At 66.5% G+C, this 56468-nt stretch carries 52 protein-coding genes and 1 tRNA gene (1 of these 53 running past the window's edge); 26 read left to right on the forward strand and 27 right to left on the reverse strand.

Annotated features, from left to right (window positions below; all coding sequences use genetic code 11):
* Both FV217_RS03830 and FV217_RS03835 read left to right on the forward strand, forming a co-directional pair.
* On the forward strand, window positions 1-1812 hold a 1812-nt coding region (locus FV217_RS03830; protein WP_246682714.1), incomplete at its 5' end, for a SwmB domain-containing protein.
* Window positions 1813-2139: 327 nt separating this feature from the next.
* Window positions 2140-2751, forward strand: a complete 612-nt coding sequence (locus FV217_RS03835) for a recombinase family protein (protein ID WP_147814483.1) — start codon at window positions 2140-2142, stop codon at window positions 2749-2751.
* Between the two features lie 56 nt (window positions 2752-2807).
* Here the strand turns inward: FV217_RS03835 and FV217_RS03840 are convergent, their stop codons facing one another.
* The 8 genes from FV217_RS03840 to FV217_RS03880 form a co-directional block, all read right to left on the reverse strand.
* Entirely contained in the window at window positions 2808-3164 is a 357-nt protein-coding gene (locus tag FV217_RS03840) for a hypothetical protein (RefSeq protein WP_147814485.1), read from the reverse strand.
* A gap of 223 nt (window positions 3165-3387) precedes the next feature.
* The gene (locus FV217_RS03845; protein WP_187272420.1) at window positions 3388-3717 is read right to left on the reverse strand and encodes a hypothetical protein; all 330 of its coding nucleotides are present in this window, start codon (window positions 3715-3717) and stop codon (window positions 3388-3390) included.
* An 850-nt stretch (window positions 3718-4567) separates the two neighbouring features.
* On the reverse strand, window positions 4568-7252 hold the full coding sequence (locus FV217_RS03855) for an AAA family ATPase (RefSeq protein ID WP_147814489.1): 2685 nt from the start codon (window positions 7250-7252) through the stop codon (window positions 4568-4570).
* Window positions 7253-8307: 1055 nt separating this feature from the next.
* On the reverse strand, window positions 8308-8556 hold the full coding sequence (locus FV217_RS03860; RefSeq protein ID WP_147814490.1) for a hypothetical protein: 249 nt from the start codon (window positions 8554-8556) through the stop codon (window positions 8308-8310).
* A gap of 645 nt (window positions 8557-9201) precedes the next feature.
* Window positions 9202-10548 (reverse strand): site-specific integrase, encoded by a 1347-nt coding sequence (locus FV217_RS03865; protein ID WP_147814491.1) that lies wholly within the window; start codon window positions 10546-10548, stop codon window positions 9202-9204.
* Window positions 10549-10822: 274 nt separating this feature from the next.
* Window positions 10823-11311 carry a hypothetical protein gene (locus tag FV217_RS03870; RefSeq protein WP_147814492.1) on the reverse strand — a complete coding sequence of 163 codons (489 nt, stop codon included), beginning with the start codon at window positions 11309-11311 and terminating at the stop codon, window positions 10823-10825.
* A 184-nt stretch (window positions 11312-11495) separates the two neighbouring features.
* Entirely contained in the window at window positions 11496-12152 is a 657-nt protein-coding gene (locus FV217_RS03875) for a methyltransferase (RefSeq protein ID WP_147814493.1), read from the reverse strand.
* Window positions 12149-13294 (reverse strand): glycosyltransferase family 4 protein, encoded by a 1146-nt coding sequence (locus tag FV217_RS03880; RefSeq protein WP_147814681.1) that lies wholly within the window; start codon window positions 13292-13294, stop codon window positions 12149-12151. The genes FV217_RS03875 and FV217_RS03880 overlap by 4 nt, the downstream gene beginning before the upstream one ends.
* Before the next feature lie 101 nt (window positions 13295-13395).
* Between FV217_RS03880 and FV217_RS03885 the strand changes: the two genes are divergently transcribed.
* A complete protein-coding gene (locus FV217_RS03885) occupies window positions 13396-14553 on the forward strand; it encodes a DNA topoisomerase IB (RefSeq protein ID WP_147814494.1) in 1158 nt (385 codons plus the stop codon).
* A gap of 236 nt (window positions 14554-14789) precedes the next feature.
* Window positions 14790-15362 (forward strand): thermonuclease family protein, encoded by a 573-nt coding sequence (locus FV217_RS03890; RefSeq protein ID WP_147814495.1) that lies wholly within the window; start codon window positions 14790-14792, stop codon window positions 15360-15362.
* A 16-nt stretch (window positions 15363-15378) separates the two neighbouring features.
* On the opposite strand, the gene FV217_RS03895 is transcribed toward FV217_RS03890, so the two are convergent.
* From FV217_RS03895 to FV217_RS03910, 4 genes are all read right to left on the reverse strand, one after another.
* On the reverse strand, window positions 15379-16041 hold the full coding sequence (locus FV217_RS03895; protein ID WP_147814496.1) for a response regulator transcription factor: 663 nt from the start codon (window positions 16039-16041) through the stop codon (window positions 15379-15381).
* Between the two features lie 213 nt (window positions 16042-16254).
* On the reverse strand, window positions 16255-17151 hold the full coding sequence (locus FV217_RS03900; RefSeq protein ID WP_147814497.1) for a diguanylate cyclase: 897 nt from the start codon (window positions 17149-17151) through the stop codon (window positions 16255-16257).
* A gap of 167 nt (window positions 17152-17318) precedes the next feature.
* Window positions 17319-17747: a hypothetical protein gene (locus FV217_RS03905; protein WP_147814498.1), complete on the reverse strand. Its 429-nt coding sequence runs from the start codon at window positions 17745-17747 to the stop codon at window positions 17319-17321.
* A 187-nt stretch (window positions 17748-17934) separates the two neighbouring features.
* Window positions 17935-18180 carry a hypothetical protein gene (locus tag FV217_RS03910; protein WP_147814683.1) on the reverse strand — a complete coding sequence of 82 codons (246 nt, stop codon included), beginning with the start codon at window positions 18178-18180 and terminating at the stop codon, window positions 17935-17937.
* A gap of 405 nt (window positions 18181-18585) precedes the next feature.
* Between FV217_RS03910 and FV217_RS03915 the strand changes: the two genes are divergently transcribed.
* A complete protein-coding gene (locus tag FV217_RS03915) occupies window positions 18586-19407 on the forward strand; it encodes an FTR1 family protein (protein WP_147814685.1) in 822 nt (273 codons plus the stop codon).
* 22 nt (window positions 19408-19429) lie between these two features.
* Here FV217_RS03915 and FV217_RS22675 read toward each other — a convergent pair whose 3' ends face one another.
* The 5 genes from FV217_RS22675 to FV217_RS03930 form a co-directional block, all read right to left on the reverse strand.
* Window positions 19430-19597, reverse strand: a complete 168-nt coding sequence (locus tag FV217_RS22675) for a hypothetical protein (protein WP_187272421.1) — start codon at window positions 19595-19597, stop codon at window positions 19430-19432.
* A gap of 93 nt (window positions 19598-19690) precedes the next feature.
* Window positions 19691-19867, reverse strand: coding sequence for a hypothetical protein (locus tag FV217_RS22680; RefSeq protein WP_187272422.1), 177 nt, complete (start codon window positions 19865-19867; stop codon window positions 19691-19693).
* A gap of 160 nt (window positions 19868-20027) precedes the next feature.
* Window positions 20028-20447 (reverse strand): RNA polymerase-binding protein DksA, encoded by a 420-nt coding sequence (gene dksA / locus FV217_RS03920; RefSeq protein ID WP_147814499.1) that lies wholly within the window; start codon window positions 20445-20447, stop codon window positions 20028-20030.
* A 287-nt stretch (window positions 20448-20734) separates the two neighbouring features.
* A complete protein-coding gene (locus tag FV217_RS03925; protein ID WP_147814500.1) occupies window positions 20735-21763 on the reverse strand; it encodes a hypothetical protein in 1029 nt (342 codons plus the stop codon).
* Between the two features lie 4 nt (window positions 21764-21767).
* Window positions 21768-23141, reverse strand: coding sequence for an MBOAT family O-acyltransferase (locus FV217_RS03930; protein ID WP_147814502.1), 1374 nt, complete (start codon window positions 23139-23141; stop codon window positions 21768-21770).
* Between the two features lie 230 nt (window positions 23142-23371).
* Between FV217_RS03930 and FV217_RS03935 the strand changes: the two genes are divergently transcribed.
* Entirely contained in the window at window positions 23372-25051 is a 1680-nt protein-coding gene (locus FV217_RS03935; RefSeq protein WP_147814504.1) for an HWE histidine kinase domain-containing protein, read from the forward strand.
* A gap of 6 nt (window positions 25052-25057) precedes the next feature.
* Here the strand turns inward: FV217_RS03935 and FV217_RS03940 are convergent, their stop codons facing one another.
* Complete coding sequence (locus tag FV217_RS03940; RefSeq protein ID WP_147814506.1) at window positions 25058-25489, reverse strand: flagellar assembly protein FliX; 432 nt, start codon at window positions 25487-25489, stop codon at window positions 25058-25060.
* 283 nt (window positions 25490-25772) lie between these two features.
* Here FV217_RS03940 and FV217_RS03945 point away from each other — a divergent pair, with 283 nt between their 5' ends.
* From FV217_RS03945 to FV217_RS03955, 3 genes are read left to right on the forward strand one after another with little or no spacing between them, the layout of a single operon-like run.
* Complete coding sequence (locus FV217_RS03945; protein WP_306424640.1) at window positions 25773-26873, forward strand: flagellar basal body P-ring protein FlgI; 1101 nt, start codon at window positions 25773-25775, stop codon at window positions 26871-26873.
* A 24-nt stretch (window positions 26874-26897) separates the two neighbouring features.
* Window positions 26898-27260 carry a rod-binding protein gene (locus FV217_RS03950; protein ID WP_147814510.1) on the forward strand — a complete coding sequence of 121 codons (363 nt, stop codon included), beginning with the start codon at window positions 26898-26900 and terminating at the stop codon, window positions 27258-27260.
* A complete protein-coding gene (locus FV217_RS03955) occupies window positions 27247-27726 on the forward strand; it encodes a hypothetical protein (protein WP_147814512.1) in 480 nt (159 codons plus the stop codon). Before FV217_RS03950 ends, FV217_RS03955 begins: the two co-directional genes overlap by 14 nt.
* Window positions 27727-27730: 4 nt before the next feature.
* On the opposite strand, the gene FV217_RS03960 is transcribed toward FV217_RS03955, so the two are convergent.
* The 6 genes from FV217_RS03960 to FV217_RS03985 all read right to left on the reverse strand — a co-directional run bounded on the left by FV217_RS03960 (window position 27731) and on the right by FV217_RS03985 (window position 34891).
* Window positions 27731-28048: a porin gene (locus tag FV217_RS03960; protein WP_147814514.1), complete on the reverse strand. Its 318-nt coding sequence runs from the start codon at window positions 28046-28048 to the stop codon at window positions 27731-27733.
* 266 nt (window positions 28049-28314) lie between these two features.
* Window positions 28315-30738 carry an endopeptidase La gene (gene lon, locus FV217_RS03965; RefSeq protein WP_147814516.1) on the reverse strand — a complete coding sequence of 808 codons (2424 nt, stop codon included), beginning with the start codon at window positions 30736-30738 and terminating at the stop codon, window positions 28315-28317.
* Window positions 30739-30995: 257 nt separating this feature from the next.
* A complete protein-coding gene (gene clpX, locus FV217_RS03970; protein WP_147079264.1) occupies window positions 30996-32267 on the reverse strand; it encodes an ATP-dependent Clp protease ATP-binding subunit ClpX in 1272 nt (423 codons plus the stop codon).
* A 224-nt stretch (window positions 32268-32491) separates the two neighbouring features.
* On the reverse strand, window positions 32492-33118 hold the full coding sequence (locus tag FV217_RS03975) for an ATP-dependent Clp protease proteolytic subunit (protein WP_147079266.1): 627 nt from the start codon (window positions 33116-33118) through the stop codon (window positions 32492-32494).
* 124 nt (window positions 33119-33242) lie between these two features.
* Window positions 33243-34646, reverse strand: coding sequence for a trigger factor (gene tig, locus FV217_RS03980; protein ID WP_147814518.1), 1404 nt, complete (start codon window positions 34644-34646; stop codon window positions 33243-33245).
* Between the two features lie 160 nt (window positions 34647-34806).
* Window positions 34807-34891 (reverse strand) — tRNA-Leu (locus tag FV217_RS03985).
* Between the two features lie 171 nt (window positions 34892-35062).
* Between FV217_RS03985 and FV217_RS03990 the strand changes: the two genes are divergently transcribed.
* The gene (locus FV217_RS03990) at window positions 35063-36481 is read left to right on the forward strand and encodes a multicopper oxidase family protein (RefSeq protein ID WP_147814520.1); all 1419 of its coding nucleotides are present in this window, start codon (window positions 35063-35065) and stop codon (window positions 36479-36481) included.
* Here FV217_RS03990 and FV217_RS03995 read toward each other — a convergent pair.
* Complete coding sequence (locus tag FV217_RS03995) at window positions 36474-37994, reverse strand: NAD(P)H-hydrate dehydratase (RefSeq protein WP_147814522.1); 1521 nt, start codon at window positions 37992-37994, stop codon at window positions 36474-36476. The two genes, FV217_RS03990 and FV217_RS03995, sit on opposite strands and share 8 nt — an antisense overlap.
* Before the next feature lie 206 nt (window positions 37995-38200).
* Between FV217_RS03995 and FV217_RS04000 the strand changes: the two genes are divergently transcribed.
* Genes FV217_RS04000 through FV217_RS04010 form a run of 3 tightly spaced genes read left to right on the forward strand, consistent with a single transcriptional unit; the run spans window position 38201 to window position 40297 of the window.
* Window positions 38201-38539: a P-II family nitrogen regulator gene (locus FV217_RS04000; protein ID WP_147814524.1), complete on the forward strand. Its 339-nt coding sequence runs from the start codon at window positions 38201-38203 to the stop codon at window positions 38537-38539.
* A 1-nt stretch (window position 38540) separates the two neighbouring features.
* Window positions 38541-39320 carry an isocitrate lyase/phosphoenolpyruvate mutase family protein gene (locus FV217_RS04005; protein WP_147814526.1) on the forward strand — a complete coding sequence of 260 codons (780 nt, stop codon included), beginning with the start codon at window positions 38541-38543 and terminating at the stop codon, window positions 39318-39320.
* Window positions 39321-39367: 47 nt separating this feature from the next.
* Complete coding sequence (locus tag FV217_RS04010; RefSeq protein ID WP_147814528.1) at window positions 39368-40297, forward strand: glutaminase; 930 nt, start codon at window positions 39368-39370, stop codon at window positions 40295-40297.
* Between the two features lie 128 nt (window positions 40298-40425).
* Here FV217_RS04010 and FV217_RS04015 read toward each other — a convergent pair whose 3' ends face one another.
* On the reverse strand, window positions 40426-41469 hold the full coding sequence (locus tag FV217_RS04015) for a glutamine synthetase beta-grasp domain-containing protein (protein WP_147814530.1): 1044 nt from the start codon (window positions 41467-41469) through the stop codon (window positions 40426-40428).
* A 492-nt stretch (window positions 41470-41961) separates the two neighbouring features.
* On the opposite strand from FV217_RS04015, the gene glnA reads away from it, so the two are divergent.
* The 12 genes from glnA (at window position 41962) to FV217_RS04075 (ending at window position 53520) form a co-directional block, all read left to right on the forward strand.
* Window positions 41962-43371 (forward strand): type I glutamate--ammonia ligase, encoded by a 1410-nt coding sequence (gene glnA / locus FV217_RS04020; protein WP_147814532.1) that lies wholly within the window; start codon window positions 41962-41964, stop codon window positions 43369-43371.
* Window positions 43372-43491: 120 nt separating this feature from the next.
* Window positions 43492-44070, forward strand: a complete 579-nt coding sequence (locus FV217_RS04025) for an NAD(P)H-dependent oxidoreductase (protein WP_147814534.1) — start codon at window positions 43492-43494, stop codon at window positions 44068-44070.
* A gap of 72 nt (window positions 44071-44142) precedes the next feature.
* Window positions 44143-44481 (forward strand): hypothetical protein, encoded by a 339-nt coding sequence (locus FV217_RS04030; RefSeq protein ID WP_147814536.1) that lies wholly within the window; start codon window positions 44143-44145, stop codon window positions 44479-44481.
* Between the two features lie 135 nt (window positions 44482-44616).
* Window positions 44617-46965: a ribonuclease R gene (rnr, locus tag FV217_RS04035; RefSeq protein ID WP_147814538.1), complete on the forward strand. Its 2349-nt coding sequence runs from the start codon at window positions 44617-44619 to the stop codon at window positions 46963-46965.
* 108 nt (window positions 46966-47073) lie between these two features.
* Window positions 47074-47484, forward strand: a complete 411-nt coding sequence (locus FV217_RS04040) for a DUF983 domain-containing protein (protein ID WP_147814687.1) — start codon at window positions 47074-47076, stop codon at window positions 47482-47484.
* The gene (locus FV217_RS04045) at window positions 47462-48187 is read left to right on the forward strand and encodes an NUDIX domain-containing protein (RefSeq protein ID WP_238232256.1); all 726 of its coding nucleotides are present in this window, start codon (window positions 47462-47464) and stop codon (window positions 48185-48187) included. Before FV217_RS04040 ends, FV217_RS04045 begins: the two co-directional genes overlap by 23 nt.
* A 168-nt stretch (window positions 48188-48355) precedes the next feature.
* Complete coding sequence (locus tag FV217_RS04050) at window positions 48356-49570, forward strand: serine hydrolase domain-containing protein (RefSeq protein WP_147814542.1); 1215 nt, start codon at window positions 48356-48358, stop codon at window positions 49568-49570.
* Between the two features lie 117 nt (window positions 49571-49687).
* On the forward strand, window positions 49688-50176 hold the full coding sequence (gene cynS / locus FV217_RS04055; RefSeq protein ID WP_147814544.1) for a cyanase: 489 nt from the start codon (window positions 49688-49690) through the stop codon (window positions 50174-50176).
* Window positions 50177-50436: 260 nt separating this feature from the next.
* On the forward strand, window positions 50437-50910 hold the full coding sequence (gene msrB, locus FV217_RS04060) for a peptide-methionine (R)-S-oxide reductase MsrB (protein ID WP_147814546.1): 474 nt from the start codon (window positions 50437-50439) through the stop codon (window positions 50908-50910).
* A 38-nt stretch (window positions 50911-50948) separates the two neighbouring features.
* The gene (gene msrA / locus FV217_RS04065) at window positions 50949-51689 is read left to right on the forward strand and encodes a peptide-methionine (S)-S-oxide reductase MsrA (RefSeq protein ID WP_147814548.1); all 741 of its coding nucleotides are present in this window, start codon (window positions 50949-50951) and stop codon (window positions 51687-51689) included.
* 87 nt (window positions 51690-51776) lie between these two features.
* Window positions 51777-53057, forward strand: coding sequence for a phosphoribosylamine--glycine ligase (gene purD / locus FV217_RS04070; RefSeq protein WP_147814550.1), 1281 nt, complete (start codon window positions 51777-51779; stop codon window positions 53055-53057).
* 7 nt (window positions 53058-53064) lie between these two features.
* Window positions 53065-53520 (forward strand): nucleoside deaminase, encoded by a 456-nt coding sequence (locus tag FV217_RS04075; protein ID WP_147814552.1) that lies wholly within the window; start codon window positions 53065-53067, stop codon window positions 53518-53520.
* Here FV217_RS04075 and FV217_RS04080 read toward each other — a convergent pair.
* Window positions 53517-54440: an alpha/beta hydrolase gene (locus FV217_RS04080; protein ID WP_147814554.1), complete on the reverse strand. Its 924-nt coding sequence runs from the start codon at window positions 54438-54440 to the stop codon at window positions 53517-53519. The two genes, FV217_RS04075 and FV217_RS04080, sit on opposite strands and share 4 nt — an antisense overlap.
* 216 nt (window positions 54441-54656) lie before the next feature.
* Here FV217_RS04080 and FV217_RS04085 point away from each other — a divergent pair, with 216 nt between their 5' ends.
* Window positions 54657-56468, forward strand: the 5' portion of a protein-coding gene (locus FV217_RS04085; RefSeq protein WP_147814556.1) for an EAL domain-containing protein. Its footprint extends 294 nt past the window's final position; only the first 1812 of its 2106 coding nucleotides appear in the window; the start codon lies at window positions 54657-54659; its stop codon lies beyond the right edge, outside the window.

A 56468-nucleotide genomic window follows, 5' to 3' on the forward strand; every position in this document is an offset into this window, starting at 1 on the left:
GGGGCTCTCGATGCCATCGAGTTCCTCACGGGGGATGGCGATCTCATCGATCTGTCGGCGATCGACGCGAACACGAACGCACCCGGTACCCAGGGCTTCAGCTTCATCGGCACAGGCGCCTTCACGGGTCAGGCTGGGCAGTTGCGCTACCAGAAGGGTACGGGGGCGCAGAACGGCACGCTGGTCATCAGCGCCGACCTGAACGGCGACAGCCTGGCCGACTTCCAGTTCCTCGCCGGCGGCTCTTCAATCCTGAGCGCGAGCAACTTCATCCTCGGAGGGGGCGGTGGCGGCAGCGACACCACACCGCCGACGCTGAGCATCACCACGAACGATGCGCAGCTCACCGCTGGCGAAACTGCGACCCTGACCTTCAGCTTCAGCGAGCCGGTGGCGGGCTTCAGCCAAAACGACATCACGCCAATCAACGGTCAGTTGAGCGCCTTCACGTCGGTCAACACCTCGATCTACACGGCCGTGTTCACGCCAACGTCGAACGTCACCGGCCAGGGCAGCGTCGCGGTCGCGGCAGGCAGCTACACCGACGTGGCTGGCAACACCGGCGGGGCGGGCACCCTCAGCTTCAGCGTCAACACCGTCACTGCGCCGAGCGACACCACACCGCCCGTGTACCAGTCGGCGAACGTGAACGGCGCTACCTTGGTTCTGACCTACAACGAGGCCCTCGACAGCGCGAACCCGCCTGCACCGGGCGCCTTCGCGGTCAGGGTCGGCGGCAATCTCGTCGCTGTCAGCAGCGCCAGTGTGAACAGCGCCGCCCACACGGTCAGCCTGACGTTGGCGTCCGCCGTGACGGCCAGCCAGTCGGTGACGGTGGCCTATACCGATCCGACCGCCGGCAACGACATCCTCGCGATCCAGGATCTCGCCGGCAACGATGCAGCCAGCTTGGGGGCGATGAGCGTGCCCAATACGACCCCGCCAGCCGGCGACACGACACCGCCGGTGTACCAGACGGCAAGCGTGAACGGCACGAGCCTGGTGCTGACCTACGGCGAGGCGCTGGACGCCAGCAACACACCGCTGCCGAGTGCCTTCGCCGTCACCGCCGGCGGCAACGCGGTCGGTGTGAGCGGTGTGATCGTCAACAGCGCGAACCGGACGGTGACGCTCACGCTCGCCTCGGCGGTGCCGGCCGGGCAAGCCGTCAGCCTGACCTACACCGACCCGTCTGTCGGCAACGACCCCCGCGCCATCCAGGATCTGGCCGGCAACGACGCTGCCAGCGTGACGATCACGAACATCAACAACACCACGCCAGGCACGACGACACCGCTGACCATCAACGGCACCGAGGCCGACAACGTGATCGTCGGTGGCGCCGGCAATGACACGCTGCGCGGCAATGGCGGCAACGACACCATCAATGGCGCGGCCGGCAACGACTACGTCTCAGGCGGAGCCGGCAACGACCTACTGACCGGTGGCCCCGGCACCGACACCATCTATGGCGGGGCTGGTGCCGATCGCTACGTGTTTCAGAGCGTAGCCGACTTTGGTCCGGCCGGGGCTCTCGATGCCATCGAGTTCCTCACGGGGGATGGCGATCTCATCGATCTGTCGGCGATCGACGCGAACACGAACGCACCCGGTACCCAGGGCTTCAGCTTCATCGGCACAGGCGCCTTCACGGGTCAGGCCGGGCAGTTGCGCTACCAGAAGGGCACCGGCGCGCAAGGCGGCTCACTGATCGTCGGCGCCGACCTGAACGGCGACAGCGTGGCCGACTTCCAGTTGCAAGCAGGCGGCTCTCCGAGCCTAACCGCGAGCAACTTCATCCTCGGAGGCTGAAAGACGGGCGAGCGGTTCTCTGTGCAGCAACTGCAGCAACTGCTGTCAAAGGGTGCATGAGGATCCTCGACCAATGCGACATGCCTACGCGCGAACACACGGACCGGACGGTCACGCTCCTATGGCAAGATTAGGTCGGAAGCAGCATGTCCGCTTTCGGGTAAAGGATTAAAGACCGCTCTTCACCCAAAGCAGCCGATTGAGCCGGTCCTGTTTGGGTATGCTCTTCCTGGACCAGCCGCACGGAGGGTTCAGAAAACAAGCTTGACCATTCAAACTGAACCGCCCTAATATAAACCATCCAAAGCAGACCGATGGCGGTTCACGATGTTCGTTCGGGCCTATCTCCGTGCCAGCACCTCAGATCAGGATGCGAACCGAGCTCGCGATGCCGTCGAAGCCTTTGCGACGGAGCACGGTCTGCACGTTGCGAGCTGGTACGTCGAGAACGAGAGCGGGTCGAAGCTAAGCCGACCCGAGCTGTTCCGGCTCCTTAAGGATGCCCATCCCGGTGACATCCTGCTGGTGGAGCAAGTCGACCGCCTGTCCCGTCTCACGGCTGACGACTGGGACAAGCTGAAGGCCGAGCTCAGCATCCGTCGCGTACGCGTCGTGGCGCTGGACCTACCCACGTCGTGGATGATGGCAACGACCAAGACAGACGCCTTCACCCTCCGCCTGTTCGAGGCCGTCAACGGAATGATGCTGGACGTGCTCGCTGCCGTTGCGCGCAAGGACTACGAGGATCGGCGCAGACGGCAAGCCGAGGGCCAGGCGAAGGCCAAGGCCGAGGGCCGCTACAAAGGCCGTCCTGAGGACGCTCAGCGCAACCAGAGCATCGCGACCATGCTCGACAAGGGTATGTCGTGGTCCCAGGTGCAGAACGCGATCGGATGCAGCCGGGCCACAATCGCAAAGGTTGCTAAGCGGGCAGCCTGACATGCGAAAGGCGCGCCGGTGAAAGCGCGCCTTCGGACAGTTGCGAGGGATGTGGATCAGCTGGCTCTGCAAGGGGCGCCAAGCCGTTTCGCTACTTCAGCTAGGGCGCGGATATAGGCGGAACTGCCTACCACCTCCGTGTGGAACCAGCCCGAGCCCTCCTCATCTTCGTCGGCCTCGAAGCGAGGGAACGCGTTTTGCAGCGTTCGAATACGTGGAGAGAGCATTTCATGAACAAATTGCAGTGTCATATCTTTGTCGAAGACAACTTCTAAAGTCAGCTCATCCGGCGCATCATCTTCTGCTAGAAGATAATCTTCTCCAGTAATTTGACAAGATGGCATGCCCATATCTCGGACGATAGGCATGCGCGACAGCATTACGGTGCTGTTATGATTTGACGAGATCTGCATGGCTTGTCTGCTCCGTCTCGATTGCGGCTGACCGCCGCAAAACAGGCGTACCTCATGATTATTTACTTGGCAACCACAGTAATCGTCCGTTTTGTATAAAAACAATGGCGGACAAAACGGACGATTACTGTAAGCGCTTGATTGAATTGACGCGCGCCGTACGGTTCGTCGGCTTTGTCTCCGGTGGCCGATCAATAATAATAATTTCGGCGATCACAGCCGCCTAGGCGTAGATGCCCGTCTGCGGGCCTGCCTCGTCGACCTGTTCCTCGGTCACAGCCTGTAGATCTGCGATCCGGGCTTCGCCGGCCCTGATGAATGCCTGAAGCTCCGCGGCGGTCATCTCGTGCGGGGGCTTGTCGGGCTCCTCCGCCGCCGCGCTCATATAACCGGCCACGCGGAAGATGGTCGTCGCAGCCGTAGCGCGGGCCGGTGCCGGCGCCTTCTTATCGCGACATACATCGAGAGCGGCACCATAGGCGGCCTCGACGCCCTCGGTGCGAATCCTCTCGATGAGTTCGCGCCGCGTCCCATCCGCTGATTTCTTGGTCATGCGAAGATATCTCCAAGCGGCGGTGACATATCGGACAGGTGTCTGGATGCGCGGCGTTCAGCATCACCTCCGCAGGTTTGCTCACGCGCAGTTTGGGCAACCTCCCGCTCAGCTGCTTCCCGCGCCTCTGTCTCGAGGACGAATTTGCGAACGGCGGCAGCTTGCTTGCGATCCGCACGCGCTCGTGCCCGCTGCGCGGCCGGTCCTGGTTTACGTGCTCGATGCCAATCCTCGTGGGCCTTCCGCCGTTCGGGCGTCATCTCAGCCAGGCGTGTGGCTCGCTTGCGGGCCTGGCGCTCGCGGTCCTTGAGCTTGCGATGAACCTTGCCCATTGCGTCAGCGCTGTTCCGCTCAGGCCATTGAGGTTGATGCCAGCCGTCCTTCTTCGGCGTCTTGCCGCCGTGTAAGCGGCACCGGCCGTTCGCCATTGCGTGATTGCGGCAGGGCTCACCGCTGGTCCTGCACTTGGCACCGCACCTTGGGCCTTCGGCGAACCGGGACAGGTTCAATCTGGCCTGCCGTAGAACAACCTCCCGGAATCTATCCGACGCCCACCATCGGCGTTGTGCGGGCGTTCCTCCGCGAACTCCTCCGTAACGTGAGACCATCGGGGGCTAGTCCTTCAATCGGTAGCGTAAGGTATGGCCCAGTGGGGGCTTAGCCGCGCCCACTACGCCTACGGAGGGAGGACGCATCAAAGCGTCTCCCTCTCTCCGTAGGAGAGGAAAATCTGCATGACCTTGATCGTTGAAATCATTGAGCTTTTTGCCCATGCAGATTTGGTTTACGATCTGTATGACCTTGATCGAACTGCGCAGCGCTAATTTCTCAATGATTTCAACGATCAAGGTCATGCAAATATGCCAGGATCTGCATGACCTTGATCACCTTCATTGCCGAGCGTTTTTGTCTCTGAAACTGACATACGCCACGGCGCTTTAGGGCCGACGCCGTCCTGGAAAACGCGAACAACGACATTTTGTCCGTCCTCGCGAACCTGCACCCCTTGCGATCCAAGAGAGCCTTTCACGAGTTCCGTGACGTGCTGGCGGGTTCGGGACGTAGTCACCCCTGCCTCCGCCAGTTCGGCAGAAACATCCGCCCAAATACCGGATAGCAGCGCGTCGCTCTTTCCACGGAGTGCTCGTACGCAAGCCTCGGCGACAGCAACCCGCTTTGCTCGAGCATCAACAGAGGGCGCCCGAGCACCAGCCCGACGATCTCCGCCCAAGCCGACGACCTGAAGGACAGGAGCCGTGTCGCCCGACCTTCGAAGCATCTGGGCAGGCGTACCGTCGAAAAGCTCTCCGGCCGATCCGACTGCGCTGGTGTCCCCGTTTCCAACCTGAACTGACATACGTCTGAGAAGTGTCGGTACCGACGGCTTCACTCCGTGGCTGGTCTTCGCGTAGTCGAGGCTTACGAGACCGTTCGGCTCTTCGTACCCCCACTTGGCCGCTTCCGCAGGGTCGACATTCGTCAGCGTAAAAATGCTTCGCATCTTGCCGGCCACGGAAAAGGCACCCCGGCCTGCGCCCATATCGCCCGCCGCATTTCGCGTCGTCTTGGACGTATGGTGGATCACCATGATCGAGACGTTGAGCCGGTTGGCGTCGCTGGTGATCTCCTGCGACATGGCGTTGCCGTCGTCGGTGCTGTTCTCGACGAGACCACGTCCGAGGCTGACCATCGGATCGAGAACCACGAAGACAGCGCCAGTCTTATTGATCAGAGCGCACAAAACGTCCGCGCCGGAAGCGCGTTTTGGCGCCGCGTTTGTTCCCGTCCGTTCCATGTAATACAGCGGCTCATCGAGACCCGACCACAGGTGGATGGGGTGCTTCAACGCAGTTATGCCATAGTGCTTCATGGCGGCGGCCAGGCGCCGCTGCATCTCTTCTTGCCGATCTTCAGCGTTGTAGATGATCACCGGTCCGGTTAGGTGAAGGCGCTCGTGCCCGACGGCCGGTTCGCCCCGAAGAATGCTTTCGTCTCCCGTTGCGACGGCTAGGGCATCACGAAATGCAAGGGTGGACTTCGAAACGCCGGGCTCACCAATGCATTGTGCGGCGTCTCCCAGGGGCAGCCGCGGCTCTACTACCCACCGGCGAGTAGGTATGGTTGTCGGGTCTAGCGGACCGGTGACTGTCAGCAGACCGCGCGGCAACCTCGCCGTACCAAGGGCGGACGGGGCCTCGAGAGTTGTTGCCTTAGCAGCGGCTACAGGATCGAAGTGGCGCTCCGCCCCCTGGTGAAGTCGCTGCCAGTCCTGACCAACCGCTGTCGCGAGCATAGGTAGCGCCGAGGCTCGCGTGCAATCGCGTTCAAGTGGCGGTCCGCCCAGCCTGTTCATCAGCCACGCGAGTGCTTCGCCTTCGGTCGGTCGACGAACGGACGTGTCGAGCTCGCCGATGACGGCATAGGGTTGATCGCAGCTGTCTCCGTACTCAGGGCTGCCACCGAACGAGATGCTTCCGTCGGCTTCGACAGCCCCGAACTCGCAGACGAGTGTGATCGGGTCGTGCGCTCGCTCGGTGCCGAAATCGTAGAAGCCGTCCGGGTAGATGACCAAGTCTTCCTGGAGACCCTCCCGGAAGAGCATCTCGCCACTGATGCGCCACTCTCGATCCGGTTGCCCCTGAGAGCAGTCGAGGAGAGCCGGTACCCACCGGTCTCGTCGACGCGCGATTTCGCGCATGACCGTTTGCGCCGGACCGAGCGGCAGATCCTGCGACGTCGATCTGCGCGACGCATTCTTGTTCTGTATGACCTGGCCACCAGCGGATGTTACCGCCGACAAGATCTCTTCCCAGAGCGCATCGAGTGCGGCGAGTGTCAGGCAGGGAAGGTCGGTAAACTTCCGGCCGGCCAGCCCGGGAGCCTCGAGGCCATAGTCCGTTCCGCTCGGATGTTTGCCGGCGATCACGAGCTGCTGGCCGACACCCAACAGGTCGATACCGTGATCGCGATCGTCACTAGGCAGGCGGAACGCAAGGCGGCGCTTCCAGACCGATCCATCGACACGAAACAGGAAGGCCCGGCGGGGGGACGAGCCTCTCGTGCGGACGAGGACCCCTCTGCCGACTCGGTGCCTGACCAATCCGTCGAGAACGGCAGCCAGTCCCGGCGCCTCGACGTCGATGTCGAGCGCCGGCAGCACCTCGGTCCTGATGCAGAGCCCGGCATTCGGCCAGGCGCGCCAACGGGTCACGTCCTGCGTCGTGGTTCTGTGCCGCGGCCAACCCAGATAGCCATGCCACCGGTTCGACCCCTCGTACCTTCCCGGAACTTTCCCGCGATTTTCTGCCAAGCGCGGTGCCGTGACAGCATTTGGAGGCATGACCGGCAAAAGGGCCTCTGCAAGACCTGCAGCAACCCATGGATCGACAGCATTTGTGAACGGCGAAGCGACAACACCGGCATCGATTGGACGAGCATGTCCATTCACATTGTTAAGCGCCCCGGCGAGCTGTGCGCTCAAGATTTCGCCGAAGTTGTTTGGCGACGGCGATTCGTCTATATTCCGGAAAGTCATGAAAGGTCTCCCGGCCAGGCACCTCTGCAAAAGGTGTCTGGCCGACTCCGTTAATGAGTGTTGTCGATGACGAGGTGCAGATGTGCGCCGCGTCGGACCGCCCGCTTCCGAGCGACAGTCGCCTCAGCCAAGGCGCTAAGGACGTCTTTCAGGCTCGTCACGGTGACGAGGATAGGACCGGTGCCTTCCGCAGGCTCGACCTGGAGCCGACCGTCGACCGCACAGTCTCGAGCCCAAGAGTAGGACCGCCCGGCGATCCGCGCGGCCTCAGCAAGCGTCACAAGATCATGGTGCTGCCAGGAAGGCAGCGGTCGGAGATGTGTCGGCAAAGCACGTCCTCATGGGTCGAGCCGAAGCTGGGCGTTCTGCGTGTTCAATAACAGCAAGCTCACGCCGCAGGTTTAGACACGCGCCGAGGGCGTCTTGGGGAGGTGCGGTCGAACTCCCGCATGACCACGATCAAATGGTTTGTCGCGAGTAGGATGAGATCGCGCCATTCGGGATCGGCACTGCCGAGCCTTCTGCGGAATGCCTTGCCGGCGTTACGGACCTGATGCCGGCTGACTCCTGGGCCCAACCGACGCGCCACAGCTTCGTGAACGCTGTTATCCCGCGCGCCGGGTCCGGCCCGGGTCACTTCGTCGGCATACGCAGCCCAGATGACGTTCAAGGGCCAACCGTGTTCTCTCGGCCTCCCAGGCTTTCGGCCTGGATGAGCCCTGCCGTCGTCGGGATCCTGAAAGCGCAACAACTCCGCTTCGTCGTCGAGCAGTGTCTCTAACCAGGCGGGTCTTGGGCCCTTAGGCATCCCCATTTTTTCGAACACGGGAACGACGATGCAGGCTCGAACGAACTCGAACGAGTGCATCCACAGACGCGGCTCCTTTTGTATGGCGTTTAGCGCCAAGACAGGGCGGATCTCGGGGCTTGTGCTCTGCCACGGAGGTTCGGGCTCGCCGCCGGATTCGAAGTGCCCGGCGTATTGAGCAAGACGGGAGCCGGGTGGCGCAGTACCCGCAATGCTCGGCGAACGTGGGTAAGAAGCACCCATGGGTTCAGCTCAGCGCGGCGCGAGCCGCTTCAGCCCGCTTGGCACGGGCGGCGGCGCCGCGGTCGGAAGGCTTCCACGGCTCGGCACGGCCGATGAAAGCAATGAGGCTGGACGTGTCGACCAGAGTGCGGCCGGCGAGACGAACGAAGGTAAGAACGCCTTCCTTCTCCGCCTTGTAGAGCGCCGCTTCGGAGACCTGCGCGATTTCGCTGGCCACGGCGAGTTGCTGGTGCGGGCGATCCTGCCAGCGCATCCGAGCTTGGGCAGCTGGGCGCTCCTTTAATCGCGAGCCCGATGGAGTTGCGGGTCGGCACTCGACGGCAAGCCGCGTTCCCTGAGGTCTGGTGGTCTGCATATTCGTCACCCCTGTCGATGTGACGAGAGATAACCATGAGAACAGACGGCGACGTCAGCCGAGAGAATCAGCAGGCGCTAACCTATTCAGCCGTATCGGTTTTAGGTGGAAAGTCTGATGGTCTGTTAATTGATCCCGAACCTCCGGTCTGGCTGCTGTGCACTCTTTTGATCTCGGCGCGGGTACGGGTGAGTTTCCTCTTAACAGCCTCGGCCGTGAGCCCATTCTCGCTTGCCAGCCTCGCGGCATAGCCAGGCTGATTCAGGCCGTTGAGGCTCCGCACGATCCAAATCGTTTCTTCGCTCGAAGTCTGACCCCACCGCCCATTGGCGCCTTCCCGAAATTCGTAGATCGGTTTCGGGGGGCCGTGCGCGGCTTTGAACGAATCCCCGTCCGGCACGGCACGAGGAGGCGCTGTACCGGTAAGACGCCGCTTCACCACCGGCTGACCGGCCTTGATTGAACTCGGTTCGGTGTTCCGCAGCGGACGACCCAGGATTCTCCCACCCCTGGTAACCTTCGTTCGTGCCCGCGGCCGCTGGGTCATGCCGCCGCCTCGGCGACCGGTCGCAACGGCGTCACGGCGATCGATGTCAGCGGTGTAATCGCCCGCCGCGCTAACTCCTCCGTCGCGTCCACGATGTGAGCCGAATAATGCTCCTCAATCATTTCGACCGACGTGTCGTGAAGCGCGGCGACGAGACGGACAGGAAGGCCAACAGCGAGGCCGCGCACGATCGAGCTGTGCCGGAAGCACATCATGATCGTCGCAGGCGGCGCCCCAGCGTATTTCACGGCCGCTTCCCATTCGTGTCGAGCGGCGCTCGATGAAGACCAAGGGCGACGATCCACGCGCGCCCATCCCGATTGCGCGGCTCCTTCCGTGCGGGCGTGATGCCAGTGCAGCAATAGCGGTTCGTGTCCGCGACGGCCGTTTAAAATTGGTTCGAGGCGCGTAACGACGTCGCCGCCAATGGGGATAGCCGCAGGTGGTCCGTCTTTCGGACGGCGCCCTTTCTTGGCTGGCGGCATCAGAATGCGTGAGCGTGCGACCTGCACGTTCGAAACAGTCAATCGGGCGATCTGTGAAATCCTGGCACCCGTTGCTGCCAGAATGAGAATCAATCGCCCGAAATCTCCTGTTTCGTCGATGGCGAACGCCGCTTCGACGAGACGTCTTATCTCGAAGTCGGGCAGGATCTGATGGTCTCGGGCATTGCGGTCGCCCGGAACGGCCTTCGTCCCGTGCTTGATCTCGGCGGCAATGGTCGGGGGAAGGCTAGCCCGGTGAATGTCGACCGCGTGGTTCAGGGCGGCACGAACCTGAGACAGGACCGAATTAATCGTTCGTGCCGTTAGCGGTTCGCCTCGAACCTCTGCCGCCCTGGCCGTAAAGGCGGCCCTCCAGACATGAATCTTTGACGTCGTCAGACGATCCAGCCGGCAATCCGCGAACGTCCGATGCGGGGCCACATGGTTTCGAAACGTCCCGGCCATGTAGCTCTTAGGCGCCCCGATCCGGGCAGCATGGACGACGGTATAGGCTTCTAGCGCCTGCGCGACGGTAGCTACGGCTGCCCGCTCGCCGAAGCTTTCGTCCTCCAATGCGCGAACTCGCGACCTTGCCCAGGCGAGCGCCGCGGTCACGGCGGCTGGGAAAGTTAGGGCCCCGTCTTCGGCGTCTGCATCGTCGGCAGGTGCTAATCTCTCCTCTATCCGCTTGCCGTCTATGACAAGCTTGACGACCCAAGCGCCTGACCCGCGTCGGGGCTTCCGGTAACCGAGCGAAACACCGCCGCGTCCGCCCGAGACGCCGTGCCAGTAGGGATTTCTGCTTGTTGCCAGCCGAGCCCGCTTGGCGATGGTATCGAACGGGATTGGCTTCGCCATGTTTCGTCTCACACGCCGTCTCACACGAGGCGCATGCGAACTATGAGATGGAGGAGCGAATTTTTCCAGTAATATCTGCGAGTTGCACCATCACAGACATCACAGATATGAAAACATCAGCCTTCCAAGCTGAATACCCGGGTTCGATTCCCGGTACCCGCTCCAAACGGCTCTCATACGCAGGGCGCGGCAGGGTGCCGCCGCGTCTCGCTCCGCTGAGGCAATCACCCTGTCGGAGACCCGAGCCTGATCGGCCCGGGCCCGGCGCGGCTGGTCAGACCTTCAGCCGCTTGTTGCACTCCGAGTAATATCCGCCGCCCTTCATGATCCAGTTCAGGCCGCCGTTGCCGCCGTTGGCCTTGTTGACGTTGTACTGGTCGAGGCAGGTCTTCTGACGCTGCTTGCCGGCGGATTCGCTGGCGTATTTCGGGTCGATCTTGCTCGGGAAGACCGCGGAGCCGGAGGCCGCCGGGGTCGTCGGCTTCGCGGTCGGTTCGGGCTTGGCGGCGGTCTGGGTCGGAGCGGGCTTGGCCGCCTCCGTCGGGGCGGGTGCGGGGGCCGTGGTCGTGGTCGCCGCGGCCGGTTGCGCGTCGGCGCCGCACTGGGCCTTGCGGAAGTCGTTCCACTTCGTGGCGCCGAGCGAGCCGTCCTTCTTGGCGGCCTGGTACTTGACGGAACACTCGCTCGCGGAGAGGGCCGAGGCCGGCCCGCTCGCTGCACAGGTCATGGCGAGGATCGAGGCGGCGAGAATCAGACGAGACATGGAATGAAACCTCCCTGGCGCGGCGTTTACCAGTGTCGGCAGGGTAAGCCCGATACCCATACCTGAGAAGAGTGCGCACCGGGTTTTCCCATGCCGCAGAGTGGGACGCCCGATCTTCCCGATGCTTGGTGATCGGCCGTCGCCCGGCGTCGGAGGATCGCCCTATCGGCCCCGTGCCGCGACCTCACCGGAACCGCCACACGCTCGACTGTTTGATCTCGGCATCCTCCAGCGAGCGCGTCACCGGCACCGCGTAGGTCGCGATCGCCTCCAGCCGGTCGCGGGGCAGGTAGGAGCGGCCGGGATCGCCGATGAGAACCAGGGTGCCCTGCGCCTGCAGGCCGTCGAGCCACGCCCCCACGGCACCGGCGAGGTCGCGCTCGTAGAAGATGTCGGCGGCGAGGACGCCGTCGAACGGGCCGACGCGGCCGATCAGGTCGTCGCCCGTCGCGGTGATCCGGTCGGCGACGCCGTTCTCGGCGGCGTTGAGGGGGATTGCGGCGAGGGCGAAGGCGTCGAGGTCGCTCGCCAGCACATGCGCCGCCCCGGCCTTCGCGGCGGCGATGGCGACGAGGCCGGAGCCGGAGGCGAAGTCGAGCAGGCGCTTGCCCGCAACCGTCTCGGGATGGTCGAGGATGTAGCGCGCGAGCGCCTGTCCACCGGCCCAGGCGAAGGCCCAGAACGGGGGCGGCAGGCCGATCTCTTCCAGTTCGTCCTCGGTCTTCTGCCAGAGCTCGGTCGCCTCGTCGGCGACGTGCAGCCGGATCTCTGGCGCGTAGGGCACCGGCCTGAGGCGGGTGTTGGCGCGGATGAAGCCGAGAGGATCGCGGGAGGGCGTCACGGGGAGAGCAATTCCGAATAGATCCCGGCAACCGCGCTGCCGATGGCCGCCTCCGTGTAGCCGCCCTGCAGGATGCGGGCGCGGGCCGCCTCGCCCATCCGCTCGACCAGCGCCGGGTCTCCGGCAAGCCGCATCAGCGCCGCAGCGAGCGCCTGCGCATCGCCCGGCGGCACCAGCAGTCCCTCGACGCCGTCGCGGACGAGGTCGCGGCAGCCCGGCACGTCACTGGTGAGGATCGCCCGGCCGCTGGAAGCCGCTTCCAGGAGCGTGCGCGGCAGACCCTCGCCGCCACGCGAGGGCAGGCAGCCGACGTGGTGGGCGGCAAACACGCCTGCGACGTCGCGCGTCGGCCCGTGCCAGGTGACACCGTCGCGGCTCCACGCCCGCAAAGTCGCCTCGGGGATGGCGCGGCGGTTGGAGGCGTCGGGCGCGCCGTAGAGCGAGAGCGCGACCGCGGCCCCCTGCCCTCGCGCCAGCCGCACGGCCTCGACCGCGACGTCGATGCCCTTCGACCACAGCATCCGCGCCACGATCGCAACCTCGAGCGGCGGCGGGGGCGGCAGCGGGCGCGGCACGAAGGCATCCGGGTCGACGCCGGCGCCGCCGACGATGGTCACGGCGGTGTCGGACGGATCGAGCCCGAGTGCGCGGGCATCGTCCGCGTTCTCGAACAGGTAGCGGGTGCGCCGGCTCGCCAGCGGCCCGCGGATCAGGCCCTTCAGGGCGAGCCGCGCGAGCTTGCCGGTGCGGTCCTCGCGGGCGCCGAGGAGGCCGAGGCCGGTGAGCGCGTAGACGCGGTCGGGAATGCCCGTCATCGCCGCCGCCGTGCCGCCGACGAGGATACCGCGCAGCGCGATGCAATGGACGATGTCCGCCTTCAAGGCCTTCAGGATCGCCGCGAGTTGCCCGGCGGCGTAGCCCGCCGCCATCGGGTTGAGGCTGGAGCGCTCGGCCTCCAGTTCGATCACCCGCGCGCCGGCCGCCTCGATGACGGCCCTGTGGGCGCGCACCCGCGTGATCACCGCCACCGACAGGCCCATCGCCACGGCCGCGCGCGCCATCGGCAGGAAATGCGAGGCGAAGAACCAGTCCTCCGTCACGACGAAGGCGAGGGTCTTCCTTTGCGGTATCGGGGCGTTCATCGCGGCGGGATGTAGCACGGCCTCGTCAGGTGCGGCACGGGATGCCGGAACACGCCCCGTTCGCTGCCGGTTGAGCCCTCGCGTCGCGTGAGAAAGCCAGCATGTCAGCCTGCGAGGACACCGGAACCGTCGATCCGCGCGAGGCCGCAATCGAGGCCGGCCTGCGCTACGTCGACGATTCGAAGCCGGGCCTGACGCGCAGGCGCAGCGGCACGGGCTTTTCCTTCCAGGATGCCGACGGCACCACGATCCGTGACAAAGTGCTGATCGCCCGGATCAGGAAACTCGCGATCCCTCCGGCCTATACCGACGTCTGGATCTGCCGCCATGCCAACGGCCATATCCAGGCGACGGGGCGCGACGCCAAGGGGCGCAAGCAGTACCGCTACCATCCCGAGTTCCGGCAGGCGCGCGAGACGACGAAATTCGAGCGCATCATGAGCTTCGCCGACGCACTGCCCGGCATCCGCGCCCGCATCGACGCCGATATGGGCAAGCGCGGGTTGAGCCGCGAGAAGGTGCTGGCGACGGTGGTGCACCTCCTCGAAAGTACCCTGATCCGCGTCGGCAACGACGATTACGCCCGCTCGAACAAGAGCTACGGCCTCTCTACGCTGCGCGACCGGCACGTGAAGATCTCCGGGGCCGAGCTGACCTTCCGCTTCAAGGGCAAGAGCGGCAAGGAGTGGAACCTCTCGATCCGCGACCGGCGCGTCGCCAAGATCGTCAAGGCCTGCCAGGACCTGCCGGGCCAGGAGCTGTTCCAGTATCTCGACGAAGACGGCGCGCGCCGCGACGTGACTTCGTCGGACGTCAACGCCTACCTGCGCGAGATCACGGGCCAGGATTTTACCGCCAAGGATTTCCGGACCTGGGCCGGCACGGTGCTGGCGGCGCTGGCGCTGAAGGAATTTGAGAGCTTCGACAGCGAGGCCAAGGCCAAGCGCAACGTGCGCGACGCCATCGAATCCGTCGCGAGCCGGCTGGGCAACACGCCGACGATCTGCCGGAAATGCTACATCCATCCGCAGGTCGTCGACTGCTACCTCGAAGGTGCGCTGCTGCTGCAGGTCAAGGAGGCGGTCGAGGACGAACTGGCGGAAGACCTCGACCGGCTGAAGCCCGAGGAGGCCGCCGTGCTCAGCCTGCTCCGCAACCGGCTTCAGGAAGCTGCGCCGCGCGGGACTCGGGCGAACGTGGCCCGCAAGGGCGCCTCGCGGGCGAAACCGCCCTCGGCGAAGAGCCGGCGCGCTGCCTAGAGCCGTACCCGACCCGATTGCATCGGGCCGGCGCCTCTAAGCCTTGTTGTGACGCGCCTTCTTTCGACAAACCGGCACCCACTTGGTCGGAAAGCGCTCTAAGGGGGACGGAACCCCGCGCTGCCGCCCGGCCGGCTTCGGACCGTTGCCGGCTATGCTGGATCGTTAATTGCTTTGCTCTTGGCTGTGGCGAGTCCCCGGCACCGTCGGTGCGGGGTCCGACGACGAGAGGTCCCATGAGACACGCGGCTTTCGGATTGGCTGCGATCGCCCTCCTGAGCGGCAGCGCGCGAGCCGGCGAGACGCTGACCGGCCGTGCAACCGTGATCGACGGCGACACGTTGCGCGTGCGCGGCACCGTCGTCGGCCTCGCAGGCGTCGCGGCTCCGGGCCTCGGCCAGACCTGCCAGGGCAAGGGCGGCCGGATCGTGCCGTGCGGCCGGCAGGCTGCGCGTGCGCTGTCCGAGCATATCGGCGAGGCCGTCATCGCTTGCGAGACGCGCGGTCTCGACCCGTCCCATCGTACGCTGGCGATCTGCCGCTTGGGCGGCGACGACCTGAACGCCTGGATGGTGGCGTCGGGGCTCGCGGTGTCCGACCGCTTCGTCGACACCACGTATTTCACGGACGAGACGCAGGCTTGGGCCAGACGGAACGGCCTCTGGGCCGGCGTGTTCGAGGATCCGACGGGACGGCGGCGGGGCGATTACGCCGTCGCCGCCCGCCCGATACTGACGGATGGCGAGGCCGGGGAACCCGAACGTGCCGACGGCGCCGTCGCGCTCAAACTGTCGAAGCTGGCCAGATAGGCTGTCCGCTGCCGTCTCAATGTGAGGCGACCCGGCGCGGCGGATCGACGTCGACAACCGGATCGAGGCCGAGCTGGCGGGCAAGCATCACGAGATCCTTGAGGCGTCCCGTCTGAGTCTTGCGGCGCAGATTGAGCCGGTGCGTCTCGACGGTGCGCACGGACAGCGACAGGCGCCGCGCCACCTCCTTGTTCGAGAACCCGGCGCTGAGGAAGCGTAGAACCTCCGCCTCGCGGGGCGTCAGGGACAGGGTCTCGGGAGCGGCCATCAGGACGTGGTCGCGCGTGTCCAGGCCGATCTCTGCCGTCCCGATCTCCGCCGTGGCGCCGGCGAGGCCGAGGATGACGCTGCAGACGTCGCGCACCGGCGTTCCGCGCCCGACGAAGGCGTCCGCGCCGGCCGCGAGCAGGCGGCGCAGGTCGTCCGAGCCGAGGGACTGGAAGAGGACGAGGATGCGCAGGGCGGGGTAGTTGTCGCGGAGCGACGCGATCCGCTCGCAGGCCGCCTCCGGCAGCGCGGCACGGACGCAGACGAGGGCGACGACCGTGTCCGTCTCGCCCCGGCCGAGATCTTCCTCGCCGATCGTGCGCAGCGCTGGAGTATGCTCAAGCGTGGCCCGGAAGTTCGGATCGAGCCCGGGCGGCTCGTCGACGATCAATACTCCGACGGCGTAACTCATGCCGCATTCCCCCTTGCGCGTCCCACCGCAGCACATCGCGGCCGTGTCGGGGGTATTCAGAACAAGAGTCGTTCCAGGGGTCGAATGGGTAAAAGTGGTTCGATTTCGTGACGACTCGGAGATGCCGAGATCAATCCTGTCCTGATCCGAGACAGGATATACGATTGCTTGTTAAGATTTCTTAATGGTTAGCGAAATGCGTTCCAGTCCGTCTCAGCAGGCTTTGCTGAGAGGCATGCCGCCGTCCGAGGCGACGACGCGGTCGCGTCCCGTCGCCTTCGCTTCGTACAGGGCGACGTCGGCACGCTTGAGCAGGCCGTCGACGGTGTCGCCCCTGCGCCAGGCGCTCACGCCGAAGCTGCAGGAGAGTTTCGCCGGCCCCGCCTCCACGGGGACGCGCACGGCGACGGCGCGCCGGCGCAGGCGCTCGGCGATCACCGTGGCCTCGGCGAGATCGCGATCCGGCAGCAGCAATGCGAATTCCTCACCGCCGAGCCGTCCGGCGATGCCGTTTCCGGAGATCAGCGAGGCCACCGCCTTGATCGCCTCGTCGCCGATATCGTGTCCGTAGGCGTCGTTGATCCGCTTGAAATGGTCGATGTCGAGGAGGATCGCCGCGAGACTGCCCGAAGCATCGGCATGCGCCACGGCATCCTGCGCCCGGGCCATGAAGGCGCGACGGTTCATCAGCCCGGTCAGCGGGTCCGTCTCCGCCAGCCGGATCAAGGCGCTTTGCACGGTGGTGAGCCGCTCGGCCGCCCGCAGGCGGGCATGCAGCTCCTCGGCGCTCGGCGGTTTCTCGATGAAGTCGTCGGCGCCGCTGTCGAGTGCCTCGGCCAACGTATGCGTGCAGCGCGTTGACGACATCACGATGATCGAGAGCGGCCGGCTCGCATCGCCGAGCAGGCGTGCGGACCAGCACAACTCCAGGCCGCTGATCGGACGGACCTCGAGGCTCGTAATCAGCGCAGTGATGGACGGATGCGAGGCGATGTAGTCCAGCGCTGCGGAAGAATCCGTGAACAGTTCGAGAACATGGCCGCGCGGTTCGAGGAGCCCAGCCACGAGCTTCAAGACGACGCGGCTCGAATCGACGATCGCGATGTGCATAAAGACCCTGTGTCAGTCGTCCCCGACCGCATCCAAGGTTGCATCGAAACTGCAACTAGAAGGTTAAGGCACCCGTTCTGAACTGTCCCAATGCGCGAATGCGTACGGGCGCAGATACACGCGCCCGTACGCACCGCGCGGATACGGGACCGTATGGATGGCCTGCCTCAACGGCGCGGCACCGTGACCGAGATGACGCGGACTCCGCCCTGATCCGGCTCTGCGCCCCGCGTGTTGTCCGCCCATCGCGGATCCGAACCCCGCGACAGGATCCGGGGCCCCATCCCCCTGCGCCGAGGCGCCGGCTCGTCGGCATTGATCACGGTCAGGGTCGGCGCCGCGGTCGGGGCCTGGCGGATCCCGGTCACCGTCGGCACGCCGTAGGTGCCGTAGCCCCAGGCCGGCGGGACCAATTCGCTCGGACGGGGAAAGCGCGTGAGGGGAGCGCCGATATAGTCGCCGCCGATCGCCTCGTTCGCGAACCCGTATCCGCCGGGATACCCGTCATAGCCGAAGCGCTCGCCTGCCAGCGCGCCGGAGACGGTGCCGGCGGATATCAGCGCGGCAAGGCCGAGGCCGTAGAGGGCTGCACGCATCAGATCAAACTCCCGAGTCGATGCGACACCAATCGCACCGGCTGCAGGCTCGTTCCGTCCGCCCTCACCCGGCCAGCGGTGCAGAATGCTGACACCGGCCTCGATCCCGAGGAAATTGACGGTTGAGGCCGTGTGCCGGCGGGAAGGAAATCCGCCGAGGGCGTGAAATCCGTTCCGGTCCACTATTTCAGCGGCAGATCGTGATCCGGCGGACGATCCAGCCCTCACCTTCCACCCAGAGGCGTTTGCGCGACTTGCTGCAGGTCGCGGAATCTTCGTCGTCCACTGCCGTCGCAGGCTGAGCCTGCACGGCATCCGCCACTTTCGTCGGGTTGCGGTCGACCTGCGCGGGAGCGGCGATGGCCGTCGATGCCGCGAAGCCCGATAGAAGCGTGCCGGTCAGGAGGACCGCGAGACGGCTTTTGACGGTCATGACATCCTGCCCGCGCGTACCGCCCGGCCACGCGCAATATTCGATCGATTCTCGCCGGGAACGCTCGGCCGCACTTGTACCGGAATAAGTCCGGCCATGGCCGTTCGGTTGCAGGCCGAAAGCGCATTCGCTGCCTGAAATCCGTGCATTCGCCTCGACCGGCCGATCGGTGTGGTCGGCTCCACCGCGACGACGCTGCAGATGCCGGGGCCTTGAAAAGATCTTCGAAACGGAGGTAGTCCGTCGCTGGAAATCAAGCCGGCCGCTCACCTGTCGTCGTTCCCGCGATTGCTTGTTCGGAACTGTTCCAAACAACCGATTCTGCCGGGTTCATCGATCGAAGTCTTTCCTCCGTGCAGGCCGTCAGGTGGAAGCGCGTTGCCGTCGAGTGAGGGAATGTCCGTGATGGTGGATGGGTCGACGTTCGCACAGGCCTTCACGATCTTGTTCCGGGAGGGGCTCGAAGCCCTCTTGGTGATCGCCGCCCTGGCGGCCTTCCTGCGCAAGGCGGGGGCCGCCGAGCGGATCGGGCCGCTCTATGCGGGTGCCGCCGCTGCCGTGGCTGCGAGCCTCGGCATGGCCTGGATTTTCGAAACCTATTACGACGGCAACCACAGCGACCTGTTCGAGGCGGCCGTGATGCTGCTCGCGGCGGCGCTGATGTTCTACATGAGCGGCTGGCTCTTCCTGCGCCAGGACCCGCGGGCCTGGCAGGCGGATCTGAACCGCCTCGCCGAGAAGGCGCTCGGCGCCGGGACGATCGTCTCGCTCGCGGCGATCGCCTTCCTCGCCGTGTTCCGCGAGGGCGCGGAGACGGTTCTCTTCCTGCATGCGTTGGCCAAGGGCGCCAACGGCTTCGACGGGAGCCTGCTTGCCGGGCTCGCCGCCGCTTCGATCGCGCTCATGGCGATGTTCGTGGCGATGCAGTGGCTGGCCCTGCGCCTGCCCCTGCGGCCGATGTTCATCATCACGTCGGCGTTTCTGTTCGTGATGGCGCTGAAGATGGTCGGCGCCGCCTTCCTCGAGCTTCAGGAGCAGGCCATCATCCCCGTGCACAACGATGGCGTGCCGGAATTCGTGAGCACGCTGGGCCTCAACGGAAGCTGGGAGGCTTTGGGCACGCAAGGCGTCATCGTCGTCATCGCCGCCTTGGCCAGCCTGCTGCTGCAGGCCCGCCGCGGCGGTAAGGGTTCGGCGTCGGCGAACCGCCCGGCTGCCGCGTCCTGAGGGATGCGGTGGGCCCCCGATCCTACTCCGCCGGCTCGCCGGCGGTGACGGAGATCATCGGCAGGGTCGTGGCGATCTCCACTCCCGTCATGGCGCCCGGCGACAGGTTCGACGTCGCCGCCACGGCGAGGCCGAGCACCAGGGTGAGCGCCAGAAGCGACGTTTCGATCCCGCGATAGAAGTCGTCCATGTCGGACCTCCGGGCCTTGATTCGGCTACGATCCGATCGTGGTCCCGAAGCGGTGAGGAAACGGTAACCGAGACCTCCCCGCGATCGATTTTGTCAGTGCTCGGTGCCGGGCCGGTTGGCGCGGGGCGCTTCCCCGTGGTGTTTCGTGAAAGCCGAGCGCTCCGGATCGTTCTTGGCTTTCGCGACGCGGCCACGCTGCCAGATCGCGAAGGCGGCGACCGCCACGATCGTGAAAATGGCAAGCAGCGGAATCAGGGTATCGTTCGACATTGCACTATGGCTCCGGGTTGGTTGTCCGGAGAAGCCGAACTGGTCGCCGATGTTCCTGGGTCAGGCAAAATACCGCACGGTCCTGCGCAAAGAAAAACAGCCAAGATGACCTTGGCCGTTCAGCGTTGCTCTCGGAGATGTCTGGTTCCGGCGATCGATCTCAATCGTCGCGGTAGACACGCTCGCGGCGTTCGTGGCGTTCCTGCGCTTCGAGCGACAAGGTGGCGATCGGCCGGGCGTCGAGGCGCTTGAGCGAAATCGGCTCGCCCGTTTCCTCACAGAAGCCGTAAGAGCCATCCTCGATCCGGGCGAGGGCCGCATCGATCTTGCTGGTGAGCTTGCGCTGACGGTCGCGCGCCCGCAACTCGATGGCCCGGTCCGTCTCGGACGAGGCGCGGTCCGCGAGGTCGGGATGGTTCTCGTTCTCGCTCTGCAGAGACGTGAGCGTTCCCTGAGCTTCCCGAAGGATCTCGCTCTTCCAATTCACGAGCTTGCGACGGAAGTACTCGCGCTGCCGCTCGTTCATGAAAGGCTCCGCATCGGAGGGCGTGTAGCTCTCGTCGATCGTCACCTTCGCCATGGTTCGCCTCACGCCAATCCCTATCGGTCAGCCGCGATCATGGGCGAGCGTATAATCGAGGGATGGTGGCTTCACAACGTATGGCGGGCCGATTGGACGGGTCGACACGAAAAGCTGCCGCGATGAGGTAAACACGTCACGGTCGTATCGGTAAAACTCTCGGTAAATTCAACTTCGACACCGATCTCGACGATCCAGTTTCAAGAAATTCTTTCATGCCGTCCTACGGGCAGCTGCGAATAGAGATTTTCGGTCTTCGTTGATCGCCCGTGGAAGGCACGCGGCCGTCACCGAGCCTTGGTGCCGTCCTCCAGCGTCACGATGGCGGCGGCGATGTCCGCGGCGATTTTCTGCGCAAGGGGGTGCCGGTAGTGCGAGGGGTCGAAGAACAGGGCCGCGTCGCGCGCCTCCGGCCCGTCGCGGCGCCAGTCCAGCACGGCACTGCGCCGGTGCCCGCGCACGGATGCGGTGAGCGCCGCCTTGCAGGCCTGCTCCGCCCGCTCGCGCGGCGTTCCGGGCCGGGGCAACGCGTCGGCGTAGATCGGCGGAAACACCAGCACCAGCGCCGTCTCGGCCGGCAGGCCCGCTGCGATGGCGGCGAAACGTTCGGCCGCTGGAAAGGACGGACCGGCGGTTCCGGGTTCCGGCATCTCGGGAGCGCGCGCCTCGTGGCCGGCCGCCGTGCCCGGATGGCCGGTATGGCCGATGGCGGCGTAGTCGGCCTCGTAGTCCCACCAGCCGTCGCGCGGTGCGGTCTCGCGCTGCTTTCGTAGGAGCCAGCCGATCCGGTCCGGGAGTTCTTCCAGGACCGACCAGCGCAGCAGGCCGCGCAGGTAGACCGCAATGTGCTCCGAAAACAACCAGAACGGGAACGGTTTGTCGTTCGGCAGGGCCGGATCGTTCGTGCACCAGAGGTTGTCGGCGGCGACGACCAGGGCACGGGGCGCGGCATGGTGGCGGAGGTACCAGTTCATCAACGCGAACTGCTCGTTCGGCCCCGTCGCCGGTATGGAGAGCTGCACGAACGGAATCCCGGTCGCTTGGGCGAGACGGCCCGGCTCGATGAGCTGAATGTGCGAGTTGCCGAAGACCGCGCCCTGGTAGGCTGGATCGCGCCCGCGCAGGGCGGCGGAGGTGCGCGGTCCCTGCGGCCGCACCGCGCCGACGGAGAGCAGCGGCGAACGCCCGCTGTCGAAAGGGTCGATCGCGTAGGCGAGCGCGAGATAGCCGGCGACGATGCCGGCGAACGCCTGGATGAAGCCGCGGGTCCACCCGGCCCAGCGTGTCTCTGCGTCTGATCTCTCGGAGCCGGTCATCCGCTCAGAACTGGAAATAGATGAACTCGTAATTCGCATCGTCCCCGATTTTCAGGAGCACGACCACGAACAGCACTGCGGCAGCGATGGCGAGCGTTCGGCTCGGCGGCGCCTTGTGGACCGCAGCCCAGGCGCTGGGCCCGAGCGTCGCGACGGCTGCGGCGATGGCGATGGTGCGCCATTTGAAGGCGGACCCGGCGGGCGCCAGCCCGAACAGCCCCTTGAACACCGCGAGCGCCGCCTCGAAGCTCGTCGCGCGGAACAGCACCCAGGTGAGCATCACGAACAGCAGCGTCAGCGCCCAGCCGAGCACCGCCGGCATGGTTCGCCCGGCCTTGCGCCAGAGCACGCCGGCCGCGAGTCCGAGACCGTGGGCGGCGCCCCAGGCGACGAAGGTCGGCCCGGCTCCGTGCCAGAGACCGCCGAGCGTCATCGTCGCGAACAGCGCGGCCATCTGCAAGGCGAGGCCGCGGCGATTGCCGCCGAGAGCGATGTAGAGGTAGTCGCGCAGGAAGCGCGACAGCGTCATGTGCCAACGCCGCCAGAAATCGCGCAGCGACGTGGAGCGGTAGGGCACGTCGAAATTCTGCGGCAGCACGAGACCGAACAGCAGCGCGATGCCGAGTGCCATGTCGGTGTAGCCGGAGAAATCGAAATAGATCTGGAAGGTGAAGCCGAGCGTCGCCTGCCAGGCCTCGGCCATGGTCACGACCTTGCCCGCGGCCGCCGCCTGGAAGACCGGATTCACGTAGACGCTGAGCGGATCGCCGAGCAGCACCTTTTTCGCGAGCCCGACCGTGAGCAGCAGGATGCCGCGGCCGATCCGCTCCATGGCGTCGGCGCGCGCGTACGGGCGCTCGTCGAACTGGTGCATGATCTCGCTCCAGCGCACGAGCGGGCCGGCGAGAACCTGCGGGAAGAAGGCGATGTAGAGGGCGTACTTCGTTAGCCCGAAGGCCGGCGCGCGACCGGCCCTCAGGTCGGTCAGGTACATGATGTGGTGGAAGGTGAAGAACGAGATCCCGAGCGGCAGCACCCAATCGAGATGGGGCAGTGCTGCGCCGGGCAGCAGGTTGGCGAGATCGGCGAAGAAGTTCAGATACTTGAAGAGTGCCAGGATCAGCAGGTTCGCGCCGATCGCCAGCGGGATCAGCCAGGCGACGGGGCGCGCGAGGAAGGCCCGCGCCACCAGCCAGTTCAGCCCGATCGAGGCCAGCAGCAACGGCACGAAGCGGACATCCCACCAGCCGTAGAACACGAAGGACAGCAGCACGAGCAGCGGCAGCCGCCAGTCCGGCCGATAGCGCTCGGCGAGCGCGTGCAGCGCCAGGGCGACCGGCAGGAAGGCGAGGAGGAAGATGAACGAGTTGAAGAGCATGGACGCCGCATCGGCTGCGCTATCCAGGGCGCGTCGCTTGCGTTCGCCCCCTCACGCGGGCGTCTTGTCGGGGATCGGCACGGCACCGTCAACGAAGCGCTGAATCCGCGTCGGCCTCGGCCGCGCCCTCCATCCGCGCTGCGGCGATGCGGTCTTGCCCGTACACTTCCCATCTCGTTGTCCGGACAGCCCTTTCCGGCTAAGCTCGAAAGCCTCCAGACGAGCGGCACGTGACCGAACCAAGCCATAAACCTCTGTCTGCCGAAGAGCTTGCTGCGGAGAACACGCGCCTGCGCGCACTGTTGCGGGATGCGGGCCTCGATTCCCGGCGGCTCGTGCAGCGGCAGATGCAGGCGGCCGACCGTGACTACCAGCTCGATCTCGCGGGCGCCGTCTCGGAGATCGGGGCCTCCGGCGATCTCGAGGCCGAACTGCGGGTCAGCCGTGCCGCCCTGGCGCTGAGCGAGGAGCGCCTCGCCTTCGCCGTCGAGGCCTCCGGGTCGCTCGGCTGGTGGGACTGGGACATCGTGCAAGATCGCGTCTACGCAGGCGAGACCTTCGCGCGGATGTACGGCGTCGACCCCGCCATCGCGGCCTCGGGCGCGCCGATCCTGGAGTTCATCGACGGCATCCACCCGGACGACAGAGCCTTCGTCGGCAAGCGGATCGAGGCGGCCATCGCCACGGCCGGGGAGTTCCGCGAGGAGTATCGCCTGCTGGGGCGCGACGGCACCGTGACGTGGATCTATGCCCGCGGCCGCTGCTACCACGATGCGCAGGGCAGGCCCTCCCGCTATCCCGGCATCGCCATCGACATCACCGAGCGGAAGGCCGCCGAGCAGCGCAAGGACGCCCTGGTCGAGCTCGGCGACCGTCTGCGCGACCTCGACGAAATCGGAGAGATCGCCTACGCGGCGGCCGAGGTCATGGCCCGGGCGCTCGGCGCGACGCGAGCCGGCTACGGCCTCGTCGACCATGCCCGCGAGACCGTGACGATGCAGCCGGACTGGCGCAGGCCCGGCACCGCCAGCATCACCGGCCTGCACCGCTTCCGCGACTACGGCTCGTTCATCGACGACCTGAAGCGCGGCGAGACCGTGATCGTCGCCGACGTGACCGACGATCCGCGGACGCGGGGGATGTCGGACGCGCTGATCGGCCTCGGCATCCGCGTGCTCGTCAACGTACCGATCGTCGAGCGCGGCCGGCTCGCGGCGGTCGCCTTCGTGCATTACGATCGGGCGCATGACTGGACGCAGGAGGAGGTCGCCTTCGTGCGCACGGTCGCGGACCGGACCCAGGCGGCCGTCGCCCAGGCGCGCGCCGAGGAGCAGCAGCGCTGGCTCAACGGCGAATTGAGCCATCGGCTCAAGAACACGCTCGCGATGGTGCAGTCGATCGCGACGCAGACCCTCCGCAACGCCTCCGATCTCGACACGGCGCGCGAGGATCTCGTCCCGCGCCTGATCGCGCTCGGCAAGGCGCACGACATCCTGCTCGCCGGCCGCCGCGAGAGCGCCGAAGTGGCCGACGTGGTGCGCGGCGCCCTGGCCCTCCATGCCGACGGGCAAGGGCGCTTCGCGATCGACGGGCCGTCGATGCATGTCGATCCGTCCATCGCGCTGTCGCTCTCGCTGATCCTGCACGAGTTGGCGACGAACGCCGCGAAGTACGGGTCGCTCTCGCATGCGAGCGGTCATGTCTCGGTGGTCTGGTCCGTCGTCGGCACCGGCGAGGACGTCACCTTCCGCCTGAGCTGGACCGAGCGCGGCGGCCCCACGGTCGCGCCGCCATCGCGAAGGGGGTTCGGATCGCGGCTGATCGAGCGCGGGCTTTCGGGTGGTTCGGTCGAGACGGACTATGCGCCCGAGGGCCTGACCTGCACGCTGGAGGCGCTTCTCGGAAGCTGACCGGCGTCAGACGCCGCGCAGGGCTTCGAGCTTGGCGAGCTCCACGGCGGCACGCAGTTCGATGTCGGCGACGAGGCCGTCGAGGCGGGGGTCGCCGCTCGATTCGGCATGCTCGGACAGGCGTCCCGCGATCGCCTGCAATTCGTGCGTCGCGACGCGGCCTCCCAGGATCGCCGCCTTGAGGCGGTCGAGGCCGTCGAGGAGGTCGTGCCCGCGCTTCACCGAGCGGCGACGGCGCTCCTGCGGCGCATCCTGGTTGCCCTGGAGCGTGAGGATGGCGTCGAGGCCGGCGAGCATGCCCGTTTGCGCCGTGGCGGCCGTGCCCGGGCGGGTCACCTGCGCGCTCTCCGCGAGCGAGAAGGCCCGTGCTCCCTCGGCCCGGCGCCCGGCGGAGGCCGGGCCGGCGGCGACGGTGGCGAAGCGGTGCTCGACGCGCATGATCCTGGCCGCGGGTGGGAACGGAAACCCCGGAGGGTTCGACCCGTTTAGTCTTCCGGCCGTCATGGTTAACCACCGGTAAACTGCCCGGCAGAAGCTGCCGGGCCGGCAGGAACGGACGGGTTGCCGGCCCGGCGCCGCCAGTCAATGAAATCGTGAAATATCATAGATTTCAACGCTTTGAATAAATCCGAAACATGGCACGGCGCTCGCAACATGGGTCTCGACATTCATCGAGTCCCTCATGACCCCGCGTCCCGTCCGGCTCAGCTCCTTCCCCCTCCTGGCGCTCCTGGCGCTGGGGCTCGGCCTGTGGCTGTCGGCCACCGGCACGGCCTCGGCGCTGTCGCGGGTGAAGGATCTCGCCTCGATCGAAGGCGTGCGGCAGAACCAACTCGTCGGCTACGGCATCGTCGTCGGCCTTAACGGTACCGGCGACACGCTCAACAACATCCCCTTCACCAAGCAATCGCTGCAGGCGATGCTGGAGCGGCTCGGCGTCAACACGCGGGGCGCCACCATGCGCACCCAGAACCTCGCCGCGGTGATGGTGACCGCGAGCCTCCCGCCCTTCGGCACGCAGGGCAACCGCATCGACGTCACCGTGTCCTCGCTCGGCGACGCCAAGTCGCTGCAGGGCGGCACGCTGCTGGTGACACCGCTGCTCGGCGCCGACGGCGAGGTCTATGCGCTGGCACAAGGGTCGGTGGCCATCGCCGGGTTCTCGGCCGAGGGCGAGTCCGCCAAGATCACCCGTGGCGTGCCGACTAACGGCCGCATCTCCAACGGCGCGATGATCGAGCGCGAGGTCGCATTCAAGCTTAACGACGCCCGCACACTGCGTCTCTCGTTGCGCAACCCCGACTTCACCACCTCGAAGCGCATTGCCTCGGTGATCAACGATTTCATGGGCTCCGATACGGCCGAGCCGACGGACCCGGCCACCGTCACGCTGCAGATCCCGGCGAAGTATCACGGCAACATGATCCGCCTCATCACCGAGGTGGAGCAGCTCAAGGTCGAGCCCGACCAGACCGCCCGCGTGATCGTCGACGAGCGCTCCGGCATCATCGTGATGGGCCGCGACGTGCGCGTCTCCACCGTGGCGATCGCCCAGGGCAACCTGACGGTGACGATCACCGAGCAGCCGCAGGTGAGCCAGCCGGCTCCGCTCTCGAACGGTCAGACCGTGGTGGTGCCGCGCACCGCCGTGAAGGTCGATACCGGCGACGGCAACAAGCTCGCGCTGGTCAAGGAGGGTGTGACGCTGCGCGAACTCGTCGACGGCCTCAACGCGCTCGGCGTCGGACCGCGCGACCTGATCTCGATTCTCCAGGCCATCAAGAGCGCCGGCGCGCTCCAGGCCGACATCGAACTCATGTGATCCTGAAGAAGTGAGGGCCTGATCATGCTTCCCCTGGCAACCTTCGCGGCCTCCGCGGCCGTTGGCGTCGGAAAGGCGCTGGCCGGCGCGCTCGCCAAGACCGACACCGACACCATGGACACCGCCAAGGCGGCGGCCTCCGCGAAGGCGCACAAGACCGCAAACGACTTCGAGTCGATGTTCCTCGAGAACAGCCTGGAATCGATCACGCAGTCGAGCGGCACCGAAGGTCCGCTCGGCGAGAACGGCACCGGTGGCGGCGTCTGGCGCTCGATGCTGACCAAGGAATATGCCGGCTCCATCGTGAAGAGCGGCGGCGTCGGCATCGCCAGCCAAGTCTATTCCGAGATGATGAAGATGCAGGAGGCCCGCAGTGCAGGCGCCTGATCCACGCGCCGTCCGCATCCTCGACAAGGCTTCCGCTGACGCCTTCGTCGCCGGATTGATGGCGACGATGCGCGACCTCGACGCTGTGCTTGCGAGCGAGAGCGACGGTGTCCGTGCCGGGCGCATCCGCGAAGCGATGGTCGAGGGGCCGCGCAAGGCCGAACTCGCCTCCGCCTACCTGAACGGCCTGGAGGCGGCCAAGGCCAACGCCATCGCCCTGGCCCGCTTCGCGCCTTCGGGCATCGAGACCCTAAAGGCCGCCCATCGCCGCTTCACTGCCGTGGTCGAGATGAACCAGACCGTGCTCGCCACGGCCCGCACCGTTTCCGAAGGGCTGATACGGACGCTCGCCGACGAACTCGGCAAGGCCAGCACCTCGACCGTCTACGGCCGGCCGTCGGCTGCCCCCTCCCCCTACGGCCGCAACGCCGGACGGGCGCCGCTGGTGCTGTCGCGGAGCCTGTGACTGGTCAGCGGCGTCCGGCGTCGACCCGTACGAACGTGCGCAGCGGGCCGGCATCGGTCTCGCTGCGGGTGTCGATCGAGAGCCGGCCATGGCTCGCTGCCGTCGATGGCGCGCGTATCCGCGCGCCGGCATCGGTGCCGACTGCGACCCGGCCGGAAATGCGGATGCAGGTGGTTGTGCCGGGGATCCGGCCGAAGCCGGCGCCCTGCTCCGGACAGGCCTCCAACGCGCCTTCCGAAGGCAGCGGGCCCCGCTCGACGGCGAGCGCCGGCGCGGTCGCCAGGAGCATGGCGAGTGGGCAGAGATAGAAGAGACGTGCCATGGCGCGGATCCTGTCGAACACCGAGCGAGCGTCAAAGCTAGGCCATCCACGCCGTCCGGCCTAGATCACGCTGCGTTTTGATCGAACCGATCAAAACGCAGCGTGATCGGTTCAAAAGTCTGGAGCAGGCTTCGCACGAAAAACCGTTGCCACTTTTTTGCAGCCTGCTCCAGCTCGGACCCGCATCACCCCGTCAGCACACAAAAAAGAACCTCCGAGGGTGGACCCCCGGAGGTTCTTGTCGTTTCAGGCCTCAAGTGATCGCCTCAGTGGGCGACCACCGCTGCGCCGTCTTCCTGGCCCGGCTTCTTCACCGGGGGCAGCGGCTCGTCCCACTCGATCGCCTTGGGCTGGCGGACCAGGGCGTGGATCAGGACCTGCTCCATGCGCGCGACGGGGATGATGTCCATGCCGTTCTTCACGCTGTCGGGCACCTCGACGAGGTCCTTGGCGTTTTCTTCCGGGATCATCACCGTCTTGATGCCGCCGCGGAGCGCAGCCAGCAGCTTCTCCTTCAAGCCGCCGATCGGCAGGATGCGGCCGCGCAGCGTAACCTCACCGGTCATGGCGACGTCGCGGCGCACCGGGATGCCGGTGAGCGTCGAGATGATCGCTGTCGCCATGGCAATGCCGGCCGACGGACCGTCCTTCGGGGTCGCACCCTCGGGAACGTGGACGTGGATGTCCCGGCGCTCGAACAACGGCGGTTCGATGCCGAAATCGACGGCCCGCGAGCGGACGTAGCTCGCCGCCGCGGAAATCGACTCCTTCATCACGTCGCGCAGGTTGCCGGTGACCGTCATCTTGCCCTTGCCGGGCATCATGACACCTTCAATCGTCAGCAACTCGCCGCCGACCTCTGTCCAGGCCAGGCCGGTGACGACACCGACCTGATCGTCCGCGTCGATCTCGCCGTAGCGGAACTTCGGCGGGCCGAGGAATTCCGGCAGGGTCTCCGGTGTGCCCTCGACGGTCTTGACCTTGTTGATCAAGATCTCCTTCACCGCCTTGCGGGCGAGGTTGGAGATCTCACGCTCGAGATTCCGCACGCCCGCCTCGCGGGTGTAGCGGCGGATGAGCATCATCAGGCCATCGTTCGTGATCGACCACTCCTTGACGTCCAGACCATGCTTCTTGAGCGTGTTCGGGATCAGGTGGCGGCGCGCGATCTCGGCCTTCTCGTCCTCGGTGTAGCCGGCGATCCGGATGATCTCCATGCGGTCCATCAGGGGCGCAGGGATGTTCAGCGTGTTCGCCGTCGTCACGAACATCACGTTCGAGAGGTCGTAATCGACTTCCAGATAGTGGTCGTTGAAGGTCGCGTTCTGCTCGGGGTCGAGGACCTCCAGCAGGGCCGCCGACGGATCACCGCGGAAATCCATGCCCATCTTGTCGATCTCGTCGAGCAGGATGAGAGGGTTCGAGGTCTTGGCCTTGCGCATCGACTGTACGACCTTGCCCGGCATCGAGCCGATATAGGTCCTGCGGTGACCGCGGATTTCGGCCTCGTCCCGCACGCCGCCGAGCGACATGCGCACGAACTCGCGGCCCGTCGCCTTGGCGATGGACTTGCCGAGCGAGGTCTTGCCGACGCCGGGGGGGCCGACCAGGCAGAGGATCGGGCCGGTCAGTTTGTTCGCGCGCTGCTGCACGGCGAGGTACTCGACGATGCGGTCCTTGACCTTCTCCAGGCCGAAATGATCGTCGTCGAGCATGGCCTGCGCGCCGAGCAGATCTTTCTTGATCTTCGAGCGCTTGTTCCACGGGATGCCGAGCATCCAGTCGAGATAGTTGCGCACGACGGTCGCCTCGGCGGACATCGGCGACATCTGGCGCAGCTTCTTCAACTCGCCGGTGGCCTTCTCGCGGGCTTCCTTCGAGAGCTTGGTCTTCTCGATCTTCTCCTCGAGCTCGGCCAGTTCGTCGCGGCCGTCCTCGCCGTCGCCGAGCTCCTTCTGGATGGCCTTCATCTGCTCGTTGAGGTAGTACTCGCGCTGGGTCTTCTCCATCTGCCGCTTCACGCGGGTCCGGATGCGCTTCTCCACCTGGAGCACGGAGATCTCGCTCTCCATCAGCGACAGCACACGCTCGAGGCGCTGCGCCACCGTGGGGATCTCCAGGATCGCCTGCTTGTCGGCGATCTTGACCGCGAGATGCGAGCCGACCGTGTCGGCGAGCTTCGAGGGCTCGTCGATCTGCGTGACGGCGGAGACGACCTCGGGCGAGATCTTCTTGTTGAGCTTCACATAGTTCTCGAACTCGGAGATCACCGAGCGTGCCAGCGCCTCGGCCTCGACCCGGTCGCCGAGTTCGTCGGTGAGCGTCTCCGCGGTCGCCTCGTAATACTCGTCCGAACGGGTGAAAGCCTCGATCTTGGCGCGGCCGGCACCCTCGACCAGCACCTTCACGGTGCCGTCGGGCAGCTTCAGCAGCTGCAGCACGGAAGCCAGCGTACCGATCGTGTAGATCTGGTCCGTCGACGGATCGTCGTCACCGGCGTTGATCTGCGTGGCGAGCAGGATGTGCCGATCGGTGCGGACGGCCTCTTCGAGGGCGCGGATCGACTTCTCGCGTCCGACGAACAGCGGCACGATCATATGCGGGAATACGACGATGTCGCGCAGGGGCAAGACGGCGTAGGAGCCCGTCGAACCTGGGACGACCGGCTGGCGCGATTTCGACTGGGTCATAAGGTGGCTTCCCTTGTGCTCTGACGCCGGGCATTCGCTCCTCTCGACGAGCAAGCATCCTGCCACGGGCCGACCGGGCCGCGTATGGTCGGAGATCGGATCGAACGTGTGCGGCTGGCGACGCGGCACCGCACCTCGAAATGGGAGCGTGCGGCCACTGCGCTGTCGTTCAGGTGGCGCTCGCCGCCACCGCTTTCAAGTTTCACTTTCGCCGCAGCGAACGGGCCATGCCGCTGTTGCGGCACGGCCCGGATGTCTCACGCGCTGACGCTGGCCGGCGCTTCCTTGTTGCGGTCGCCGTGGATGTAGAGCGGCCGCGACTTGCCCTCCACGACCTCCGGTCCGATCACCACCTGCTCGACCGATTCCAGGCCCGGCAGATCGTACATCGTCTCCAGCAGGATCGTCTCCAGAATGGAGCGCAACCCGCGGGCGCCGGTCTTCCGCTCGATCGCCTTGCGGGCGACCATGGAGAGCGCCTCGTCCTGGAAGGTCAGCTCGACGTTCTCCATCTCGAAGAGACGGGCGTATTGCTTCACCAGGGCGTTCTTCGGCTCCTGCAGGATGCGCTTCAGCGCGGTCTCGTCGAGATCCTCGAGCGTCGCCAGGACGGGCAGACGGCCGACGAACTCGGGGATGAGGCCGAACTTCAAAAGATCCTCGGGCTCGACGGACCGGAACACCTCGCCGGTGCGGCGGTCGTCAGGGGCCTGCACGGTCGCGCCGAAGCCGATCGAGGTGCCCTTGCCGCGCTGGGAGATGATCCGCTCCAGCCCCGCGAAGGCGCCGCCGCAGATGAACAGGATGTTCGTCGTGTCGACCTGCAGGAACTCCTGCTGCGGGTGCTTGCGGCCGCCCTGCGGAGGCACGGAGGCGACGGTGCCCTCCATGATCTTCAGGAGCGCCTGCTGCACGCCCTCGCCCGAGACGTCGCGGGTGATCGAGGGGTTGTCCGACTTGCGGGAGATCTTGTCGATCTCGTCGATGTAGACGATGCCGCGCTGCGCCCGCTCGACATTGTAGTCGGAAGCCTGGAGCAGCTTGAGGATGATGTTCTCGACGTCCTCGCCGACGTAGCCGGCCTCGGTGAGCGTCGTGGCATCCGCCATCGTGAACGGCACGTCGAGGATGCGGGCGAGCGTCTGCGCGAGCAGCGTCTTGCCCGAGCCCGTCGGCCCGATCAGCATGATGTTGGACTTCGCCAGCTCGACGTCCGAGTGCTTCGTCGCGTGGGCGAGGCGCTTATAGTGGTTGTGGACTGCGACCGAGAGGACCTTCTTCGCGTAGTCCTGGCCGATGACGTAGTCATCGAGGACCCGGCGGATTTCCTTCGGGGTCGGGACGCCGTCGCGCGACTTCACGAGCGAGGATTTCGACTCCTCGCGGATGATGTCCATACACAGTTCGACGCACTCGTCGCAGATGAACACCGTCGGGCCCGCGATCAGCTTGCGGACCTCGTGCTGGCTCTTGCCGCAAAACGAGCAGTACAGCGTGCTCTTCGAGTCGTTGCCGCCAGTCTTGCTCATGTCCGTCTCCGCTCCGCGAGCGCGTCGCCGGCAAGGGACGAACGCGCATCGCTCATAGTTAAAGGTATCTGCCTAAAGAAACAGTCACCTCGGGGCCTGCATCGGGGCCGAAGGGATCAGAACCCCGATGCAATCATGCTGCCGCTTCCGGATCAACCTGCGGACTTTCCCGATCTGTCGCCAAAACGACGCATCGGGCCGCTGCCGGCTTCGCCGGCCGCAAATCATGCCGCTGCAGGCTCCGGCCGCTTGTGCAGGATGTCGTCGATGATGCCGAACTCCTTAGCGGCGTCGGCGGTCATGAAGTTGTCGCGCTCGAGGCCCTTCTCGATGGTCTCGTAGTCGCGGCCGGTGTGCTTCACGTAGATCTCGTTGAGGCGCCGCTTCAGGGCCTCGATCTCGCGGGCATGGATCAGGATGTCGGTGGCTTGGCCCTGGAACCCGCCAGAGGGTTGGTGGACCATGATGCGGGCGTTCGGCAGCGAGAAGCGCTGGCCGGGCTCACCGGCGCAGAGCAGCAGCGAACCCATCGAGGCCGCCTGACCCGTGCACAGCGTCGTCACCGGGCAGCGGATGAACTGCATGGTGTCGTAGATGGAGAGGCCCGAGGTCACCACGCCGCCGGGCGAGTTGATGTAGAAGGAGATTTCCTTCTTCGGGTTCTCGGCTTCGAGGAACAGCAGCTGCGCGACGATCAGCGATGCGCCGTAATCCTCGACCGGGCCGGTGAGGAAGATGATGCGCTCGCGCAGCAAGCGCGAATAGATGTCGAAGGCACGCTCGCCGCGGCTCGACTGCTCGACCACCATCGGGACGAGGTTGCTCTGAAAATAGTCGACCGGATCTCTCATCGTCACGCCCTCTGGGTCGGGGACCGGCCGGGACGAATCGCCCCGAAGCCGGTGTTACAAGCCAACTACGGCGGTACTTAACACCGCCTGATCGGGCCCGCTTCCCTGAACCCGGGTGCGGGCCTTAGCCGGCAGCCTTCTCGGCCGCCGCCTCGTTCGTCTCGGCAGGCGCGGCTTCCTCGTCGTCGTCGGCGAAGAGCGTCTCCTTGGAAACGGGCTCTTCAACGAGCGTGACCTGACCGAGGACGTGGTCGACGACCTTCTCCTCGAACAGCGGCGCGCGAAGCTCGGCGAGCGCCTGCGGATTGTTGCGATAGAAGTCGTAGACCACCTTTTCCTGGCCGGGGAACTGACGCACCCGGGCGAACAGGGCCTGGTTGACCTCTTCGTCGGAGATCTTGATATCGGCCGTCTCGCCGACCTGCGCAAGCACCAGTCCGAGACGCACCCGCCGCTCGGCGATGGTCTTGTACTCGGCGGTGGCCTTTTCCTCGGTCGTGCCCTCGTCCTCAAAGGTCTTTTCGCGAGTCTTCAGGTCCTGCTCGACCTGGGCCCAGACGCTGGCGAATTCCTGGGTCACGAGGCTCGGAGGCAGCTCGAAGGCGTACTTCTCGTCGAGGGCGTCGAGGAGCGCCTTCTTGAGCTTGCGGCGCGACTGTGCCTCGTAGTCGGTGCCGATGGCCTTGCTGACAGCCTCTTTCAGCTTCTCGAGGTCGTCCATGCCGAAGCGCTTGGCGAGTTCGTCGTCGATCACGACCTCGCCCGGGGCCTGGATGGACTTCACGGTGACATCGAACTCGGCATCCTTGCCGGCAAGCTGCTCGGCTTGGTAGCCCTCGGGGAAGGCGGTCTTGACGACACGGCTGTCGCCGGCCTTGGCGCCGACGAGCTGGTCCTCGAAGCCGGGGATGAAGCTGTTCGAACCGAGCTCCAGCTCGACGTCTTCACCCTTGCCGCCCTCGAACTCGACACCGTCGATCCGGCCGACGAAATCGATGGTGACCTTGTCGCCGGTCGCAGCCTCGGCACCCTCGTCCTTGGCGGAGAAGTCGCGGTTCTGCTTGGCCATGCGGTCCAGCGCCTCCTGCACCTCCTCGTCGGAGGGCTTCAGGACGGGCTTCGTCAGCGTGACGCCGGAGAGGTCGACGAGGTCGAAGGTTGGGAGCACTTCGAGCTTGATCTTGAAGGCGAGGTCGGCCTTGGCGTCGAGGGCGCGCTCGACGATGTTCTGCTCTTCGTCCTTCGGGAATTCGATCTGCGGCTCGAGTGCCAGCTTGAGGCTGTTGTCGGCGACGATCTTCTGGTTCGCCTCGTTGACGGCGTTCTGCAGCACGTCGGCCATCACGGACTTGCCGTAGACCTTGCGCAGATGCGCCACCGGCACCTTGCCGGGACGGAAGCCCTTGAGCTGGGCCTTGCCCTTGATGTTCGAGAGCTCGGTGTTCAGGCGATCCTCGAGCTCGCTCGCGGGCAGCAGCACCTGAAACTCGCGCTTCAGCCCTTCGGAAGTCGTCTCGGTCACCTGCATCGTCGTCTCGTCCGCTTCTCTGAAATTCGTACGCAATGGCTTCGTCCGCCGCGGGCAAGCCCGTGGCGGGGCGACGGACCGATCCGGGGGGTCGGGGGCCGTCTCGACGCGACCGCGGGGCAGCCCATCCCAGGCCCCTCGGCGGTCACGGCGGCTGGACTGGTGCGGGCGGAGGGGCTCGAACCCCCACGTCTTGCGACACTGGTACCTAAAACCAGCGCGTCTACCAATTCCGCCACGCCCGCGGGCACCTGCGAGGAGGCACACGTCCGGCCGCACAGGGGCGGCTCTATAACACGGGCATTCCGGGCCGCAGCAAAAAACTTACAGTCCCAGGCGGACCGGTGGCGGTTGGGTCCGCCCGCCGCTAAGAAACGGCCCGAGCGTTCCGCTTCGCCACAAACAATCCGAGTGCCATGCCGCCACGCGAAGCCCGGTCAGGACCCTCCCGACGCGCTCTCCTCGGAGGCGTCGCCGCCTTCGCCTGGGCGCCGCGTCCGGCCTTTTCCCAGAGCAACCCGAGCGCTGCACAGGCGGAGACGACCTGGACCACCGCCCCGGGTAAGGCGCGTCTGAAGCCTGAGCCGGCGCAGGAGACCCCGATCTGGTGCTTCGACGGCAAGTCGGTTCCGCCGGTGCTGCGGATCAAGCACGGCGAGGCGGTGCGCCTGAAACTCGAAAACAAGACCGAAAAACCGCTCTCCCTGCACTGGCACGGCGTGCGCAACCAGAACGCCATGGACGGGGTCGGCGGGGTGACGCAGCCGCCGATCGCGCCGGGCGCGACCTTCACCTACGCCTTCACGCCCCCGGATGCCGGGACCTCGGTGATCCGGCCACTGGTCGTCGGCGGATCGAGCGAGCCGTCCGGCCGCGGGCTTTCGGGCATGCTCGTCGTCGAGGAGAAGACGCCGCCGCCTGTCGATCGCGACCTGAGCTTCCTGCTGCAGGACGTGCGCCTCGACGACGACGGCCAGCCGCTACCCTTTGGTCAGGTCGCCTTCGCCGCAGCCTCGGGCCGGCTCGGCAATCTCGTCACCCTCAACGGGAAGCCGATTCCCGACGCCGTCGAGGTGCCGCCCGGCAGCCGTCTGCGGCTGCGCATCGCCAATGCCTGCAACGCGCGCACGACCCGCATCCGCTTCGACGGCGCCAAGGCCTACGTCGTGGCCGTCGACGGCCAGCCCACCGACACGTTCGAACCCCTTCGCGCGACGCTGCCCTTCGCGCCGGGTACCCGTTACGATCTGCTCGTCGACATGCCGGCCGAGGCCGGCGGCACGGTGACGATCAACGCGCTGATCGGCAGCGGCCTGGCACTCGCGACGATCACGACCAGGGGTACGCCGCTCACGCAGAAGCGCCCGGAGATCAAGGGGATCGGCAACAATACGCTGCTGCCGGCCGAGGTGCGTCTGCAGAACGCATTTCGCCGCGACCTGATCCTGACGGGCGGCGCCAAGGTCGACAAGGACAAGCCCGGCGTCGAGCCGGCCTATACCGGCGACCCGACCCGGATCTGGCAGGTCAACGGCGTCAGCGGCGCGGCGGGTGCCGCCCCCGCCTTCAGCGTGAAGCGCAGTCAGGTCGTGGTGCTGACGGTGCGCAACGACACATCGTTCCTGCAGACGCTCCACGTGCACGGCCACGCCTTCCGCCTGCTCCATCCCCTCGACGACGGCTGGGAGCCCTACTGGCTCGACACCTTCCAATTGCTCGACGGAAAGCTCGCCCGCATCGCCTTCCTCGCCGACAATCCCGGCCGCTGGCTGATCAGCTCCACGGTGCTTGAGCGGTTCGATACGGGGCTTTGGACGAGTTTCGAAGTCAGCTGAGCGCCAGCACCCCGGCCAACACCGCCGGCATCAACTCCGAAATGTCCTCCGCGATCAGCCCCGGCCCATGCCGGAGTCCGGCATCGCCGTGCAGCCAGACTCCGGCGCAGGAGGCTTCGAACGGGTCCATGCCCTGTGCCAGCAGTCCGGCGATCAGTCCGCCGAGTACGTCGCCGGAGCCGGCGGTGCCGAGATAGGGCGTGCCGTGGTCGTTGATCGCGGCCCGGCCGTCGGGCGCGGCGATCACGGTGTCGGCGCCCTTGAGCACCACGATGCCGCCGACGACCGCCGCGGCGCGCCGGGTGCGTTCGAGCTTGCTCAGGCCCTCGGCGACGGCGTCGGTGTTGGCGAAGAGCCGGGCGAACTCGCCCTCGTGCGGGGTCAGCACGGCCTGCGACCCGCCCTGGCCGAGATGGTCGGCGAGCAAAGGGGCCTGACCCTTGAAGCTCGTCAGCGCGTCGGCGTCGAGGACGAGCTTGCGGCCCGCCGAGGCTGCCACGGCGACGAGGTCGCGGGTGGCCTCGCCGATTCCGAGGCCGGGGCCGAGCAGCACCGTGTCGAGGCGCTCGTCGGTGAGGATGTCGTCGAGGTCGTCGGGACTGTCGCAGGCGCGCAGCATGATCGCGGTGAGGTGGGCGGCGTTCTCGGCCATCGCGCCGCTCGGCGAGACCACCGTGACCAGTCCGGCGCCCACGCGCAGCGCCCCGCGGGCGGCAAGCCGCGCCGCGCCGGTCTTGAAAGCCGGGCCCGACAGGACGAGGGCGTGGCCGCGGGTGTACTTGTGGCCCTCCGCGTAGGGACGCGGAAATGCAGGATTCCAGAGATCCGGCCCATTGCGGAATGCCGGCGCCCCATCTGCGGCAAGGCCGGCCTTCAGCGCCGCTTCGCCCGCGCCGATATCCACGACATGCAGCGTCCCGCAGAGCGAGCGCCCCGGCTGGAGCAGATGGCCGGGCTTGAGCGCCACGAACGTCACCGTCTCCACCGCCGAGACCGCGACACCCCGGATCTCGCCGCTGTCGCCGTCGAGGCCGCTCGGCACGTCGACCGCGACCACCGGCGTGTCGGACCGGCCGATCGCCTCGATCAGCGCCCGCGCCTCACCGTCGATGTCCCGCGTCAGCCCGGCACCGAAGATCGCATCGACGATCACGTCGAAGCCGCTAAAATCGCCGGCAGCTCCTGCGGCCTCGACAGCATGCCCGGCACGCGTCCAATCGGCGGCTGCGAGCGCGGCGTCGCCGGAAAGAGCGGAAATGTCGCCCAGCAGACGCAGCACGACGGGAAGGCCGCCATCGGAGAGCAGCCTTCCCGCGACGAAACCGTCGCCGCCGTTGTTTCCGGGGCCGCACAGGATCAAGACTCGCCCGCCCGCCGGCACCCGGGTGCGAACGCGATCGGCCACTGCCGCCCCGGCAGCCTGCATCAGCGCGTAGCCCGGCACACCGCCCGCGATGGCGGTCTCGTCGACCCGCCTCATCGCCGCGACGGTGATCAGACGGTTGGTCGTCATCGGTAGCGTCTCCGGTTCATGCTCGCGCATCGCTCAAGCCTTGCCTGCGGAATGGGCCATTGCGAGCAAATCGCCCAGATAATGCGCAGAATCTGCTCAACGCTTATGCAGTTTGCCCGAGGCTCCCGGCAAAACCCCGTGGCGGTCTTCGGGAGGCGGTGCTAGGAATCCATATCCTCGCGAAAGCGCAGATCAGGCGCCACCGAATGAAGAAGATCGAAGCGATCATCAAGCCGTTCAAGCTCGATGAGGTGAAGGAAGCTCTGCAGGACGTGGGGCTTCAAGGCATCACCGTGATCGAGGCCAAGGGCTTCGGTCGCCAGAAGGGTCACACCGAGCTGTATCGCGGCGCGGAATACGTCGTCGACTTCCTGCCCAAGGTGAAACTCGAGATCGTGCTCGGGGACGCGCAGGTCGAGGCTGCCGTGGAGGCGATCCGCAAGTCTGCTCAGACCGGCCGCATCGGCGACGGCAAGATCTTCGTGTCGACGATCGAGGAAGCCATTCGCATCCGCACCGGCGAGACGGGGCCGGACGCGATCTGAGATGGGTGGCCGGGCGACAGCCGCGCGCCGCGCCTTTCGGGCCTTGCACGCGCAGGGCTGTTTTGTCCTTCCGAACCCTTGGGATGTCGGTAGTCTCAGGCGGCTCGAAGAGCTCGGCTTTCCTGCGCTCGCTTCGACCAGCGCAGGCTTGGCTTGGAGCACGGGCCTCGACGACAGGGCCGTGACCCGTGACGCGGTGCTCGACCACCTCTGCACGCTCTGCGCCGCAACCGACCTGCCCGTGAACGCCGATTACGAATCCGGCTTTGCGGACGATCCCGAGAGCGTGGCCGCGAACGTCGCGCTGGCGATGGAGACGGGTGTCGCCGGGCTCTCGATCGAGGATCGCGCCGGCGACGACCTCTACGACACCACGCTGGCCGTCGAGCGTATCGCAGCGGCCCGGACAGCGATCGACGCCGTCGACCCACAGACGATCCTCGTCGGCCGCAGCGAGAGTTTCCTGGTCGGTCGGAAGGACCTCGGGCCGACCATAGACCGGCTTGTCGCCTATGCCGAGGCGGGCGCCGACTGCCTCTACGCACCCGGTTTTTCGGACCCGGACGGCATCCGCGCCATCGTGCAGGCCGTCGCGCCGAGATCCGTCAACGTGCTGCTGACCGCCCCGTCGATGCGCGTGGCCGACCTCGCTGCGCTCGGCGTGCGCCGGATCAGCACCGGCAGCCGCCTCGCCTTCGCCGCCTGGGCCGGCTTCGACGCTGCGGCACGGATGCTGCTGGAGGACGGCGCATTGCCGCCCGCGAGCTTCACGGGCACCTGATCACCCTTCGGTTCGCTCTCCCTCGAAACCCGACCGCGAGTCTTCTCCTGCCGAACCTCAACGACGTCGTGAGCGAGATCGCCGAGGAGATGCGGCAGCGGCCGGATCGCGGCGACGTCGCCACCTACATTCCCGAACTCGCCCGCGCCGACCGACAAGCCTTCGGCATCGCCGTGATCGACAATGCCGGCCAAATCGCAGCCGCCGGCGATTGCGAAACGCTGTTTTCGGCGCAGAGCATCACCAAGGTGTTCACGCTGACCCTGGCGCTCGGCATGGTCGGCGACAGGCTCTGGCGGCGGGTCGGCCGTGAGCCCTCCGGCAACCCGTTCAACTCCATCGTCCAGCTGGAGCTGGAAAAGGGCGTGCCGCGCAATCCCTTCATCAATGCCGGCGCCATCGCCGTCACCGACGTGATCCTGTCCGGGCACCAGCCGCGCGAAGCGCTGGGCGAGATCCTGCGCTTCATGCGCGAACTGGCCGAAGATCCGACGATCGCGATCGACGAGGCCGTGGCGGCCTCCGAGAAGCGCACGGGCTTCCGCAACGTCGCGCTCGCCAATTTCATGAAGTCCTACGGCGTGTTGGACAATCCGGTGGACTTCACCCTCGGCGTGTATTTTCACCACTGCGCCATCGCGATGTCGTGCCGGCAGCTCGCCATGGCCGGGCGCTACCTCGCACACGAAGGACGCAACCCCGCGACCGGCTTTCTGGTGATCTCGCCGGAGCGGGCCCGCCGCATCAACGCGATCATGCTGACCTGCGGCCACTACGATGGCTCGGGAGAGTTCGCCTACCGGGTCGGCCTGCCGGGCAAGAGCGGCGTCGGCGGCGGCATTCTCGCCATCGCGCCGGGAAAAGCCTCGATCGCGGTGTGGTCGCCGGGGCTCGACGCGGCCGGCAACTCGCATCTCGGGCGGATAGCACTGGAGACGCTGACCAAGCGCATGGGCTGGTCGATCTTCGGGGATTGATCGACCCGCGTCATTCCGGGATCCGCTGCGTGGCCTCGAAATGACGGTGAGGAATCGATAACCGAAACGAAAAGCGGCGCGGAACCATTTGGTCCGCGCCGCCGGGCTCGTCGATCTTATCGCAAAAGTTAGGCTGCGGCCTCGCTCATCGAAGCTTCCATCTGCACTGAGGCGATGGTCTTCAGGATCTGCGAGGCGATCTGGTAGGGGTCCCCCTGGCTGTTGGGGCGACGATCTTCCAGGTAGCCCTTGTAGCCGTTGTTCGCGAAGGAATGCGGCACGCGGATCGAGGCGCCGCGGTCGGCGATGCCGTAGCTGAACTGGTCGATCGCCGCAGTCTCGTGCTTGCCGGTCAGGCGCATGTGGTTGTCGGGGCCGTAGACCGCGATGTGGTCGGCGATGTTGTCCTTGAAGGCCGCCATCAGCTTCTCGAAGTACTCTTTGCCGCCGACCGTCCGAAGGTGCTCGGTCGAGAAGTTGGCGTGCATGCCCGAGCCGTTCCAATCGGTGTCGCCGAGCGGCTTGCAGTGATACTCGACGTCGATCTCGTACTTCTCGCAGAGGCGCTGCAGCAGGTAGCGGGCGACCCACATCTCGTCGGCAGCCTTTTTGGAGCCCTTGCCGAAGATCTGGAATTCCCACTGGCCCTTGGCCACTTCGGCGTTGATGCCCTCGTGGTTGATGCCGGCGTCGAGGCAGAGGTCGAGATGCTCTTCGACGATCTGGCGCGCGAGGGAGCCGACGTTCGAGTAGCCGGCGCCGCAATAATACGGACCCTGCGGGGCCGGGTAGCCGGCGGCGGGGAAGCCGAGGGGGCGGCCGTCCTTGTAGAAGAAGTATTCCTGCTCGAAGCCGAACCAGGTGTTGTCGTCGTCGATGATGGTGGCGCGCTTGTTGGTGGCGTGCGGTGTCTGGCCGTCCGGCATCATCACTTCGCACATCACCAGGATGCCGTTCTTGCGCGTCGAGTCGGGGAAGTGGCGCACGGGCTTCAGCATGCAGTCGGAGCTACCGCCCTCGGCCTGCTTGGTCGACGAGCCGTCGAAACCCCACATCGGGAGCTGCTCGAGCGTCGGGAAGCTGTCGAATTCCTTGATCTGCGTCTTGCCACGCAGGTTCGGCGTCGGCGTGTAGCCGTCGAGCCATAGATACTCGAGCTTGTATTTTGTCATCCCTGCATTCTCTCGTTCGCCGATCAGGCTCGGTCTGAGGACATCCGGGCGCCACCGGGTCGTCTGCCGACGAGCGCAGGCTTGCATGATGCGTGCCAGCGCATTCTGCCCGACGGGCTGCTTTGCTGGCGCGCGAACGGGCATCCGGTGCCCGGAAAAAGCACGGGCTTACTCCGGTCGGTACCGGCCATAGAACGAATTACCCCGCAGAATGCCTCAAAAAGCGGCACAATCCCCGGTGCGCATGTCTGGCAACGCGTGCGCTCGGGGGATATCAGTGCCCCCGGCCAACGTGCGTGACGGGAGGGCGCACGGGACCAGGGTCCGTCCGGCACGCTCGCGCGTCTGGTACACGAGGACCCGTCCGAGCCCCATCGTCGCGAACGTTCCGGCGAGACCGGCCGCCCGACGCGGCCGTGAAACGGAATGATCCCTCGAACGGGGTGGCCACGCTCCCTTGCCTACGCTCCCTGCCCGAGGAGAACGCCGACGATGAAGAACGCAGCCGAAGTCCTGAAGGCGATCAAGGACAACGACGTCAAATACGTCGACCTCCGCTTCACCGATCCGCGGGGCAAGTGGCAGCACGTCACCTTCGACGTCTCGCTCGTCGACGACGAGCTGTTTTCCGAAGGCACGATGTTCGACGGCTCCTCGATCGCCGGTTGGAAGGCGATCAACGAATCCGACATGCTGCTGATGCCCGACCCGGTCACGGCGTGCATGGACCCGTTCTTCTCGGCCTCGACCATGTCGATCGTCTGCGACGTGCTCGAGCCCTCCACCGGCGCGCCCTATTCACGCGACCCGCGCTCGACCGCCAAGCTCGCCGAGGCCTTCCTGAAGTCGACCGGCATCGGCGACACGATCTTCGTCGGCCCCGAGGCCGAGTTCTTCGTGTTCGACGACGTGAAGTTCGGCTCGGACCCCTACAAGACCGGCTTCGAGCTTGATTCGACCGAGCTGCCGTCGAACGGCTTCACCGATTACGAGGGCGGCAACCTCGGCCACCGTATCCAGACCAAGGGCGGCTACTTCCCGGTGCCCCCGCAGGATTCGGCGCAGGACATGCGCGGCGAGATGCTGGCCGCGATGCAGTCCATGGGCGTCAAGGTCGAGAAGCACCACCACGAGGTGGCCTCCGCGCAGCACGAACTCGGCATGAAGTTCGACACGCTGACGCTGCTCGCCGACCACATGCAGATCTACAAGTACGCGATCCACAACGTGGCCCAGAGCTACGGCAAGACCGCGACCTTCATGCCGAAGCCCGTCTACGGCGACAACGGCTCGGGCATGCACGTGCACCAGTCGATCTGGAAGGACGGCAAGCCGCTCTTCGCCGGCAACAAGTACGCCGACCTCAGCCAGGAATGCCTCTGGTACATCGGCGGCATCATCAAGCACGCCAAGGCGCTCAACGCCTTCACCAATCCGTCCACCAACTCCTACAAGCGCCTCGTGCCGGGCTACGAGGCTCCCGTGCTGCTCGCCTACTCGGCGCGCAACCGCTCGGCCTCCTGCCGCATCCCGTGGACGACGAACCCGAAGGCCAAGCGCGTCGAGGTCCGCTTCCCAGACCCGATGGCGAACCCCTACCTTGCCTTCTCGGCCCTGCTGATGGCCGGCCTCGACGGCATCATCAACAAGATCGATCCGGGCCCGGCCATGGACAAGGACCTCTACGATCTGCCGCCGAAGGAGCTGAAGAAGATCCCGACGGTGTGCGGCTCGCTGCGCGAAGCCCTGCAGAACCTCGACAAGGACCGCGCCTTCCTCAAGGCCGGCGGCGTGTTCTCGGACGACCAGATCGACTCGTTCATCGAGCTGAAGATGCAGGAGGTCATGCGCTACGAGATGACCCCGCACCCGGTCGAGTTCACGATGTACTACTCGCTCTGAGACTCTTCGGAGTTTTCGGGACGATCGGGGGCCGGAGCGATCCGGCCCCTTTTTCGTTTCTGCTGTCGGAAAGACGGCGGGAGACTATCCTCCCCTATGTCGCCAAATTCGGAGCCCGCCATGAGCCTCGTCGTCCCCGTCATCCTCGGCTCGGTCCGCTCCGACCGACTGGGCATCCGCGCGGCGCACTTTCTCGTGGCGCAATTGGAAGCCCGTGGTTTCGAGGCGCCTCTGGTAGACCCGGCCGAACTGAAGCTCCCGCTGCTCGACCGGATGTACAAGGAATACCCGAAGGGCGAGGCGCCCAAGGTCCTCGAGGACCTCGCGACGCTCTATCGCCGCGCCGACGCCTTCGTGGTCGTGTCGGCCGAGTACAACCACTCGATCCCGCCGGCCCTCTCGAACACCCTCGATCACTTCCTCGAAGAGTACTTTTGGCGGCCCTCGGGCATCGTCTGCTACTCGGCCGGCCAGTACGGCGGCGTTCGCGCGGCGATGCAGCTCCGCGCGATGATGGCCGAGCTCGGTGCGCCGAGCATTCCCTCCCTGCTGCCGATCCCGCGCATTCACAAGGCGCTGAGCGAGGCCGGCGAGCCGGCCGAGGACTGGCTCGGCAAGGCGGCCAAGAAGTTCGTCGACGAACTGGCCTGGTATGCCGAGGCACTGAAGGCGAAGCGCGCCGAGGGCACGCCGTACTGATGCCGCCGCCCTGGTGGCACCCCACTTGCCACGGCCCGACCGGGACCGGACGAACACGGATCGGGATTGTGGATGAACGAGAGCGTCGAGCGGGTCAGCGCGTGTCTGGCCGACCTCGTCAGGGCGGCGCTGGTGTCGGATGATCGGCGCAGCCTCGAATTCCGGGATGCCGCAAGGAAAGGTCTAGCCGCCTTGACGGCCGACCCGCCGGATCCGGGCTCGGTCCGGATCGACGGCGCCTGGACCTTCGGCATCCGCGCCGCCGAGTCGCCGGAGATGGCGGCTGAGGAGGGGCGGGTGAACCTCACCCTGCCGCAGGACAGCCCATTCACGCTCGCCGAACTCGTCGATCCGGCCTTCGACGTCGATGCGGCCGTCGAGCGCATCGCCAACTCGGCCTCGACCGGCTGATCCCCAGCCCTGGACGGCAAAGGCGTTGCCGCGGGGCGGCGGCAAGCCCATGTTCCCGGCATCGGTCTGACGGCCGGCCCTTTTTCCAATTCAGTGCGCTGGCCCCCAAGGCCCGGTGCAGCGAGCCCTTTTTCTTTGACCAGACGCATCACACCCGCACCGGCCACCGGCGCCCTCCCCTCGCGCGAGACGATCGTCGCGTTCATCGCGGATTCCACCGAAAAGGTCGGCAAGCGCGAGATCGCCAAGGCCTTCGATATCAAGGGGTCCGACCGGATCGAATTGAAGCGCATCCTCAAGGAGATCGAGGAGGACGGTGCGATCGAGCGCGGACGTGGCGGGTTCAGCAAGGCCGGCCGCCTGCCCCCTGTCGTGCTCGCCGACATCTTTTCGCGGGATCGCGATGGCGAACTCCTGGCCCGCCCGGCGCAGTGGGAGGCCAAGGATGGCGAGGCTCCGCGCATCATCGTTCAGATGCCCCGCGGCGGCCGCAAATCCGACCGCCCCGCCCCCGGAATCGGCGATCGCGCGTTGATCCGCGTCGAGCCGGATGGCGACACGCCGGGCCGGTACACCGGCCGCATCGTCAAGGTGATCGGCAAGAACAAGTCCGAGGTCATCGGCATCTATCGCGCCGGTCGTGATGGCGGGCGCTTGGTCCCTGTTGAGAAGCGCTCGCAGGGTCGCGAGATCGCGATTCCGCCGGGCGAAGAGGGCGAGGCGCGCGACGGCGACCTCGTCAGCGTGTCGCTGGAGAGCGAGACCCGCTTCGGCCTGCCGAAGGGCCGTGTGCGCCAGCGGCTCGGCTCGCTCGGCTCCGAGAAGGCGGTGAGCCTGATCGCCCTGCACCTCCACAACATTCCGCATGTCTTCGCCAAGGATACGCAAGCCGAGGCCGATGCGGTGAAGGAGGTCGGCCTGAAGGGCCGCGAGGATTGGCGCGATCAACCGCTGATCACCATCGATCCGCCCGACGCCAAGGATCACGACGACGCCGTGATGGCGGAGCCGGACCCCGATCCGAAGAACGCGGGCGGCTTCATCGTCACCGTCGCGATCGCTGACGTGGCCGCCTATGTCCGGCCCGGCAGCGCCCTCGACCGCGAGGCGCTGATGCGCGGCAACTCGGTCTATTTCCCCGACCGGGTCGTGCCGATGCTGCCCGAGCGCATCTCGAACGATCTCTGCTCCCTACGCGAGAACGAGGACCGGCCGGCGCTCGCCGTGCGCATGGTCGTCGCCGCCGACGGCACAAAGCGCCGCCACACCTTCCACCGCGTGATGATGCGCTCGCGCGCCAAGCTCGCCTACGCCCAGGCCCAGGCTGCCATCGACGGCCGTCCCGACGAGACGACGACGCCGCTCCTGGAGCCTGTGCTGCGCCCGCTCTACGCCGCCTACGAGGCCCTGAAGCAGGCGCGCGACGCCCGTGGCCCGCTGGCGCTCGATCTCCCCGAGCGCAAGGTGCTGCTGGGGCCGGACGGCTCGGTCGACCGGGTAATCGTGCCGGAGCGGCTCGAAGCGCACCGGCTCATCGAAGAGTTCATGATCCAGGCGAACGTCGCCGCCGCCGAGACGCTGGAAGCCGCGAAGTCGCCGCTGATCTATCGCGTCCACGACGAGCCGGCGCTGGAAAAGCTGCGGGCGCTCGGTGAGGTGCTCGCTTCCATCGGAATCAAGCTGCCGAAGGACGGGGTCCTCAAGCCGGCTCTGTTCAATCGCATTCTCGGCACGGTCGCCGAGACCGAGCACGCGATCTTCATCAACGAGGTCATCCTGCGCACCCAGGCGCAGGCGATCTATTCGAGCCAGAATCTCGGGCACTTCGGGCTGAACCTGCGCCGCTACGCGCATTTCACCTCCCCGATCCGGCGTTACGCCGACCTCATCGTGCACCGTGCGCTGATCACGGCCGGCCGGCTCGGTTCGGACGGCCTGCCCTCAGACACCACCGTCGGCATGCTCGACGCCGTCGGCGAGCAGATTTCGGCAGCCGAGCGCCGCGCCATGGCGGCCGAGCGCGAGACCATCGACCGCCTCATCGCGCATCACCTCGCCGACCGGATCGGCGCGACCTTCACGGGGCGCATCTCCGGCGTCACCCGCGCCGGGATATTCGTGAAGCTCGCCGAAACCGGGGCGGACGGCTTCGTCCCGGCCTCGACCATTGGCGCCGACTTCTACCGCCACGATGAGACCCGCCACGCGCTCGTCGGCGACCGCACTGGCGAGACGTTTCGCTTGGGAGACACCGTCGAGGTCAAGCTCGTCGAGGCCGCGGCCGTTGCCGGTGCGCTGCGCTTCGAGATTCTGTCCGATGGGCGGGCCGGTTCCGGTCGGCCGGGGGCGGGCGGACGCCCGAAGTTCCACAAGGCGAAGTCGCCGAAGACCAGCTACGGCCCGCCCGGCACGGCCTCGAAGCGCGGCAAGCCCCCGGCCGCCGGTCGCAACACACCCAACCGCAAGCGCGGGTCGCGCGGCTGAGGGGCGTGGTGTAGGACATCGGCCATGCCGCTCGAAACGAAGCACGAGATCGATCCGCCGCCGGCCGCCGTCCCCGACGCGGTCGTACGGACCAAACTGATCCCGGCCATGGCGCTCGGCTTCGTCTGCCGCTGCCCGCATTGCGGCGAGGGGCGGATCTTCGGCCGATTTCTCAAGGCGAAGCCCGCTTGCGAGGCCTGCGGGCTTTCGCTCGAAGGCCACCGCGCCGACGACCTGCCGCCCTACCTCGTGATCTTCATCGTTGGGCACATCGTCGGTTACCTGATCCTGAAGATCGAGATGGGCTACGACCTGCCGCTCTGGGTCTCGGCGACCCTCTGGCCCGGGCTGACGCTTGGGTTGGCGCTCGGGCTGCTCCAGCCCGTGAAGGGCGCTGTGATCGGGCTGCAATACGCCATGCGCATGCACGGCTTCGACACCTCTCTTCCCTCGCGGCCCGGAGCCGAGGAGACGCGCGTTGGACCAGCCGACACCGCTGCCGGCATCGGCCGCGTCTGAGACGCGGAGCCGCGCGGCTCCGGCTCTGCGCCCGCGCGATGCCGCGACGCTGATCCTCGTCGATCGCGCGAAGAAGAAGCCGCGCGTGCTGATGGGCCGGCGCCATGCCGGCCTTGCCTTCATGGGCGGCAAGTTCGTGTTTCCCGGCGGGCGGGTCGAGCCCTCCGATCGCAGGATGATCGTCGCGGGCGCACTGCCCCAGCGCAGCGAGGACGCCCTCGACGCCCGCCTCGTCCGCGCTTCCCCGATGCTCGGCCGCTCGCTAGCGCTCGCCGCCATCCGCGAGACCTACGAGGAGACCGGGCTGATGGTCGGGTCGCGTGATTACGGGCCGCCGGAGCGCGCACCCGAGGGGGCTTGGCAGGCCTTCGCCGAGGAGGGCGTATTTCCGGATCTCGAAGCCCTGCATCTGCTCGCCCGCGCCATCACGCCGCCGGGCCGTCCGCGCCGCTTCGACACCCGCTTCTTCGTCGCCGACCGCACGGCGGTGGCTGCCGAGCGCCCCGGCATCGTCGGGCCGGATGCCGAGCTCACCGAGATCGCCTGGGTCGGTCTCGACGAGGCCCGCAAGCTCGACCTGCCCCGTATCACCCGCTTGGTGCTCGACGATCTGGAGGCCGCGGCAGCCCTCGACTTCAAGCCGTTCCGCGCGATCCCGTTCTACTTCGAGCGGTATGGAAAGGGGTTGCGGGAATTGCTGTGATGGGGTTTGCGACCCTCAACACAGCACCCTCGTCATTCCGGGGTCGCCGCAGGCGAGAACCCGGAACCCACGACTGGCCGCAGCGTGTCGGGTGGGTTCCGGGTTCCGCTTCGCGGCCCCGGAATGACGTGGAGGGTTTCAGTTCGGCGCGAGGGTAGCTTTTAAACCATGACCGACACGGATCCCCGCGACCTCGGCCTCTGCCCGGACCGCCTCGAGCGCATCGACGCCTGGATGCGGCGCTACGTGGACGAGGGCAAACTTGCCGGCCTGTCGGTGCATTTCGCACGACGCGGCAAGACGGGATTCGCGCGCGCTCACGGCAAGGCCGACATCGCCCGCGACCGGCGCTTCGACACGGAGACCATCGTCCGCATCTATTCGATGACCAAGCCGCTGACCTCGGTGGCGGTGATGATGCTCTACGAGGAAGGCCGCTTCCAGCTCGACGATCCGCTGAGCCGCTTCCTGCCGGACTTCGCCGAGATGCGCGTCGCGGTAGGCGGCAACCGGGTCAAGTTGGAGACCGTGCCGGCTCTACGGCCGATCACGATCCGCGACCTCCTCACCCACACGTCCGGCCTGACCTACGGCTTCATGGAGGCGACGCTGGTCGATGCGCTCTACCGGGTGCACGGCATCGACTTCCAGACCTCGGAGCATTCCCTTGCCGATCTGGTCGCCCGGGTGGCGAAGCAGCCGCTGCTCGCGCAGCCCGGCGCGGAGTGGAACTATTCGGTCGCCACCGACGTCCTCGGCCACCTCGTTGCCGTCGTCTCCGGCCTGCCGTTCTCGGAGTTCCTGCGCGAGCGCGTGCTGAAGCCGCTCGGCATGCACGACACCGATTTCTTCGTGGCCGAGGACAAGCGGGAGCGCTTCGCCGCCAACTACGCCTTCGATCGCACCGGCCAGCTCAAGGTCTACGACGATTCCGAGGGCAGCCGATTTCTCAGCCCCCGACCCGTGACCTCCGGTGGCGGCGGGCTCACGGGCACGGCGCCGGACTACTTGCGCTTCTGCCGCTTCATCCTGAACCGGGGCGAACTCGACGGTGTGCGCCTGCTCGGCCGCAAGACCGTCGAACTGATGATCGCCAACCACCTGCCCGGCGACATGGCCGCGATGGGGCAGCCTCGCTTTTCGGAATCCGCCTATACCGGCATCGGCTTCGGGCTCGGCTTCTCGGTGATGCTCGATCCGGCCAAGGCGCAGATCGTCGGCACGCCGGGCGAGGTCGCCTGGGGCGGCCTCGCCAGCACCTCGTTCTGGATCGACCCGGCCGAGGATCTCGCCGTGGTCCTCTTCGCCCAGCTCATCCCCTCCTCCGCCTTGCCGATCCGGCGCGAATTGCGGGTGCTGACCTACGCGGCTCTCGTCGACTGACGCCCACCTCGCGGGTGCTCGTGGCGAAAACCTTGCATGCAGGCCGGCGTTCCGCCCGCGTCGGCGGACGATGGAGGCGGTCGTAGAACCGCCGGACATTCAGGCAAGAGACAGAGCATGAAGCGCGAAGACCTCACGGAAAAGCTCCTCGACATCAAGCGTGAGAAGGGCTGGACCTGGAAGCACATCCAGGCCGAGATCGGCGGGATCTCGCCGATCCTGATCACGGCCGCCTGCATGGGCCAGATGAAGCTGCCGAAGGCTCAGGCGAAGAAAGCCGCCGAGCTGTTCGGCCTCTCGGAATCCGAGGAGCGGATGCTGAACGAGGCGCCCTATCGCGGCTCGATCCCGCAGATGCCGCCGACCGACCCGCTGATCTACCGCTTCTACGAACTGGTGATGGTCTACGGCACCACTTGGAAGGAGCTGATCCAGGAGGATTTCGGCGACGGCATCATGTCGGCGATCGACTTCAACATGACCATGGAGCGCGAGCCCAACAACAAGGGCGACCGGGTCAAGATGAACCTCTCGGGCAAATTCCTGCCGTACAAGTACTACGACAACGAGGACGGCGTGCCGGAATACGGCTTCAAGGAGAGCTGAGGCCTCCACTCACACCCTCGTCATTCCGGGTTTCGCTCCGCGGCCCCGGAGTGACGACGGGGGTCGAGTGTGCCCTGCGACGGGTTGCCTCCGCCGACCGCCTTCTCTCGATACCCTCCGACGATTACCCTCCGCACCGTCCCGGCCCACGAGCCCGGGACGGTGCGTCGCAGGCGTTCGAACGCCCAAGCTGAAACGTAACCGGCGCGCGAACCGTACGAATGGGGAGATGATCCATCCCCGTTTCGGGAGAAGCGCCCATGAACCGCCGCCAGACCCTGTTTGCCGGAGCCTCGCTCGCCGGATTGCTGTCGGGCCTGAAGCTGTCCCATCCCGCACTCGCCGCCTTCGAGGTCGTGAAGAGCGACGAGGAGTGGCGCAAGCAGCTCGACCCGGTCGCCTATAACGTCCTCCGCAAACAGGGCACCGAGCGTGCCGGCACCAGCCCCCTCGACCGTGAGAAGCGGACGGGCACCTTCGCCTGCGCCGGCTGCGACCAGCCGCTGTTCTCCTCGCAGACCAAGTTCGAGAGCGGAACCGGCTGGCCGAGCTTCTACCAGCCGATGGCCGGCGCCGTCGGCGAGAGCACCGATCGGGCCTACGGCATGGCTCGCACTGAGGTGCATTGCAGCCGCTGCGGCGGCCATCTCGGCCACGTCTTCAACGACGGCCCCAAGCCGACCGGCCTGCGCTACTGCATGAACGGCGCGGCCTTGAACTTCCGGGCGGCTTGAGCCGCCTCTTCCTTGTTCAGACACGCACGGAGGTCCCGATGACCCTGTCCAAGTTCTTCAAATCTGCCGCCGTCGCCTGGCCGCTCGCCCTTGGGACGACCGCCGGTCTCGGCCTGCTCGCAACGCTCTCGCTGCCGCAGGGCGTCGCGTTTGCCGAAGAGGCCGGCCAGCGCGTGCCGGAGGCGGCCGCCAGATCCAGCGAGACTCCCGGCAAGCTGCGCACGGCGACGGTCGCCGGGGGCTGTTTCTGGGGCGTCCAGGGCGTGTTCCAGCACGTGAAGGGCGTGACGCAGGCGGTGTCGGGCTATGCCGGCGGCAGCCGCGAGACAGCCAACTACACCGCCGTCGGACGTGGCCGCACCGGCCATGCCGAGGCCGTCAAGATCACCTACGATCCGTCGGTGATCCGCTACGACGAACTGCTGCAGATCTACTTCTCGGTCGCCCTCGACCCGACGGAGGTGAACCGCCAGGGTCCCGATTCCGGCACGCAGTACCGCACCGCGATCTTCCCGGCGGATCCCGAGCAGGCCAAGGTCGCCAAGGACTACATCGCCCAGCTCGACGCGGCGAAGGTCTATGGCCGTCCGATCGCAACGAAGATCGAGCCCGGCGCGGCCTTCTATCCGGCCGAGGACTACCACCAGGACTACATGGCCTTGAACCCGGACGCCGGATACATCGTCGCGAACGACGCGCCGAAGCTGCGCGATCTGCAGCGCTACTTTCCGGAGCGCTCCAACGCCGAACCGGTCCTCGTCGGCAAGCCGAAGGCATAACGCTCAGGTCAGTCCAGCCGTGGACGGATGCCCGTCCCGGTGCAATCGCCCTTTGCCCCGCCCGCCGTTTTCGGTGATGGGTGGGGCATGAACATCCTGCTCATCGGATCCGGCGGGCGCGAGCACGCGCTCGCCTGGGCGATCTCCAAGTCCCCGCTCTGCGACCGCCTGTTCAGCGCCCCGGGCAATCCCGGCACGGCGCAGCACGGGTCGAACTTGCCCGACCTGAACGTCGCCGATCACGCGTCGGTTGTCGCGTTCTGCCAATCCGAAAAGATCGGTCTCGTGGTGGTGGGGCCTGAGGTGCCGCTGGTCGCCGGGCTCGTTGACGACCTCACGGCTGCCGGCATCCGCGCTTTCGGCCCGACCAGGGCCGCCGCTCAGCTGGAGGGTTCCAAGGGCTTCACCAAGGAACTCTGCGCCGAGTACGACATCCCCACTGCCGCCTTTGCCCGCTTCACCGAGGTCGACGCCGCCCTCGCGTACCTTCGCGAAAAGGGTGCGCCGATCGTGGTCAAGGCCGACGGCCTCGCCGCCGGCAAGGGCGTCGTCGTCGCCGAGAGTCTTCGTGAAGCGGAGGCCGCAATCCGCGCCATCCTCGACGTGCCCGGAGCCGCCCTCGTCATCGAGGAATGCCTGTTCGGCGAGGAAGCCAGCTTCTTCGCGCTCTGCGACGGCACCCGCGCCATCCCCGTCGGCACCGCCCAGGATCACAAACGCGTCTTCGACGGCGACCGCGGTCCGAACACCGGCGGCATGGGTGCCTACTCGCCGGCGACGGTCCTCACGCTTGCGCTCGAAGCCGAGGTGATGGAGCGCATCATCGGCCCGACCCTGCGCGGCATGGCCGAGCGCGGCACGCCCTTCACCGGCATCCTCTATGCCGGGCTCATGCTGACGGCCGATGGTCCGAAGCTCATCGAGTACAACACCCGCTTCGGCGACCCGGAGGCGCAGGTGCTGATGCCGCGCCTCGCCGCGGATCTCGTGCCGGCGCTGATCGCGGCCTGCGATGGCGATCTGTCCAACGTTTCCCTCCCCTTCGACGAGAGCCGTGCCGCGCTGACCGTGGTGATGGCGGCGGCCGGCTATCCCGGCACGGTGGTGCGCGGCTCGCAGATCCGCGGCGTCTCGGAGGCACAGGCCGACGACGTCATCGTCTTTCACGCCGGAACCCGCAGCGAGAACGACGGACTCTACGCCGATGGCGGCCGCGTGCTCGCCGTGACGGCCGTCGGCCCCAGCATTCGAGAGGCGCAGGCCCGCGCCTATGCCGCCGTCGGCCGGATCGACTGGCCCGAGGGCTTTTGTCGGAGCGACATCGGCTACCGTGCGGTGAGCCGCGAGGCGGAGAACGCCGACAACTGAGGGTGCCGTGAGCCTCGACCCGCTCAGTCTCGCCTTCGACGCCGCGCGAGAAGCGGCAGCCCTCGGCGAAGTGCCCGTCGGCGCGGCGGTCGTCCGCGACGGTGTCGTGCTGGCCGTCGCCGGCAACCGCCCCCGAACGCTTCACGATCCGACGGCCCACGCCGAGATCCTGGCGATCCGCGCCGCCTGTGCCGCCATCGGCGACGAACGGCTCGTCGGCTGCGATCTCTATGTGACGCTGGAGCCTTGTGCGATGTGCGCCGGCGCCATCTCCTTCGCCCGCATCCGCCGGCTCTATTATGGGGCCGCCGATCCAAAGGGCGGCGGCGTCGAGCATGGCCCGCGCGTCTTCAACCAGCCGACCTGCCATCACGCGCCTGAAGTCTATGGCGGTTTTCGCGAAGCCGAGGCCGCCACCCTCCTCAGGGCCTTCTTCCAGGCCCGGCGGGTCGACGGCGGTTAAACCCGGAAGAACGCCGTGAGCGCAGCGAGCGTTTCGGTAGGGTTTTCCTCGGCCAAAAAATGCCCGCTGGCGATGGTGCGGCCCGTCGCCCCCGGCGCGAAGGTTCGTCGCCACACGGCGAGCGCACTTTCCGGCTTGTCCTTGTCGAGGTAGTCGCTGCTCGCGAGAACGAGGACGGGCATCGGCAGCGTCTTCCCGTCTGTGAGATCGGCCTGGTCCGCAGCGCGATCAGGTCCGTCGGGGCCTCCGGCGCGATAGTCCTCGCACATGGCATGGATGCGTTCAGGCACGTTCCAGCCCTGCCGGTAGAGTTCCAGCGCCGCCGGTGCGAAGGCCGAGAGGTCGTGCGTGCCCGTCCACTCCCGCAGCAGGCCTTCGAAATATGCGTCCGGATCGCCGCCGATCACGCGTTCCGGCTCCGGTGCGGGCTTCGCCAGGAACGGCCAGTGCGGATTCGTCTCCGGGCTTGCGGCGATGCGCTCCCACTGGATCGCCGTCGGCACGATATCGAGGAGCGCCAGCCGCTCGATCCTTCCGGGTTCATCGAGGGCAAGGCGATAGGCGACGCGCGCGCCACGGTCGTGGCCGGCCAGGGCGAACCGGACATGGCCGATCCGCTCCATCACGTCGGCGATCTCGCGGCCCATCGTCCGCTTGGCATAGGCCGAATGGTCCGCTGCACTGCCGGGCGCATCGGACCAGCCGTAACCCTTGAGGTCCAGGCAGATCACCCGATGGTGCGTCGCAAGAGCCGGAGCGATGCGATGCCACATCGCGTGCGTCTGAGGGAATCCGTGCAGCAGGAGCAGGGCCGGCGCGTCAGCCGGACCTCCCGCACGGGCGAACCAGCGGCCGGTCGGCGTGCCTATCCACAGCGCTTCGAAGCCGGGAAAGAGATTTTCAGCGTTGTCTTCGATCATCCGTTGCTGTCCTGGCCTCCCGGTCGAGAGTAACCGCGACGTGGCTTTTCGGCTCCCCTCAGTGATCCCGTGCCTCTGTGATATCAGTCAGTGACGACGGCTATCGGCGTACGGAAACCCTATTCCGATCACTTCTCGGGCAATCTGCCTATTACTTCGGCATGAACATTTCTTAACGCTTGCCGTGGAGATTCAGTCATCTCCCGCGGTATTCCCATGCCATTGCACGCACTCGAAGAAGTCGCTCAGATCTCCGCCGACTGGCTCTGGGAAACCGACCTGGCCGGGCGGTTCACCCACATGTCCGCCGAGGCCGAGCGCTTCATGGGCCTGCCCGCTTCCGCCCTGATCGGCCACACCCGTGAGGCTTATGCCGCCAATGACGGAGTGGGCGGCGACGAGGTCTATGGCCTTCGCGACGTTGCCGATGCGATGGCCGCGCACCAGCCCTTTCGTGACCGGATCTATGTCTTCCGGCATCCGGACGGCGCGCCCCGTTGGTTCGAGATCAGCGGGCGTCCACGCTTTGCTCCCGATGGAAGCTTCCTCGGCTATCGCGGCGTCGGCAGCGACGTCAGCGACCAGCATCGGACCCGTTCGGCGCTCGCGACGGCCCTCTCGGCGCTCCAGGGGGCCAACGCTCAGCTCGTCGAGCAGAACCGGCTCTTCGATGCGGCGCTCGAAAACATGACCCAGGGCCTCTGCATGTTCGATGCGGAGAGCCGCCTCGTCGTGTGGAATCATCGCTACCTGGAGATCTTCAAACTCAAGGAAGCCGCGCTGACTCCCGGCATGAGCCAGCGGCAGATCATCGAGATCCTCGTCGCGCTCAATCGCTACAAGAGCGGCGCGACCGTCGATTCCGTGAGCGAGGGCACCCGGACATCGTTGACCGCGGATGCCACCAAGTCGGTCCTTCGCGAGCTTGCCGACGGACGCGTGGTCGCGGCGACCCACCGGATCATGGCCGGTGGCGGATGGGTCGCGACCTTCGAGGACGTGACGGAGCGTCGCCGCAACGAGGCACGCATCATCCATATGGCGCGTCACGATGCGCTCACCGACCTGCCGAACCGCTCGGCCCTGCGCGAGATCGGCGCCGAGATGGTAACCGAGACGGGCGACGGCCTGACTCTCGCCGTGCTCTGCCTCGATCTCGACCGCTTCAAGCCCGTCAACGACAGCTACGGCCACGCGCTCGGCGACGGGCTCCTGCGGGCCGTGGCCGATCGGCTGCGCAGTCACGTCCGCGGTCACGACGTGGTCGCTCGGCTCGGCGGCGACGAGTTCACGGTGCTTCACCGCGTGGCCGACACGGCCGGCGCCGTCACCTTGGCCCAGCGCCTCATCGGCGTGATCAGCGCACCCTACGAGCTCAACGGCTTCAACATCGAGATCGGCATGAGCGTCGGGATCGCACTCGCCGATGGCGAAGGCCGCGACATCGAGCGGCTGCTCAAGGACGCCGACATGGCGCTCTACGAGGCCAAGGCGGCGGGCCGCGGCACCTATTGCCTGTTCGAGTCCCAGATGGACGAGACGGCGCGGGAACGCACCGTCATGGAGCGCGAACTGCGTGAGGCCCTCGCCTACGGCCGGTTCGAACTGCACTACCAGCCGCTCGTCGATCTCGACAAGAACCGGATCAAGGGTGTTGAAGCTCTGGTGCGCTGGCGGCACCCGGAGCGGGGACTCATCAGCCCCGGCGTGTTCATTCCGCTTGCCGAAGAAACCGGCCTGATCGTGCCGCTCGGCGATTGGGTGCTGAACCAGGCCTGTCGCGACGCTGCCACGCTGCCGGACGACATCAGCGTCGCGGTCAACGTCTCCGCGCTGCAATTGCGCAACCGCAACTTCGCGCAGGGCGTCCTGATGGCGCTCGCCGCCAGCGGTCTCAAGGCGACGCGGCTCGAACTCGAGATCACCGAAAGCGTGCTGCTCGACGATACGGAGTCGAATCTCGAAACCTTGCACACCCTGCGGCGGCTGGGCGTACGCATCTCCATGGACGATTTCGGAACGGGCTAT

It is taken from the genome of Methylobacterium sp. WL9 (assembly GCF_008040035.1).
GTDB lineage: Bacteria > Pseudomonadota > Alphaproteobacteria > Rhizobiales > Beijerinckiaceae > Methylobacterium > Methylobacterium thuringiense.

What these genes read in the sequence shown, in the direction of transcription:
- FV217_RS04015 (WP_147814530.1), bottom strand. Translation starts at nt 41,469, where the DNA reads ATGACAAAATACAAGCTCGAGTATCTATGGCTCGACGGCTACACGCCG.
- FV217_RS03930 (WP_147814502.1), bottom strand. Translation starts at nt 23,141, where the DNA reads ATGCTCTTCAACTCGTTCATCTTCCTCCTCGCCTTCCTGCCGGTCGCC.
- lon (WP_147814516.1), bottom strand. Translation starts at nt 30,738, where the DNA reads ATGACCCAGTCGAAATCGCGCCAGCCGGTCGTCCCAGGTTCGACGGGC.
- msrB (WP_147814546.1), top strand. Translation starts at nt 50,437, where the DNA reads ATGAACCGCCGCCAGACCCTGTTTGCCGGAGCCTCGCTCGCCGGATTG.
- clpX (WP_147079264.1), bottom strand. Translation starts at nt 32,267, where the DNA reads ATGAGCAAGACTGGCGGCAACGACTCGAAGAGCACGCTGTACTGCTCG.
- FV217_RS03880 (WP_147814681.1), bottom strand. Translation starts at nt 13,294, where the DNA reads ATGAACGCCCCGATACCGCAAAGGAAGACCCTCGCCTTCGTCGTGACG.
- glnA (WP_147814532.1), top strand. Translation starts at nt 41,962, where the DNA reads ATGAAGAACGCAGCCGAAGTCCTGAAGGCGATCAAGGACAACGACGTC.
- FV217_RS04005 (WP_147814526.1), top strand. Translation starts at nt 38,541, where the DNA reads ATGGGTGGCCGGGCGACAGCCGCGCGCCGCGCCTTTCGGGCCTTGCAC.
- FV217_RS04050 (WP_147814542.1), top strand. Translation starts at nt 48,356, where the DNA reads ATGACCGACACGGATCCCCGCGACCTCGGCCTCTGCCCGGACCGCCTC.
- FV217_RS03885 (WP_147814494.1), top strand. Translation starts at nt 13,396, where the DNA reads ATGTCAGCCTGCGAGGACACCGGAACCGTCGATCCGCGCGAGGCCGCA.
- FV217_RS03895 (WP_147814496.1), bottom strand. Translation starts at nt 16,041, where the DNA reads ATGAGTTACGCCGTCGGAGTATTGATCGTCGACGAGCCGCCCGGGCTC.
- FV217_RS04025 (WP_147814534.1), top strand. Translation starts at nt 43,492, where the DNA reads ATGAGCCTCGTCGTCCCCGTCATCCTCGGCTCGGTCCGCTCCGACCGA.
- FV217_RS03915 (WP_147814685.1), top strand. Translation starts at nt 18,586, where the DNA reads ATGGTGGATGGGTCGACGTTCGCACAGGCCTTCACGATCTTGTTCCGG.
- FV217_RS04030 (WP_147814536.1), top strand. Translation starts at nt 44,143, where the DNA reads ATGAACGAGAGCGTCGAGCGGGTCAGCGCGTGTCTGGCCGACCTCGTC.
- FV217_RS03910 (WP_147814683.1), bottom strand. Translation starts at nt 18,180, where the DNA reads ATGACCGTCAAAAGCCGTCTCGCGGTCCTCCTGACCGGCACGCTTCTA.
- FV217_RS03890 (WP_147814495.1), top strand. Translation starts at nt 14,790, where the DNA reads ATGAGACACGCGGCTTTCGGATTGGCTGCGATCGCCCTCCTGAGCGGC.
- FV217_RS03845 (WP_187272420.1), bottom strand. Translation starts at nt 3,717, where the DNA reads ATGACCAAGAAATCAGCGGATGGGACGCGGCGCGAACTCATCGAGAGG.
- FV217_RS03925 (WP_147814500.1), bottom strand. Translation starts at nt 21,763, where the DNA reads ATGACCGGCTCCGAGAGATCAGACGCAGAGACACGCTGGGCCGGGTGG.
- FV217_RS04040 (WP_147814687.1), top strand. Translation starts at nt 47,074, where the DNA reads ATGGCGCTCGGCTTCGTCTGCCGCTGCCCGCATTGCGGCGAGGGGCGG.
- cynS (WP_147814544.1), top strand. Translation starts at nt 49,688, where the DNA reads ATGAAGCGCGAAGACCTCACGGAAAAGCTCCTCGACATCAAGCGTGAG.
- msrA (WP_147814548.1), top strand. Translation starts at nt 50,949, where the DNA reads ATGACCCTGTCCAAGTTCTTCAAATCTGCCGCCGTCGCCTGGCCGCTC.
- FV217_RS03900 (WP_147814497.1), bottom strand. Translation starts at nt 17,151, where the DNA reads ATGCACATCGCGATCGTCGATTCGAGCCGCGTCGTCTTGAAGCTCGTG.
- FV217_RS03835 (WP_147814483.1), top strand. Translation starts at nt 2,140, where the DNA reads ATGTTCGTTCGGGCCTATCTCCGTGCCAGCACCTCAGATCAGGATGCG.
- FV217_RS03860 (WP_147814490.1), bottom strand. Translation starts at nt 8,556, where the DNA reads ATGCGCTGGCAGGATCGCCCGCACCAGCAACTCGCCGTGGCCAGCGAA.
- FV217_RS03855 (WP_147814489.1), bottom strand. Translation starts at nt 7,252, where the DNA reads ATGACTTTCCGGAATATAGACGAATCGCCGTCGCCAAACAACTTCGGC.
- FV217_RS03870 (WP_147814492.1), bottom strand. Translation starts at nt 11,311, where the DNA reads ATGTCTCGTCTGATTCTCGCCGCCTCGATCCTCGCCATGACCTGTGCA.
- tig (WP_147814518.1), bottom strand. Translation starts at nt 34,646, where the DNA reads ATGCAGGTGACCGAGACGACTTCCGAAGGGCTGAAGCGCGAGTTTCAG.
- FV217_RS03950 (WP_147814510.1), top strand. Translation starts at nt 26,898, where the DNA reads ATGCTTCCCCTGGCAACCTTCGCGGCCTCCGCGGCCGTTGGCGTCGGA.
- FV217_RS03975 (WP_147079266.1), bottom strand. Translation starts at nt 33,118, where the DNA reads ATGAGAGATCCGGTCGACTATTTTCAGAGCAACCTCGTCCCGATGGTG.
- FV217_RS04000 (WP_147814524.1), top strand. Translation starts at nt 38,201, where the DNA reads ATGAAGAAGATCGAAGCGATCATCAAGCCGTTCAAGCTCGATGAGGTG.
- FV217_RS04080 (WP_147814554.1), bottom strand. Translation starts at nt 54,440, where the DNA reads ATGATCGAAGACAACGCTGAAAATCTCTTTCCCGGCTTCGAAGCGCTG.
- FV217_RS03865 (WP_147814491.1), bottom strand. Translation starts at nt 10,548, where the DNA reads ATGGCGAAGCCAATCCCGTTCGATACCATCGCCAAGCGGGCTCGGCTG.
- FV217_RS03940 (WP_147814506.1), bottom strand. Translation starts at nt 25,489, where the DNA reads ATGCGCGTCGAGCACCGCTTCGCCACCGTCGCCGCCGGCCCGGCCTCC.
- FV217_RS03990 (WP_147814520.1), top strand. Translation starts at nt 35,063, where the DNA reads ATGCCGCCACGCGAAGCCCGGTCAGGACCCTCCCGACGCGCTCTCCTC.
- FV217_RS03995 (WP_147814522.1), bottom strand. Translation starts at nt 37,994, where the DNA reads ATGACGACCAACCGTCTGATCACCGTCGCGGCGATGAGGCGGGTCGAC.
- FV217_RS03905 (WP_147814498.1), bottom strand. Translation starts at nt 17,747, where the DNA reads ATGCGTGCAGCCCTCTACGGCCTCGGCCTTGCCGCGCTGATATCCGCC.
- dksA (WP_147814499.1), bottom strand. Translation starts at nt 20,447, where the DNA reads ATGGCGAAGGTGACGATCGACGAGAGCTACACGCCCTCCGATGCGGAG.
- FV217_RS03840 (WP_147814485.1), bottom strand. Translation starts at nt 3,164, where the DNA reads ATGCAGATCTCGTCAAATCATAACAGCACCGTAATGCTGTCGCGCATG.
- purD (WP_147814550.1), top strand. Translation starts at nt 51,777, where the DNA reads ATGAACATCCTGCTCATCGGATCCGGCGGGCGCGAGCACGCGCTCGCC.
- FV217_RS03960 (WP_147814514.1), bottom strand. Translation starts at nt 28,048, where the DNA reads ATGGCACGTCTCTTCTATCTCTGCCCACTCGCCATGCTCCTGGCGACC.
- FV217_RS22675 (WP_187272421.1), bottom strand. Translation starts at nt 19,597, where the DNA reads ATGGACGACTTCTATCGCGGGATCGAAACGTCGCTTCTGGCGCTCACC.
- FV217_RS22680 (WP_187272422.1), bottom strand. Translation starts at nt 19,867, where the DNA reads ATGTCGAACGATACCCTGATTCCGCTGCTTGCCATTTTCACGATCGTG.